Annotated in this window: 44 protein-coding genes and 1 pseudogene (1 of these 45 cut by a window edge); 21 read left to right on the plus strand and 24 right to left on the minus strand. The window is 73.6% G+C overall.

Translation table 11 applies throughout. The features are described 5' to 3' along the window. The 10 genes from ACEQ2X_RS22905 to ACEQ2X_RS22950 form a co-directional block, all read right to left on the minus strand. On the minus strand, positions 1–27 hold the beginning of the coding sequence (locus ACEQ2X_RS22905; protein ID WP_370328204.1) for a Vms1/Ankzf1 family peptidyl-tRNA hydrolase. It extends 1,071 nt beyond the left edge of the window; 27 of the gene's 1,098 nt are visible here — the first part of the coding sequence; its start codon is at positions 25–27; its stop codon lies off the left edge, out of view. A 19-nt stretch (positions 28–46) separates the two neighbouring features. Beyond that, positions 47–319: a hypothetical protein gene (locus tag ACEQ2X_RS22910; RefSeq protein ID WP_370328205.1), complete on the minus strand. Its 273-nt coding sequence runs from the start codon at positions 317–319 to the stop codon at positions 47–49. Between the two features lie 52 nt (positions 320–371). Then, positions 372–1,571: an ArsA family ATPase gene (locus ACEQ2X_RS22915; RefSeq protein WP_370328206.1), complete on the minus strand. Its 1,200-nt coding sequence runs from the start codon at positions 1,569–1,571 to the stop codon at positions 372–374. Beyond that, positions 1,568–2,002, minus strand: a complete 435-nt coding sequence (locus ACEQ2X_RS22920; protein WP_370328207.1) for an SRPBCC family protein — start codon at positions 2,000–2,002, stop codon at positions 1,568–1,570. Before ACEQ2X_RS22920 ends, ACEQ2X_RS22915 begins: the two co-directional genes overlap by 4 nt. A gap of 77 nt (positions 2,003–2,079) precedes the next feature. After that, positions 2,080–2,727 (minus strand): zinc ribbon domain-containing protein, encoded by a 648-nt coding sequence (locus ACEQ2X_RS22925; RefSeq protein WP_370328208.1) that lies wholly within the window; start codon positions 2,725–2,727, stop codon positions 2,080–2,082. A gap of 5 nt (positions 2,728–2,732) precedes the next feature. Continuing rightward, positions 2,733–3,425, minus strand: coding sequence for a hypothetical protein (locus ACEQ2X_RS22930; protein ID WP_370328209.1), 693 nt, complete (start codon positions 3,423–3,425; stop codon positions 2,733–2,735). 45 nt (positions 3,426–3,470) lie between these two features. Next, positions 3,471–4,385, minus strand: a complete 915-nt coding sequence (locus ACEQ2X_RS22935; protein WP_370328210.1) for a rhomboid family intramembrane serine protease — start codon at positions 4,383–4,385, stop codon at positions 3,471–3,473. 83 nt (positions 4,386–4,468) lie between these two features. Further along, the gene (locus ACEQ2X_RS22940) at positions 4,469–5,251 is read right to left on the minus strand and encodes a PIG-L deacetylase family protein (protein ID WP_370328211.1); all 783 of its coding nucleotides are present in this window, start codon (positions 5,249–5,251) and stop codon (positions 4,469–4,471) included. Next, positions 5,248–5,418: a hypothetical protein gene (locus ACEQ2X_RS22945; RefSeq protein ID WP_370328212.1), complete on the minus strand. Its 171-nt coding sequence runs from the start codon at positions 5,416–5,418 to the stop codon at positions 5,248–5,250. The genes ACEQ2X_RS22940 and ACEQ2X_RS22945 overlap by 4 nt, the downstream gene beginning before the upstream one ends. 14 nt (positions 5,419–5,432) lie before the next feature. After that, on the minus strand, positions 5,433–6,290 hold the full coding sequence (locus tag ACEQ2X_RS22950; protein WP_370328213.1) for an alpha/beta fold hydrolase: 858 nt from the start codon (positions 6,288–6,290) through the stop codon (positions 5,433–5,435). Between the two features lie 74 nt (positions 6,291–6,364). On the opposite strand from ACEQ2X_RS22950, the gene ACEQ2X_RS22955 reads away from it, so the two are divergent. Further along, complete coding sequence (locus ACEQ2X_RS22955; RefSeq protein ID WP_370328214.1) at positions 6,365–7,162, plus strand: chlorite dismutase family protein; 798 nt, start codon at positions 6,365–6,367, stop codon at positions 7,160–7,162. A gap of 100 nt (positions 7,163–7,262) precedes the next feature. Here ACEQ2X_RS22955 and ACEQ2X_RS22960 read toward each other — a convergent pair whose 3' ends face one another. Continuing rightward, positions 7,263–7,538: an HU family DNA-binding protein gene (locus ACEQ2X_RS22960; RefSeq protein WP_370328215.1), complete on the minus strand. Its 276-nt coding sequence runs from the start codon at positions 7,536–7,538 to the stop codon at positions 7,263–7,265. 153 nt (positions 7,539–7,691) lie between these two features. Here ACEQ2X_RS22960 and ACEQ2X_RS22965 point away from each other — a divergent pair, with 153 nt between their 5' ends. From ACEQ2X_RS22965 to ACEQ2X_RS22980, 4 genes are all read left to right on the plus strand, one after another. Then, positions 7,692–8,438 carry an SGNH/GDSL hydrolase family protein gene (locus ACEQ2X_RS22965; protein ID WP_370328216.1) on the plus strand — a complete coding sequence of 249 codons (747 nt, stop codon included), beginning with the start codon at positions 7,692–7,694 and terminating at the stop codon, positions 8,436–8,438. A gap of 12 nt (positions 8,439–8,450) precedes the next feature. Next, positions 8,451–8,897 (plus strand): hypothetical protein, encoded by a 447-nt coding sequence (locus tag ACEQ2X_RS22970; protein ID WP_370328217.1) that lies wholly within the window; start codon positions 8,451–8,453, stop codon positions 8,895–8,897. Positions 8,898–9,008: 111 nt separating this feature from the next. Beyond that, complete coding sequence (locus ACEQ2X_RS22975; protein ID WP_370328218.1) at positions 9,009–9,608, plus strand: TetR/AcrR family transcriptional regulator; 600 nt, start codon at positions 9,009–9,011, stop codon at positions 9,606–9,608. Then, positions 9,605–10,240, plus strand: a complete 636-nt coding sequence (locus ACEQ2X_RS22980) for an HAD family hydrolase (RefSeq protein WP_370328219.1) — start codon at positions 9,605–9,607, stop codon at positions 10,238–10,240. Before ACEQ2X_RS22975 ends, ACEQ2X_RS22980 begins: the two co-directional genes overlap by 4 nt. A gap of 12 nt (positions 10,241–10,252) precedes the next feature. On the opposite strand, the gene ACEQ2X_RS22985 is transcribed toward ACEQ2X_RS22980, so the two are convergent. After that, a complete protein-coding gene (locus tag ACEQ2X_RS22985; protein WP_370328220.1) occupies positions 10,253–10,612 on the minus strand; it encodes an arsenate reductase family protein in 360 nt (119 codons plus the stop codon). A gap of 47 nt (positions 10,613–10,659) precedes the next feature. Here ACEQ2X_RS22985 and ACEQ2X_RS22990 point away from each other — a divergent pair, with 47 nt between their 5' ends. The 4 genes from ACEQ2X_RS22990 (at position 10,660) to ACEQ2X_RS23005 (ending at position 16,316) form a co-directional block, all read left to right on the plus strand. Beyond that, the gene (locus tag ACEQ2X_RS22990) at positions 10,660–12,072 is read left to right on the plus strand and encodes an amidase (protein WP_370328221.1); all 1,413 of its coding nucleotides are present in this window, start codon (positions 10,660–10,662) and stop codon (positions 12,070–12,072) included. Then, the gene (locus ACEQ2X_RS22995) at positions 12,069–13,871 is read left to right on the plus strand and encodes a hypothetical protein (RefSeq protein WP_370328222.1); all 1,803 of its coding nucleotides are present in this window, start codon (positions 12,069–12,071) and stop codon (positions 13,869–13,871) included. The genes ACEQ2X_RS22990 and ACEQ2X_RS22995 overlap by 4 nt, the downstream gene beginning before the upstream one ends. A gap of 39 nt (positions 13,872–13,910) precedes the next feature. Continuing rightward, the gene (locus ACEQ2X_RS23000; RefSeq protein ID WP_370328223.1) at positions 13,911–14,654 is read left to right on the plus strand and encodes an SDR family NAD(P)-dependent oxidoreductase; all 744 of its coding nucleotides are present in this window, start codon (positions 13,911–13,913) and stop codon (positions 14,652–14,654) included. A 219-nt stretch (positions 14,655–14,873) separates the two neighbouring features. Then, on the plus strand, positions 14,874–16,316 hold the full coding sequence (locus tag ACEQ2X_RS23005; protein WP_370328224.1) for a transglycosylase family protein: 1,443 nt from the start codon (positions 14,874–14,876) through the stop codon (positions 16,314–16,316). A gap of 16 nt (positions 16,317–16,332) precedes the next feature. Here ACEQ2X_RS23005 and ACEQ2X_RS23010 read toward each other — a convergent pair whose 3' ends face one another. Continuing rightward, the gene (locus tag ACEQ2X_RS23010; RefSeq protein WP_370328225.1) at positions 16,333–18,249 is read right to left on the minus strand and encodes an ABC transporter ATP-binding protein; all 1,917 of its coding nucleotides are present in this window, start codon (positions 18,247–18,249) and stop codon (positions 16,333–16,335) included. A gap of 53 nt (positions 18,250–18,302) precedes the next feature. After that, a complete protein-coding gene (locus tag ACEQ2X_RS23015; protein WP_370328226.1) occupies positions 18,303–20,264 on the minus strand; it encodes an ABC-F family ATP-binding cassette domain-containing protein in 1,962 nt (653 codons plus the stop codon). A 70-nt stretch (positions 20,265–20,334) separates the two neighbouring features. Here ACEQ2X_RS23015 and ACEQ2X_RS23020 point away from each other — a divergent pair, with 70 nt between their 5' ends. The 4 genes from ACEQ2X_RS23020 to ACEQ2X_RS23035 all read left to right on the plus strand — a co-directional run bounded on the left by ACEQ2X_RS23020 (position 20,335) and on the right by ACEQ2X_RS23035 (position 25,510). Continuing rightward, positions 20,335–20,727: a hypothetical protein gene (locus ACEQ2X_RS23020; RefSeq protein ID WP_370328227.1), complete on the plus strand. Its 393-nt coding sequence runs from the start codon at positions 20,335–20,337 to the stop codon at positions 20,725–20,727. Between the two features lie 86 nt (positions 20,728–20,813). Beyond that, a complete protein-coding gene (locus ACEQ2X_RS23025; RefSeq protein ID WP_370328228.1) occupies positions 20,814–23,078 on the plus strand; it encodes an HD family phosphohydrolase in 2,265 nt (754 codons plus the stop codon). Between the two features lie 75 nt (positions 23,079–23,153). After that, a complete protein-coding gene (locus tag ACEQ2X_RS23030; RefSeq protein ID WP_370328229.1) occupies positions 23,154–24,797 on the plus strand; it encodes a thiamine pyrophosphate-binding protein in 1,644 nt (547 codons plus the stop codon). Beyond that, a complete protein-coding gene (locus ACEQ2X_RS23035) occupies positions 24,794–25,510 on the plus strand; it encodes an HAD family hydrolase (RefSeq protein ID WP_370328230.1) in 717 nt (238 codons plus the stop codon). Before ACEQ2X_RS23030 ends, ACEQ2X_RS23035 begins: the two co-directional genes overlap by 4 nt. Before the next feature lie 259 nt (positions 25,511–25,769). On the opposite strand, the gene ACEQ2X_RS23040 is transcribed toward ACEQ2X_RS23035, so the two are convergent. The 3 genes from ACEQ2X_RS23040 to lat form a co-directional block, all read right to left on the minus strand. After that, positions 25,770–26,774 carry a hypothetical protein gene (locus ACEQ2X_RS23040; protein ID WP_370328231.1) on the minus strand — a complete coding sequence of 335 codons (1,005 nt, stop codon included), beginning with the start codon at positions 26,772–26,774 and terminating at the stop codon, positions 25,770–25,772. Between the two features lie 260 nt (positions 26,775–27,034). Beyond that, complete coding sequence (locus tag ACEQ2X_RS23045) at positions 27,035–28,594, minus strand: aldehyde dehydrogenase family protein (RefSeq protein ID WP_370328232.1); 1,560 nt, start codon at positions 28,592–28,594, stop codon at positions 27,035–27,037. A gap of 20 nt (positions 28,595–28,614) precedes the next feature. Then, the gene (lat, locus tag ACEQ2X_RS23050) at positions 28,615–29,925 is read right to left on the minus strand and encodes an L-lysine 6-transaminase (protein WP_370328233.1); all 1,311 of its coding nucleotides are present in this window, start codon (positions 29,923–29,925) and stop codon (positions 28,615–28,617) included. Positions 29,926–30,034: 109 nt separating this feature from the next. On the opposite strand from lat, the gene ACEQ2X_RS23055 reads away from it, so the two are divergent. From ACEQ2X_RS23055 to ACEQ2X_RS23065, 3 genes are all read left to right on the plus strand, one after another. Beyond that, entirely contained in the window at positions 30,035–30,457 is a 423-nt protein-coding gene (locus ACEQ2X_RS23055; protein ID WP_372530587.1) for an Lrp/AsnC family transcriptional regulator, read from the plus strand. A 221-nt stretch (positions 30,458–30,678) separates the two neighbouring features. Continuing rightward, the gene (locus tag ACEQ2X_RS23060; protein ID WP_370328235.1) at positions 30,679–31,653 is read left to right on the plus strand and encodes an aldo/keto reductase; all 975 of its coding nucleotides are present in this window, start codon (positions 30,679–30,681) and stop codon (positions 31,651–31,653) included. A gap of 20 nt (positions 31,654–31,673) precedes the next feature. Continuing rightward, on the plus strand, positions 31,674–32,723 hold the full coding sequence (locus ACEQ2X_RS23065) for a hypothetical protein (RefSeq protein WP_370328236.1): 1,050 nt from the start codon (positions 31,674–31,676) through the stop codon (positions 32,721–32,723). A 24-nt stretch (positions 32,724–32,747) separates the two neighbouring features. On the opposite strand, the gene glgP is transcribed toward ACEQ2X_RS23065, so the two are convergent. Further along, positions 32,748–35,345: an alpha-glucan family phosphorylase gene (gene glgP / locus ACEQ2X_RS23070; protein WP_370328237.1), complete on the minus strand. Its 2,598-nt coding sequence runs from the start codon at positions 35,343–35,345 to the stop codon at positions 32,748–32,750. 232 nt (positions 35,346–35,577) lie between these two features. Between glgP and ACEQ2X_RS23075 the strand changes: the two genes are divergently transcribed. The 3 genes from ACEQ2X_RS23075 to glgB are packed head-to-tail and all read left to right on the plus strand — an operon-like array spanning position 35,578 to position 43,095. Then, positions 35,578–37,602: an alpha-1,4-glucan--maltose-1-phosphate maltosyltransferase gene (locus tag ACEQ2X_RS23075; protein ID WP_370328238.1), complete on the plus strand. Its 2,025-nt coding sequence runs from the start codon at positions 35,578–35,580 to the stop codon at positions 37,600–37,602. Positions 37,603–37,657: 55 nt separating this feature from the next. Next, the gene (gene treS, locus ACEQ2X_RS23080) at positions 37,658–39,307 is read left to right on the plus strand and encodes a maltose alpha-D-glucosyltransferase (RefSeq protein WP_370328239.1); all 1,650 of its coding nucleotides are present in this window, start codon (positions 37,658–37,660) and stop codon (positions 39,305–39,307) included. Continuing rightward, positions 39,304–43,095 (plus strand): 1,4-alpha-glucan branching protein GlgB, encoded by a 3,792-nt coding sequence (glgB, locus tag ACEQ2X_RS23085; protein ID WP_370328240.1) that lies wholly within the window; start codon positions 39,304–39,306, stop codon positions 43,093–43,095. The genes treS and glgB overlap by 4 nt, the downstream gene beginning before the upstream one ends. A 304-nt stretch (positions 43,096–43,399) precedes the next feature. On the opposite strand, the gene ACEQ2X_RS23090 is transcribed toward glgB, so the two are convergent. After that, on the minus strand, positions 43,400–44,338 hold the full coding sequence (locus ACEQ2X_RS23090; protein WP_370328241.1) for a hypothetical protein: 939 nt from the start codon (positions 44,336–44,338) through the stop codon (positions 43,400–43,402). A gap of 258 nt (positions 44,339–44,596) precedes the next feature. Continuing rightward, positions 44,597–45,592 carry a branched-chain amino acid aminotransferase gene (locus ACEQ2X_RS23095; protein ID WP_370328242.1) on the minus strand — a complete coding sequence of 332 codons (996 nt, stop codon included), beginning with the start codon at positions 45,590–45,592 and terminating at the stop codon, positions 44,597–44,599. 201 nt (positions 45,593–45,793) lie between these two features. Here ACEQ2X_RS23095 and ACEQ2X_RS23100 point away from each other — a divergent pair, with 201 nt between their 5' ends. Next, entirely contained in the window at positions 45,794–46,000 is a 207-nt protein-coding gene (locus ACEQ2X_RS23100) for a hypothetical protein (protein ID WP_370328243.1), read from the plus strand. Between the two features lie 11 nt (positions 46,001–46,011). Here ACEQ2X_RS23100 and ACEQ2X_RS23105 read toward each other — a convergent pair whose 3' ends face one another. Next, the gene (locus ACEQ2X_RS23105; RefSeq protein WP_370328244.1) at positions 46,012–47,472 is read right to left on the minus strand and encodes a right-handed parallel beta-helix repeat-containing protein; all 1,461 of its coding nucleotides are present in this window, start codon (positions 47,470–47,472) and stop codon (positions 46,012–46,014) included. Continuing rightward, the gene (locus ACEQ2X_RS23110; protein WP_370328245.1) at positions 47,469–48,290 is read right to left on the minus strand and encodes an alpha/beta fold hydrolase; all 822 of its coding nucleotides are present in this window, start codon (positions 48,288–48,290) and stop codon (positions 47,469–47,471) included. The genes ACEQ2X_RS23105 and ACEQ2X_RS23110 overlap by 4 nt, the downstream gene beginning before the upstream one ends. 38 nt (positions 48,291–48,328) lie before the next feature. Here ACEQ2X_RS23110 and ACEQ2X_RS23115 point away from each other — a divergent pair, with 38 nt between their 5' ends. After that, on the plus strand, positions 48,329–49,438 hold the full coding sequence (locus ACEQ2X_RS23115) for a glycosyltransferase family 4 protein (RefSeq protein WP_370328246.1): 1,110 nt from the start codon (positions 48,329–48,331) through the stop codon (positions 49,436–49,438). 157 nt (positions 49,439–49,595) lie between these two features. Here the strand turns inward: ACEQ2X_RS23115 and ACEQ2X_RS23120 are convergent, their stop codons facing one another. Together ACEQ2X_RS23120 and ACEQ2X_RS23125 are read right to left on the minus strand one after the other, a co-directional pair. Then, complete coding sequence (locus ACEQ2X_RS23120) at positions 49,596–50,561, minus strand: DUF368 domain-containing protein (RefSeq protein ID WP_370328247.1); 966 nt, start codon at positions 50,559–50,561, stop codon at positions 49,596–49,598. A 25-nt stretch (positions 50,562–50,586) separates the two neighbouring features. Continuing rightward, positions 50,587–51,375 (minus strand): annotated as a pseudogene (locus tag ACEQ2X_RS23125) (hypothetical protein); the annotation flags it as partial.

The following is a 51,375-nucleotide window of genomic DNA, read 5'->3' on the forward strand; positions in this document are numbered from 1 at the left end:
CTTGATGCCGCTGGCGGTCAGCTCCATGCGCAGAACCCTCCGATGATCAGTCGATGTGTACCCGCGTCAACCTATCGTTCATGACCGCCTGCGCGCGGTCCGACGCCTCGACGTGCCCCTCGGCGACGACCTTCACGGCCAGCGCGAGCTCCCGCGCGGCGGCCAGGAGGTGGGCGGTCACGTCGGGGCGCGAGGTGCCGACGGCTTGCAGCACCACGCAGATCGGGCACAGCTGGCACTCGGGGCTGCCGCCGAACCCGTGGGTGTGCGGGCGCGAGGTCGCCGACTGATCGTGGCCGGCATCGGTCGGGTCGCTCACAGGGTCGTCGAGTCTACGGGGCCGGCCCGGACGCGGCGGTGGCGGCGACCGGTCAGCGGGGCAGGTCGCGGGAGCGGCCGGCGGGCCCCGTGGGCCGGAAGCTGACGCGCAGCCGACCGTCGGCCAGGCCGGCCCCGGTGATCGCGCAGCGCCGCAGGGCCGCGGGCAGCAGGATCGACCGGGTGTAGCTGCCCACCTTGACGTACAGCTCGTCACCGCGGTGGAACGCGTCCACCTCCCCCTTCGCGACGAACGGCAGCGCGACGGTGAGCAGCCAGCCCTCGTCGGTCGGCTCGAAGGTCAGCGGCGACCCGACGTACAGCAGCTCGTGCGGCTTGGCCTCGACGTAGACGGCGGCGGCGAGCTCGCCGAGGCGGTCGATGCCGACCATCTCGTCGTCGAACAGCGGGGCGGTCAGGAGCGGCACGTCGCCGAACCCGGCGCGGATCTCCTCGAGCTGCTCGGCCTGCCGCGTCCGCCAGGTGTCGAACCAGGGGTCGGTGACCGCGTCGGGCAGCAGCCGGTTCACCACGACCGCGTCGACGTGGTAGCCGAACAGCGACAGGTACGTGTAGGTGCGGCGGGCCTCGGCGACGACCATCCGCTCGGGGTTGGTCACGAGCCGCACCGAAGTGGTCTCGGTGTCCGCCAGCAGGTCGCGGACCTCCTCGAGGTGGCGGTAGAGGCGCTCGACGCTGCCGTGCAGGCCGTCGGCGGGCAGCGGCATCGACGTCATCTGACCGAGCACCGGCCGGACGACCCGGGCGACCTTCCGCTCGATCGGGAAGATCCGCTCCATGTACCAGCCGAGGGCGTCGGGCAGGCTGAGCAGCCGGAGGGTCTCGGCCGTCGGGGCGCAGTCGACGACGATCACGTCGTAGTCGCCGCTGGCGGCGAACCGCTGCACGTCGATCAGGCTGAAGATCTCCTCGAGGCCGGGCAGGACGCTCAGCTCCTCGGCCTGCACCTCGCCGATGCCCGACCAGCGCAGCAGCGCGATCAGGTAGTCCTGGATGTCCCGCCAGTTGTCCTCGAGGCGGGCTTGCGCGTCGAGCTGCACCGCGTCGAGGCCGCCGACGACCTCGACGGGGTCCGGGCCGAGGGGCACGTCGAAGCTGTCGGCCAGGGAGTGCGCCGGGTCGGTCGACATCACGAGCGTCCGCAGCCCGGCGCGTGCGGTGGACAGCGCCGTGGCCGCGGACACCGACGTCTTGCCAACCCCTCCCTTGCCGGTGAAGAGGAGGACCCTCACGACTCGGCGCGCTGCTTGATCGCCTTCAGCGAGTCGGTCACGGTCTTCTGGGCGATGCGCTTGCGGACCATGCCGGGGAGGGGGACGTTGCTCTGCACCTCGAGGGTGTAGGTGAGCGTGGTCGTCCCGTCGCCGTTGTCCTCCATGTCGTAGGACCCGTCGTTCTTCGAGATCATGTCGCCGTCGACGAGGCGCCAGTCGACCCGGGTGTCGGTGTAGGTGTAGGCGAGGGTCATGTGCACGGTCAGCCCCATCGAGCTGAGCGCGAAGCGGACCTGCTTGGCCCAGCCGTCGTCGTAGGACTCGAGGACCTCGGCGCTCTTGAACTCGTCCAGCCAGTCCGGGTAGGACTCGTAGTCGCCGACGACGTCGTACACCGTCGGCAGGTCGGCGGCGATGGTGATCGACTCGGTCACGCTGTCGGTGGCCACGTGGGGGTCCCTTCGTCGTCGCGGCGGCGCTGCGATGAGCCGCCCAGGTGCTCGGGACATGCTACGGGGGCGACGGGTCAGATCAGCGCGCCGAGGCCTCCGAGGACGATCACGCCGACCGTCACGCCGATCACGAGGTACATGAACCGCCGGGCGTCCAGGCGGGGCGGCCGGCCGGCGCGGGCCGCGTCGAGGTCCCCCGGGCCGGTCACCCAGATCGTCGACATCCCGACGACGAGGGGCGTGGCCGCGAGCAGCCCGGCGGTGCCGCCGAGGGCCAGGGCGAACGCGCCCAGCAGCCACAGGGCGGCGATCCCCATCCGCGCCGCGCCCATGCCGGCCTGCCCCGCGGCCAGGTGGCCGAGGCCGGGGAGGAGCAGCTCACGTCGCCGTGCCGCGGCCCAGTCGACGTCGGGACCCGCCCCCTCCTCGGCGTCCATCCGGGCGCCGCAGACGTCACAGCTGAACGTGGTCGAGGGGTTGGTGGTGTCGCACACCGCGCAGCGCCAGACCATCTCGCCGTCGACCGAGGCGAACCGGCCGACCGCCACCGGCCGTGCGGTGCTCGGGGCCGTCGGGGAGGCGGGGCCGGGCTCGTCGGGCTCCGGGCGTCCGGGCTGCGCGGGGTCGGGGTCCTCCCGCCGGGGCGCGTCGAAGACCTCGTAGCACTGGCCGCAGAACCGCGCGCCCTCGGGGTTGGTCGCCCCGCAGCTCGGGCAGCGCACGCCCGCTACCCCGCCTCGTCCTGCTGCGAGGCCGCCGCCTCCACGAGCTTCGCCTCGTGGGCGGCGACCTGGCCCGACCCGCTGCCGCCTCCGGCGTCACCGGCTCGCCCCCCGGCCTCATGCTCGGCCGCCGCCTCCACGAGCTTCGCGTCGTGGGCGGCGACCTCGCGGGCGCAGGTGGCGAGCTCGGCGGCCTGGTGGGTGAGCAGGTCGGGGTGCGGTTCGGCGCCGGGGGTGCGGCCGCGCTCGAGGCGGCGCTTCAGGTCCGTCATGCCGGCGCGGACCGCTGCGCGGTGCGCCACCAGCCAGCGGCGGGCGTTCCCGTGGGTGAGGCGTCCGCGGATGAGGTGGTTGACGACGACGCCGTCGGTGCCGTCGAGGTGGAACCACTCCGCGGTGCCCTCGAGGTCGCCGGAGATCGACAGCTCGACCCCCTTGTCGCGCGGCCTGATCCGGTCGACCGTGATGACCAGCTCCTGGCGGGCGGCCCCTCGGCGGGTGAGCGACGCGACGGCGGGGATCCGGGGCGGGGGTCGGAGGTGCACCTCGAAGCGGTCGCCGCCGAGCGGCGTGACGTCACAGCCCGGCCACCAGGTCGACCAGCCGGCGATGTCGCACACGACGGCGTTGACGGTGTCGCGGCGGCATCGGATGAACACCTCGTCCCATGCCTCGACGTCCCGGTTCTCGGTCTTCACGGCCCCGATGGTAGAGGAGCCCCTCGGATGCCCCCTGCAGCCGGGTCAGGCGACGAGCGCGACGAGCAGGCTGGCCACCAGCACCGCGCCGGCGATCAGGCTGCGCACCGTCCGCTGCCCGTCGGCGTCGGGTCCGGTCCCGGCCTGCGTGGCGACGGCGCGCCACGCGGCGATCATCACCGCGCCCGCGACCAGCCCCCCGAGGTGGGCCTCCCAGGCGATCCGCGGGATGATCAGCGGCAGGGCGAGGTTCAGGAGGAGGAGCGGCAGCAGCTGGTTCAGCCCCGCCCGGCCCGCCGGGGTGTGGCGCGACAGGAACGCCGAGGTCACGTAGGCGCCGAAGAGCCCGAAGATCGCGCCGGACGCGCCGATGGCGGTGCCCCCGTCGTTGGTCAGCTGGAACGCGAGGCCGCCGGCGGCGGCCGACGCCGTGTAGAAGAGCAGGAACGGCACCGACCCGAAGCGCCGCTCCAGGTCCGGACCGAACACGAACAGCGCCCACATGTTGAACAGCACGTGGAAGAACGAGCGCGGGTCGTGCACCAGGGCGGCGCTGACCATCCGCCAGACCTGGCCGTCCTCGACCGCGGCGACGCCGTGCGCGAGCGGCTCGGCCACGGGTTGCCAGGCGGCGGGCGCGAGGAACCCGAGCACCCCGATCGCCGCGGTGACGTACAGGATCGCGCGGACGACCGGCGCGCCGTCCAGTCCGCTCCGACCGCGGATCTGCGCGGCGTTGACGACCCGGCTGCGCCCGGTCGGGGCGGCGCACTCGGGGCACTTCTGCCCCACGGCCGCCTGCCGGGTGCAGTCGACGCAGATCGGCCGGCCGCAGGACGAGCAGGCCAACCGGGTGGGCCGGTCGTCGTGGCGGTAGCACGTCGGCACCGGCGCGGGCGACGGCATCCCGAGCGCGCGATCCTGCGGCTGGGGAGGGGGGTAGTTGGACCCGTCGACCACGTCTGCCAGCCTGCCACGTGCCGTCCACGGCCCCCTCCACCGGGTTGGCGGGGTGCGGTAAAGCTTCCCCCAAGCCCCACTCGTCAGCGCAGGAGGGCGCGGTACTCCCCCAGCGGCAGTGCGAGGAAGCCCTCGGCGAACCCGCGGCCGCCCAGGGTGCCGCTCGCGCTGCGATAGGCGGCCAGACCCGAGGCCGAGCGGACGTAGTCGACGGTCTGCAGCGCCGTGCGGTACTCCGCGAGCGCCGCCTGCTTCCGCGCGAAGACCTCGACGACGTCGACCAGGACGGTGACCGGCCCGGGGGCCCACACCTCGTAGCCGAACACCACGACGTCGTCTCCCAGGTCGCTCGCGACCAGCCCGTCCACCGCGGCGCGGGGGTCGGGGTGGGGATCGAGGGGGGACGGCACGTACACCGTGGCGACATCACGCCCGTGGTCGGTGATCAGCTGCGCGACCGCATCCACCTCCTCGGGCAGGCCGCCGTCGGGGAGGCGGGCGAACGTCGGCGTCGCCTCCACCCCCAGGTGGCGGAGCGCCCGTCGCGTCTCCGCCTCGCGGACCGCGGTCACGTCAGCCCCTCCCCCGGCCGTCGCACCGCCGGAGGTCAGGACCAGGACCCGCACGTCGTCGCCGTCGTCGGCGTGGCGGGCGAGCGTCGCCCCCGGCCCGATCGCCTCGTCGTCGGGGTGCGGCGCGACGACCAGGACCGGCCCCCCAGGCGGTCCGGGCATGAGCGTCGGCCCGTGCCCCGCACGCGTGGTGAGGGACAGGGCGAGCTCGCGGGCCTGGGGCGGCAGGCCCGTGAGCACCCCACGGCCCGCCATCCGGACGCGGCGGCGGATCGCGCGGATGCCAGGGGTCACCGGTCCTCCCCCGGCCCGACGTCCGGCTTGACCAGGCCGACCCGGGCCGCCTCGGGCTGGAGGGGGTCGGTGACCTCCGGGCCGAGGTCGTGGTCGGTCCGCAGGTGGTCGGCCAGCATGGCCTTCAGGTCGAAGCGCAGCGGGCAGTGGGGGCACTGCAGGGCCATGGCGGGATCCTCCGTCAGGTCGTGGGCTGCTCGCCGGGACCGGCACCGTCCGCCGCCGCGAGGAACGGGACCAGGACGTCGAGCAGGCCGGTGGGGTTCTCGGTCGCCGGGGAGTGCAGCGCGTCGGGGACCACGGCGTACCGCGCGGTCGGGATCCGGTCGGCCAGCATGCGCTGCTCGCGGGGCCGCCAGGTCCGGTCGCCCTCCCCGTGGCAGACCAGCACCGGGATGTCGATGCCGTGCAGGAACGCCCCGAGGGGCATCGCGGTGATCAGGTTGCGCCCGACCCCGACGACCGCGTCGGGCGACATGGCGAGGAAGCGCTCTCGGACCAGCGCGTCGCGACCGTCGACCGCGCCACCCCCGGCGCCCTCGCCGGCCTCGCCGCCGAGCACCGCCCACGCCGCGTCCATCCCGCGATCCCGTGCGGTCGCGGCGACCCGCTCGACCATCGCCCGCGCGTCGTCCCCGAGGGCACCCAGGCCGGTGCCGAGGAGGGTGAGGGACCGCAGCCGCTCGCTCGCCAGGTAGGCCACGCGCTGGGCGACGAGGCCGCCGTGGCTGTGGCCGAGCAGGTGGACCTCACCGAGGTCCATCGCGTCCAGCAGACCGAGGACCCAGCGGGCGTGGGCTGCCAGGCCCCAGTCGTCGTCGGACGGCGGCGGGCAGCTGCCGTGCCCCGGCAGGTCCGGCACGACAACCCGGCGGACGGCGCCCAGCGGCTCCACGACGTCGACGAAGTCCTCCTTCGAGCCCGTCCAGCCGTGGAGCGCGACGAGCGGCGTCGCCCCGACTGCGGCTCGGTCGCCGGCCGGCACGTCGATGCATGCGGGCGCGACCTCGCCGATCGGGGTGTGCGCGGGGGCGGACATCACCTCGAAGTGTGCCGTACGCCCGGGCGCTGGCAGGATCTCTCCCACTGCCCGCCACCCGAGAGGGACCTCTGATGCCGACCGTGCCCAGCCAGGGCTGGGGTGTCCTGCACCTCTTCTTCCACTTCCGCCGCGCGATGCTCGAGGACCCCGTCCACGCCGGCGGGGACTTCATCCAGCGCATCACCGAGCTCGACGGTCGCGAGGGCTACCAGGTGATCGCCTTCAGCGTCCTCGGGCAGAAGGCCGACCTCGGGCTGATGGTCCTCGGCCCCGACCTCGACGTCCTCGACGCGTTCGCCACCGAGCTGCCGAACAGCCCGCTCGGCGCGGGGCTCGTGCCCGCCGCGAGCTACGTCAGCCTGACCGAGACGAGTGAGTACACCTCGACCGGCGAGGACGAGCGCGCGCGCCTGGTCTCCGAGGAGGGGATGGATCCGGACGACCCCGAGCTCGAGGCCCGGGTGCAGGCCTTCGACCAGCGCATGGCCACCTACGTCGAGCACAAGCTGCACCCGAACCTCCCCCGGACCCGCGTCATCGGCTTCTACCCGATGAGCAAGCGCCGCCTGCCGGACGCCAACTGGTACGAGCTCGACTTCGCCGAGCGCAAGCGGCTGATGGGCGGCCACGCCCGCGTGGGCCGCGGCTACCGCGGGCGGGTCACCCAGCTGATCACCGGGTCCACCGGTCTCGACGACTGGGAGTGGGGCGTCACCCTGCTGACCGACGACCCGGCGACGCTGAAGGAGATCGTCTACGAGATGCGCTTCGACGAGGTCAGCGCCCGCTACGCGGAGTTCGGCCCGTTCGTCACCGGCCTGGTGATGGAGCCCGACGCCCTGGTGCGGCGCCTCGGGCTGTCGCCGTGACCGCCGTCCGCGGGACCGCGAACCCGATCCCGGACACGACGAAGGGGCCCTCGCGGGGCCCCTCCGGTCATCGCGGTGCGCGTGTGCGCACCACCGGCGCCTACTTGTTGACGGCGTCCTTGAACTTCTTGGCGGCCTTGAAGCGCGGGGTCTTCGAGGCGGCGATGTCGATCTCCTCGCCCGTCTGCGGGTTGCGGCCCTTGCGGGCGGCGTTCTCGCGGTGGTCGAAGTTGCCGAAGTCGGTGACCGAGACCTTCTCGCCCGAGGCGACCGCGTCGGTGATCGTGCTGACGATCGCGTCGAGCGCGGTGTTCATGTCGCTCTTGGACATGCCCGCGGCGTCGGCCGCGGAGGCGATGAGCTCTGACTTGTTCATGATGGGCTCCCTCCCGTGATGGGTGGTCGTCGTGGTGGATCCTGCGCCGGTGGGCAGGAAGCGGACCCTGCAAGCTGGTCTGGCCCGCGAGTCGACGCGCTACGTTGCCCGCCGACGGCCCGTCTCGCAAGCACCCTCGACCATATCGGTCGTGTGGTCGTCCTCGGCGACTCGCTCTCGTTCCACGGTCCAGAGGGCCCTGTCCCCCTCGCCGACCCGCGCCTGTACCCGAACGTCCTCGGGGTCGAGCTCGACCGCCTGACGGGTCGCCCGTGGGCGGTGGAGGTGTGGGGCCGGGCCGGCTGGGGCGTCCGGGAGCTGTGGCTCGCGCTGCAGAAGGACGTCCACCTCCAGCAGCAGCTGCTCATCCCCGCCGACGCGGTGGTCCTCGGCATCGGCTCCGCCGACCAGCTCAGCGTCGCGGTGCCCCGCTGGGTGGTGATGGCGCTGCCGTACCTCCGGCCGACCGGGCTGCGACGGGCGCTCCGCCGCCGCATCGACCACGTCCACCCCGCCCTCACCCGGCTGACCGGCGGCCGGATGCGCTACACGCCGCCGTCGGTCATCCGCCACGCCTGGTCGAAGTCGGTGGACGCGATCCGGCTGTTCGCCGGCGAGGACGTGCCGCTGGTCGCGGTGCTGCCCGCGGCGCACCGGACCACCTACTACGGCGGGATGACCACCCACCACGTGGGCACCCACCGGCTGGTCGCCGAGCTCGCCGCCGCGAAGGACGTGGCAGCCGTGGACCTGGCCGCGCTCACGCGCGACCGGCTCGACGAGCTCAACGTCGACGGCGCGCACTGGTCCTGGGCCATCCACGCCGACGTCGGGACCGCCATGGCTCGCGCGCTGGCGGCCCAGCTGCACCCGGCGCCGGGCGCCCGGACCCCGGCCTAGGCTGGAGCGGACGTGGAGCTGCTCGTGCCCGTCGTGTTCCTGATCCCCCTCGCCTTCCTGGGGGCGCTGCTCGGCGTGTGGATCTGGGCGCTCGTCGACGCCCTGCAGGTGCCGGCCGACATCTTCTACCGATCCGGCGCGAAGGTGATCTGGGCGGTCCTGATCGGGGTGATGGGTCCGATCGCCGCCGTCGTCTACCTGGCGGTCGGCCGCCCGGACCGTGCCACGCGCGAGTGGATCGCCGCCCAGCAGGCGGCGGGCGTCGACCTGCGGGTCTACCGGGTCTACGACCAGGGCGTCGCCCGGCCCCAGCCGCCCTGGCCGTCGCAGCCGACACCCCCATCGCCTCCCCCCGGTTGGGGACCGGCCCCTCCCCCGTGGCCACCCGGTGATCCCGGCCGGCAGGGCGGTGCGCCACCGGGATACCCGCCGGGGCCGCCGCACGCGCCCGGGAGCTGATCACCGGCGCCGCCGCGCCGCCTACACTCCTCGAGCGGCCGACCGACGGCCGTCGTCGACGAGCGGAGCCACGCGATGGGTCACGTGCCGCCCGACCGGGGAGCGCCTGCGGTGCGCGCAGGTCGCGGGGTCGCCACCCGGCGGACCCTCGTGCGGGCCGCCCTCGACCTGTTCGCCGACAAGGGCGTGGAGGAGACCGCGGTCGACGAGATCACGTCGGCCGCCAACGTCGCCAAGGGCACGTTCTACGTGCACTTCCAGCGCAAGCAGGACGTGCTCCTCGAGTGGGCCGCCGAGCTGGTGGAGGCCATCGACTCGAGCGCCCTGCCCGACGACGACGCCCCCGCCGCGCTGCGGGCGCTGGGCCAGCAGGTCGCCGCCCGGATGGAGGAGGGGCCGCGACGCCTGGTCGGCCGGGTGGTCCGTGAGATGGTGGGCAACTCCGGCGACTGGTACCGCGTGCTCGGGGACCGGGAGACGCTGTGGTCGCGGATCATCCCGATCGTCGAGCGGGGCCAGGCGGCCGGGACGATCCGGACCGACATGAGCCCCCTCCGCCTGTCGATGGCGTTGACCATCCTGTGGCTCGACAACGTCGTCGGGTGGGCGGAGCGCGAGAACCCCCGTCCCCTCCCCGACGCCGTCGCGCTCTCCACCGATCTGTTCCTCGGCGGCGCCCAGACCCCGGTGGCCGAGCGGGCGGAGGGGTGACGGGGGTCCGCTGGGTCTGCCTCGACATCGGCGAGACCCTGATCGACGAGACGCGCGTCTGGACGACGTGGGCGCAGGTCCTCGACATCACCCCCCTGGTGCTGCACGCCGCGATGGGCATCGCGATCGCCCAGGGTGGCTCCTACCCCGAGGCGCTCGTCCGCTTCGCGCCCGACTGGCCGGACCGGGTGCCGGAGTTCGAGGCCGCGTTCGGCGGCTTCACCCCCGCTGACCTCTACCCGGACGCCCTCGACGCCCTCGAGGACCTGTCCGCCGCGGGGTTCGGGGTCGCCGTGATCGGCAACCAGCCGGCGCCCCGGACCGCGCAGCTCCGGGCGATCGGGGTCCGACCCGACGTGATGGCCATGTCCGACGAGCTGGGCGCAGCCAAGCCCGATCCGGCGTTCTTCGCCGCCGTGCTCACCGCCCTCGGCGACCCGGCGCCCGATCAGGTCGCCTACGTCGGTGACCGGGTCGACAACGACGTGACAGCCGCCCACGCCTGCGGCCTGCGCACCATCCACCTGCGACGCGGTCCCTGGGGCCTCCTCGGCCCCCAGGACGATGGCACCGCCGACGCGGTGGCCGACGACCTGCACGCCGTCGTCCGCACCGTCACCGCCTGGAGGTGACGGCCGGCGGGGTCAGGCCTTCAGCGTCGCGGCGAAGCGCCCCCAGGCATCCGGGTCGTCGCCGACGGACAGCTCCGTGCCGCAGCGGACCAGCGGCAGGTTGATGACGTCCGGGTGGCGGCACATCCGCTCGATCCAGTCCTCCTCGCCGGCGGAGAAGTACACCAGCCCCTCCTCGAGGTAGGTCTTCGAGGTCTTGTCGAGCACGGCCTGGACGCCGAAGGCCTGCACCCACTTGCGCAGCTCCCCCGGGGTCGGCGCCTTCCGCCGCACGTCGACGGCGTGGAACCGGATGCCCCTGTCGGAGAAGAACCGCTCCGCCTTCTTCGCGACCTTGTTCTTCGGGTGGGTGAACAGCTGCAGGTCTGCCATGGGTCGCAGGGTAGCGCCGCCGGACGCGGGCTAGGCTCCGCGCCGCGATGCGCACCGAGGACCTCGACACCGCGCCCGCCCTCGCGGCGGCGGTGCGGCGACGGTCGATCGGGGCGCGGGAGCTGGTGGTCGCCGCCCTGGACGCGATCGAGGACGTCGACGGGCGCATCGGCGCCACGGTCCACGTCGACGCCGATCGGGCGCTCGCGGCCGCCGAGGCGATAGACGAGGACGCGGTGGCGCGACCCGAGGCGCTGGGGCCCTACGCCGGGGTCCCGACGCTCATCAAGGACCTGAACAACGTCGCCGGCATGCCGACGACGTTCGGGGCACGGTCCATGGCCGACTTCACCCCGCCGTTCGACGACGAGGCGGTCCGCCGCATCCGCGCCGCCGGCTTCGTCATCCTCGGCAAGAGCGCCGCCCCGGAGGTCGGCAGCCTGCCGGTCACCGAGTCGGCGCTGCACGGGGCCTGCCGCAACCCCTGGGACCTCGACCGCACGGCCGGCGGGTCGAGCGGCGGTGCGGCCGCGGCGATCGCCGCCGGCTACGTGGTGGCGGCCCACGGCAGCGACGGCGGCGGCTCGATACGCATCCCGGCGGCCTGCTGCGGGGTCACCGGCATCAAGCCGTCGCGCGGACGGGTGTCGAACGCCCCGCTCTTCGGCGACCAGGTCATGGGCTTCGCGACCCAGGGCCCCCTCGGACGTCGACTGGTCGACGCCGCCGCCCTCCTCGACGTGATGCAGGGGCCGGCTCCGGGCGACCCGGTGGTCGTGGCGCCGCTCGACGGCTCCTCGGTCGAAGCGGTCGGGCGCGACCCAGGCCGCTGCCGCATCGGGGTGGTGACCGCCGTGCCGTGGGCCACCCCTGACCGGGCGACCGCGGCGGCCGTGGCGCGGGCCGTCGAGCTGCTCGAGGACCTGGGCCACGTCGTCGAGGCGCTCGACCTGCGGCTGCCGTCCAGCCTGATCGACGACTTCCTCCGCGTCTGGAGCGCGTCGGTCGCGGCGAACCCGCTGCCCGACGACCAGCTCGAACCCCACAACCGGCGCTTCGCAGCCGACGGCCACGCGCTGAGCGCCCCCGCGCTGCTGCGGGCCGTCACCAGCCTCCAGGCGGCCAGTCGCGGGGCCGCCGCGGCGAGCGAGCCGTACGACGCGGTGCTCGCGCCCGTGGTGACGCGGCCCGCCGTGGCGATCGGGACGTTCACCGAGCTGCCGCCCGAGGCGCTGGCCGGCGCCCTCGCCGAGTGGTTGGGGGTGACCCCGGTCGTGAACGTGACCGGCCAGCCGGCCGTGGCCCTCCCGGTCGACCTGAGCGGCGAGGGGCTGCCGGTCGGCGTCCAGCTGATCGGCCGGGCCGCCGGGGAGGAGCCCCTCCTGGGCCTGGCCGGGTCACTCGAGCGGGCCCTCGCCTGGGACCGCCGTCCGCCGTCCCCCGTGGGAGCCCGGCGGTGAGCCCCACGTCGGTCGGCACCGCGGCACCGGGCTGGCCCACGTCCGGGGCGACCCTCGACGCCGACCGGCTGCACGTGGTCTCGCGCAACCTCGACCGGACCCGGGTCGCCGAGATCGACATCGACGCGATGGCCGTGGTCCGCCAGCGCACCATCGGCGCAGGTGACGGGGCGTGGGGCCTCACCACCGCGCCCGACGGGGTCTACGTCGGGCTGTTCGGCGCCCGGGGATCGGGGAACCTCTACCGCCTCACCGGGGCGTCGAGCAGCGCGGTCGCCGCGTTGGCCGTCGACTACCTCTGGGACCTCGCCGCGGGTGACGACGGCAGCGTGGTCGGCGTCGGCGGCAACCCCGGGCTGGTGTTCCGCTACGACCCCGCGACCCGACGGGCGACCGACCTCGGCATCCTCACCACCCGGCAGCGCCCGCGGACCTGCGCCGCCGTCGGCTCACGCGTGGTGGTCGGCGGCAAGGACGACGACCGGGCGGTCCTCGTCGACCGCGTCGCCACCGGCGGCGCGGTGCGGTCCCTCCTCCCCGTCGCGCTGCGCACGGACGACACCGTCTACTGCAGCGCCGTCACCGGCGACGGGCAGATCGCTGTCGGGACGGCCGGCCGCGACCTCGACCGGCCCGCCATCGCCGTGATCCCACCGGGCCGCCCCGACGACGCGCTGGTGGCCCGCCTGCCACGGGAGGCGCTGGTCGACACCGTCGCCTGCGACGGCCAGGCCGTCTACGCCACCGCGCGGCCGTCCGGCGCGATCTACCGCCTGGACGGCGCCACCGGTCAGCTCACGCGCCTCGCCGTGCCGGTGCCGATGTCCGAGACCCGCCTGCTCGAGGTGGTCGACGGTGACCTGATCGGCGTGTCCGCCGACGGGAGCGCCTGGCGCCACGACGTCGCCAGCGGCGAGACCCGCGTCGTCACCGTCGACGACCTCGGCCTCGTCCGCCGGCCACAGCGCGGCCAGTCGATCTGCGCGGGCGCGGACCGCGTCGACGTCGGCGGGTCCTTCTCGATGACCCGGCACCGCCCGGCCGCGGGCACCGCGACCACGCGGTTCGTGCCGGGCGAGCCGAAGGCGATGGTCGACGTCGACGGGACGACCTGGTTCGCGGTGTACCCGATCGGTGAGGTGTGGGCCTGGCCCGCCGACGCCGATGCGCCCCACCGGGTCACCCAGCTCGACTCCGACCAGCTCCGCCCCGTCGCGATGGCCCACCTCGCCCAGCTCGACGCCCTGGTGTGCACGACCACCGACGACCTGCGTCGGAGCCTCCTCAACACCATCGACCCCGTGACCGGGCGCGTCGACGCGGTCGTCAACCCCCTGGGTGGCGAGGTCCTGGCCGGCGTCACGACCGCCGGCACGACCATCTACGTCGGCGGGTCCGGGAGCCGACCGTCGGTGGCGGCCTTCGACGCGGTCAGCGGCGCCCGGCTGTGGACGGTCGCCGACGTGATCCCCCAGGGCGGGTTCCTCCTCGGTCTGCAGGTGATCGGCCCCCGGCTGCTGGTCTCCTCGAGCCGCGGCTGGGTGGCGACGATCGACCTCGCGTCCCGCGCGGTCGCCGCGCCGGTGCGGGTGGCCCAGGCCGGCGGGCAGCTGCGCCGCACCGGATCGCGGGCGCTGCTCGCCACCGGCGACCGGCTGCTCCGCATCGATCCGGTGGACCGCAGCGCCACGACCGTCGAGTCGGGCCTCGACGGGCAGTTCTGGAACTGGCCGCCCATGGACGTCGACCCCGCGGGGCGAGCCTGGCTGCTGCGCGGCCGCGACCTCGTGCACACCTGACCCGTGCCCACCTGACACCCCAGAGGAAGGAGCAGACCCGTGCTCGTCGACCACCACGTCCTGGTGACCGGTGCCACCTCGGGCATCGGCCGATCCTGCGCCCGCGCCTTCGCCGCCGCCGGGGCGAACCTGACGGTCACCGGACGGCGCGGTGAGCGCCTCGCCGAGCTGGCGGCCGAGCTGGACGGGGCGGTGCGCACCCTCACCTTCGACGTGACCGACCGGGACGCCACCCTCGCCGCCCTCGCCGACGTGCCCGCTCCCGACGTGCTGGTCAACAACGCCGGCCTCGCGAGCGGGCTCGACCCGGTCCAGTCCGGCAGCTTCGCCGACTGGGATGCGATGCTGCAGACCAACGTCAGCGGACTGCTCACCGTCACCCGGGCGCTGCTGCCGAAGATGGTCGACCGGGGCCGGGGTCACGTGATCAACATCGGGTCGATCGCCGGCCACGAGGTCTACCCCGGCGGGGCGGTCTACTGCGCCTCGAAGCACGCCGTCGACGCGCTCACCAAGGGGCTGCGCCTGGACCTCCTCGGCACCGGCGTCAAGGTCTCCACCGTGGATCCCGGCATGGTCGAGACCGAGTTCTCCACGGTCCGGTTCCACGGCGACGCCGACCGGGCCGCCCGCGTCTACGACGGCATGGACCCCCTCACCCCGGACGACATCGCCGAGGCCGTGGTATGGGTCGCCGATCGGCCCCGCCACGTGCAGGTCGCCGAGGTGGTGATCCTGGCCGGGGCGCAGGCCAGCGCGACGCAGGTGCACCGCCGCAGCTGACCGTCCGGCGTGCCCCGGACGGTCAGGTGGACGACCGTCGGAGCCCCACCTGAGGTGTCAGGCCTGCACTGATGGGCGAGAGGGGAAGAAATCCGACCGGGCATCCTTGGCGCTCGCCCGCGCGACCTTCCCCCTCGCGGCTGCCACGTCCCGCCCTCGCGCGGAGTCGGCCCCCCGCTCGCGCCCCCACGCCTCCCCGACCCCGAGGTCACCCACCCGTTGACCACGACCATCGACATCGTGCACCAGCTCGCCCGCAGCGGGCGGGTGCGCCAGCTCGCCGCCGGCGCGAGCCTGCACGACGTCGTGCGCCGGATGAAGGGCACCGACGGGGTGGGGCTGCTCTACGACGGGGCGGGCTGGGACGCGGCGCGCATCGCCGAGGAGCTGGGATCCCACCCCCGCCAGGTCCGCGCTGACGTCGCGCGCGCCCGCCTGGCCGCGGTCGACGCCGACTGCACGCCGTGTGCCCGCCACCTCGACGGGTTGATGACGTTCGCGGCGGACGCCATCGAGCACTCGATGGGCTGCGCCGAGTGCGCGGCCACCCGGCGGGCGCTCCGCGCCGGCAAGCTCGCGCTCCGCGACCGGTGGCGCACCGACCGGACGGCCCCCACCACCCCCCTCGACGGGATCGCGTCCGCGCGCCCGGGACCCACGCCGAGCCCCGGGACCGCCTGGCGCGACCGGCACACCGAGCGGGTGCGCCGCGCCGCGGTCGAGCTGACCGCCGCCTCGGCTGCCACGGCCGCCGACGTCGGGACCGAACCGTCGACCCCGACCGCCGCCGAGCCGGCCACCGGCCGGCAGGGCGACGCGGCCGAGGACGCCGAGCGGACCGCGCCGAGCCGCGGGCCCGTGCTGTCGCTGCCGGACCGCACGCCGGGGCGGACCCGCATCACCGCCACCGCCGAGCCAGAGGGCGACGTCGCGGTCGACCCCGGGACCGCGACCGGACGGCGGCGTGGGCGCCGGCTGCTGCTCGCACCCGTGCGCGCCCTGCACCGCGTCGTGGTCACCGCGCTCGCGATGGTGATGGCGCTGCCGGGACGACTCCCCCGCGCGGTCGTGCTGGTCGCGCTCGTGGTCACCGGTGCGGTGGGCCTGGTGGCCGCGACCGCGGACACCCGGACCCCGCGCATCGCCGCCGACGGCCCTCCAGCTGACCTCGCATCTCCGGGTCTCACCCCCCCGGGCCTGGCGACGTCGCCGGCCGCGGTCGATGCGACCGCCACCCCCACCCCGGCGGTGGGATCGGCGGACCTCGTGCAACCCCTCGCGCTGACCGCCGCCCCGACCCCGACCCCGACGCCCACGCCGACACCCACACCCACCCCGACCCCGACCCCGACCCCGACGGTGGATCCGCGGGACCGGATCGTGCCGACCCCGCTGCCGGCCCCCGAGCACCCCTCGGACCCGACGATCGCCACCTGGCAGCGCCTGGCGCAGTGCGAGTCGTCGGGCAACTGGGGGATCAACTCGGGCAACGGCTTCTACGGCGGGCTGCAGTTCACGCTCGACAGCTGGCGGCTGGTGGGCGGCTCGGGGATGCCCCACGAGCACTCCGCCCTCGAGCAGATCCGCCGGGCCGAGCGGCTCCTCGGCCTGCAGGGCTGGGTCGCCTGGCCCGTCTGCTCGGCCAAGCTCGGGCTGCGCTGACCCCCGGCGGGCGGCGCTACGCGCCGGCGAACTGGGTGCGGTACAGCTGGGCGTAGCGCCCCTCGGCGCTGACCAGCTCGGCGTGCGTGCCGCGCTGGGTGACCACCCCGTCCTCGATGACGAGGATCTGGTCGGCGTCGACGATCGTGGACAGCCGGTGGGCGATGACCAGGCTGGTCCGGCCCGTCAGCGCCTCCTGCAGGGCGGCCTGGATGCGCTCCTCGTTGTCGGAGTCGAGGTGGCTCGTGGCCTCGTCGAGCACGATGATCGCCGGGTCCTTCAACAGGACGCGGGCGATGGCGAGGCGCTGCTTCTCACCTCCGGACAGGCGGTAGCCGCGGTCGCCGACGACGGTGTCGTAGCCGTCGGGCAGGCCGGCGATCACGTCGTGGATCTGCGCGGCCGCGCAGGCCGCGCGGATCTGGGCGTCGGTGGCGCCCGGTGCGGCGTAGCGCAGGTTGGCGCCGATCGTGTCGTGGAACAGGTGGGGGTCCTGGCTGACGACGCCGACCGCGGCTGACAACGACGCCAGGGTCAGGTCGCGGACGTCGTGGCCGTCGATCTGGACCGCGCCGGACCCGACGTCGTAGAGCCGGCTGACCAGGCTGAGGATGGTCGACTTGCCCGCGCCGCTCGGGCCGACCAGCGCGACGGTCTGCCCCGCCGCCGCGGTGAAGGAGACGCCGCGGAGCACCTCCTCCCCCGGACGGGTGTCGAGGACGTCGGACCAGGAGTCGAGGGAGCTGATGGTCGACTCGCGGGCCGTCGGGTAGGCGAAGTGCACGTCGTCGAAGACGACCTCGCCGCGCGGCTCGTCCAGGTCGACGGCGTCCGGCGCGTCGGCGATGGGGTGGGCGATGTCGAGCACCTCGAAGACCCGATCGAAGCTGACCAGCGCGGTCAGCACCTCGACCGGGGCGTTCGAGAGGGCCGCGAGGGGTTGGTAGGCCTGGGTCACCAGGGCTCCGAAGGTCACCAGGTCCCCGATGCTGAGGGAACCGGACAGCGCCAGGCGGCCGCCGACCAGGTACACCGCCGCGGTCCCCAGCGCGCCCATCAGGCTGAGGATCACGAAGAACATGCGCCCGACGACCGCGGTCCGGACGCCGATGTCGGCCACCCGGCGGGCCGAGGCGCCGAAGGCGTCGGTCTCCTCCTCGGGGCGGCCGAAGAGCTTGACCACCATCGCGCCGGCGACGTTGAACCGCTCGGTCATCGTGGTGTTCATCTCGGCGTTGAGCTCCATCGACTCGCGCGTCAGGCCCTGCAGCCGCTTCGCGACGCCCTTGGCGGCCAGCACGAAGAAGGGCAGGACGGCGAGGGTGAGGAGGGTCAGCTGCCAGTTGATCGCGAGCATCAGCCCGACCGTGGCCACCACCTGGACGACGTTGGCGACCAAGGTCCCGAAGGTGCCGGTCAGCGCCGACTGGGCGCCGACGACGTCGTTGTTGAGGCGGCTGATGAGCGCGCCGGTCTGGGTGCGGGTGAAGAACGCGATCGGCATCCGCTGGACGTGGTCGAACAGCGCGCGCCGCAGGTCGTGGATGAGCTGCTCGCCGATCCAGGCGGACTGGTGGCGCTGGGCGACGCTCAGCACCCCGGTCGCGATCGCGGTGCCGACCAACCCGAGGGCGAGCCAGGTGACCTGCGAGCGCGCGCCGGCGGCGGACAGCGGATCGACGTCGGCCGTCGTCGCGTTGAGCGCGTCGACGATCAGGCCGATGAGGCGGGCCGGGACGACGCTCAGGGCGCTGGCGCCGGCGATCAGCACGATCAGCCACACCAACCGCCCCCTGTACGGCTTCGCGAAGCTGGTCCACACCCGCCGGATCAGGCCCTTGCGGAGGGGCGTGTCGGCGTTCTGGCCGCGCCAGACGTGCCCGATGCCGGGTGACATCGGGCGGCCACCCGCCATCCGTGGGGAGAACGACATGGCGCCATGATGCCCGCGTCGGCACGCCGCCTCCCCGGCGGGGCCGCCCCGGGTCAGCTGACGGCGGCCTCCGCGGCGTCGAGGGCCTCCACGAGCCCCTCCCACTCGGCGGTCGCCGCGGCCGCGCGCTCCTTGGCCTCGCCGTGGCGGCGTGACAGCTCGGCGGCGGCCTGCGGGTCGTCGTATGCGCCCGGGGCGGCCATCTCGCGCTGGACCGCCGCCACCTCGTCCTCGGCGGCCATGAGCGCCGCCTCCGCCTTGCCCAGTCGCGTCCGCAGGTCCTTGGTCTCGCGGTGCAGGCGGTTGCGGCGCTCGGCCTCGGCGCGCTTGTCCGCCTTGCGGTCCGCGGGCTCACCTCGTGCGGCCGCGCCGGCCGCCTGCGGGTCGAGGGGCCGGCCGAGGTAGTCGAGGCCGACCTTCTCCGCGTAGCTCGCGTAGTCGCCGAGGTGCACCCGCGCGGTCTGGTCGCCGACGGCGATGATGACGTCGGCGACGTTGCGGATCAGGTGGCGGTCGTGGCTGATCAGCACGACCGTGCCCGGGTAGTCGAGCAGCGCGTCCTCGATCACGTCGCGGCTGGCGATGTCGAGGTGGTTGGTCGGCTCGTCCATGCACAGCAGGTTCGCCGGGTGGGCGATCAGCTTGGCCAGGGCGACCCGGGCCCGCTCGCCGCCCGACAGCACGCTGATCCGCTTGTCGGCGTCGTCGCCGGAGAACAGGAACGACCCGAGGACGTCGCGGGGGTTGACCGTCGAGGTGTCGACGGAGGCGGCGACCTCCTGCAGGGCGGTGCGGTCCATGTGGAGCGCGTCGACCTGGTGCTGGGCGTAGTAGGCGACCTGCACGTTGTGGCCCAGGGTCCGCTCGCCCTCGTCGGGGGTGACCGCACCGACGAGCATCTTGAGGAGGGTCGACTTGCCCGCCCCGTTCGGACCGACGAGGGCGACCTTCTGCCCGCGCTCGAGGGCGAGGTCGAGGTCGCGGTACACCACGTTGTCGCCGTAGGCCTTCGACACGCCAGACAGCTCGATCACCGTCCGCCCGGACCGCGGCGCGGCGCCGAAGGACAGCTTCATCGACTTCCGCCGGCTGTCGGGCGCCTCGATCGCGTCCATCTTCTCGAGCATCTTGATGCGCGACTGGACCTGGGCCGCCTTCGACGCCTTGTAGCGGAACCGCTCGACGAACCGCTCGATCTCGGCGACCCGCTTGGCCTGGTTCTTCGCCTGCGCGGCGAGCTGCTCCTGGCGCTCGGCCCGCTGGGTCACGAACGCCGCGTAGTCGCCGGTGTAGGTGGTGACGCGCCCGTCGGCGACCTCGACGATCCGGTTGGACGACGCGTTGATGAAGTCGCGGTCGTGGCTGATCAGGATCACCGCGCCGTCGTAGCCGGCGATGAACTGCTGCAGCCAGCCGACGCTCTCGAGGTCGAGGTGGTTGGTGGGCTCGTCGAGGAGCAGGACCTCGGGGTGGCGCAGCAGCAGGCGGCCCAGCGCCACCCGCATCATCCACCCGCCGGAGAGGGACCGGACCGGCTGGTCGAGGGCGGCCTCGTCGAAGCCGAGCCCGCCGAGGATGCGGCGGGCCCGCGCCTCGAGGTCGTAGCCGCCCAGCAGCTCGAAGCGGTCCTGGAGGTGGCCGAACTCGGCCAGCACGGACTCGTCGTCGGGGTCCTCGGCCATGGCCATCCCGAGCTCGGCCAGCCGCTCCTCGATGGCCTTCACCGGCACGCCGTCGACCACGAGGTCGACGGGGGTGGGTGCCCGGTCGGCGTCCTGGGAGGCCGCCCACTCGGCGATGTCCTGCTCGAGGACGCCGATCTCGATGCCCTTGGCGACCGCCACCTCACCGGCGTCGGGCTTCTCGACGCCGCTGATGATCTTCAGGAGCGTCGTCTTGCCCGCCCCGTTCGGCCCGACGATCGCCGTGCGGGTGCCGGCGTCGAAGCGGAGGCTGACGTCGGCGAAGAGGGTGCGGCCGCCGAAGGCCTTCGCGACGCTGTTGACGGTGATCATCGACCGGCAGGCTACGACGATCGACCCCGAGCGCAGCGGGCTGCACCGCCCCCGCTAGTCTTCCGGCACTGTGAGCTTCGCGTCCATCCACGGCTACGTGATCGGGATCGCCATCATCGGCTCGTGGCTGGTGGTGATGCTGTTGGCCCTGGTCCTCCGACTCGTCCGCGCCGACGCCGACAACGGCTGGTTCTGGCGGGTCGTGTCCGTCGCCCAGGTCCTGCTCGTCGTGCAGCTGCTCGCCGGCGCGGTGCTGCTGATCATGGGGCGGCTGCCGTCCGCGCACGCCTTCGACAACATCTTCCACCCCCTCTACGGGCTGGTGTTCCCGGGGATCGTCCTGTTCGTCGGCCACAAGTGGTCGCGGGACGGGCGCATGCACCCGCTGAGCGCGTTCGCGCTCGTCGGGCTGGTCAACTTCGGCCTGACCGCGCGGGCGTTCATGGTCGCCGTCGTCGGCTGACCGACCGCCACCCGCCGCCGTCCCGACGTGGCCGGCGGCAGGAAATCGGGCATGTTCGCGATCGAGGTGGGACACTGGAGGTCGTGGTGAGCGACGAGAACCGCACGACCTGGCCTGCGCGCATCGGCGCGCTGGTCCTCGCCGTGCTGGGCCTGCCGGCCGTCCTGGGCCTCAGCGCGTTCTTCACCGACGCCCCGATCGTGGTCGGCGAGCCGTCGCCCCGGACGGTCATCGCGCCCGAGGAGATCCGCGTCCTCGACGAGGAGGAGACCGAGCTGGCCCGCCGGCAGGCCTCCGACGCCGTCGAGCCGGTCGTCAGCGAGAACCTGACCGCCCAGACCCAGCTGATCCAGTTCGTCGTCGACGCGTTCGCGGTCGCGCAGTCCGTCCGGGCGCCGGGCGTGGACGGCGAGGTCCCGAGCCGCAGCCAGCAGATCGACGTGCTGAGCCAGCGCCTGCCGATGCTCGACACCGAGGCGATCACCCTGCTGGTCGGGCTGACGGACTCCGAGCTGAACACCGCCCGGACCGAGGCGGTCGACATCGCGCGGAGCGCCGCGGCGACCGACATCCTCGAGGGCGAGGTCGAGGACTACGCCAACTCCGAGCTGCAGTCCGCGCTGGCGCTGTCGACCGTGGGCCCCGAGGTGGCCTCGACGATCCTCGACCCGGTCCTGCGCGAGGCGCTGCGCCCCACGATCACCGTGGACCAGGAGGCGACGGCCGCCGCCCGGGAGGCCGCGGCCGAGGACATCGTCGACGTGGAGGTCCCGTTCCGGCGGGGCACGCCGATCGTCCGCGCCGGCGAGGAGGTCACCCCGGTCCAGCAGGCCGCGCTGCAGCAGGCCGGGTTGGAGGGGTCGGACCCGACCGCCGAGTTCGCCCAGGCGCTGCTGCTCAGCGTCATCCTCACCTTCGTGGTCGCGCTGTTCCTGCGGACCTACCGCCCGATCATCTGGAGCACCGGCACGCACCTGCTGCTGATCGCGACGCTGCTGGTGCTGTTCACCACCATCGCCGTGGCGATCAACACCGTGGACCTGGGGGGCGGGGAACGCCACTTCCTGGTGCCGGTCGGTGCGATCGCGATGCTCGCGACCATCCTCTTCGACGCCCGCGTCGGGGTGCTGCTGGTCATCCCGATGACGGCGATCGTCGCCTACGAGATCCCGGGCCTGCCCGGTCTGGTGCCCTTCGCGGCGGTCTCCGGCCTGCTGTCCATCCCCCTCGTCGGCCGCCTGACGGCCCGCGGGCAGCTGCGCACCGCGGCGTGGCAGTCCACGGTCGCCTACGTGTTCCTCGCCGGCGCGTTCCACGTCGTCTACGCCGGGCTGGACGGGCTGGTGCCGGCGCTGCTGTTCGGCCTCGGCAACGGGGTGTTGACCGCCCTCATGGTCAACGGTCTGCTGCCGTTCCTCGAGAGCCTCTTCGGGGTGATGACGGCCACGAGCCTGCTCGACTTCGCCGACCGCAACCACCCCCTGATGCGCGAGCTCGAGCTGAAGGCGATCGGCACCTACAACCACTCGGTGATGGTGGCCACGCTGGCCGCGAGGGCGTGCCGGGCGATCGGGGCGGACGCGCTGCTCGCCGAGGTCATGGCGCTGTACCACGACATCGGCAAGGTCGCGAAGCCCTACTTCTTCGTCGAGAACCAGGTCGCCATCGCGAACCCCCACGACGAGCTGAACGACCCGCGCCAGAGCGCCCTCATCATCCAGCGCCACGTCACCGACGGCGTCGAGATGGCCACCGTCCACAAGCTGCCGCCGGAGATCGTCGACGGGATCCGCACCCACCACGGCACCACCGTCGTGGCCTACTTCTACCGCCAGGCGCTGAAGCGGGCCGAGGACGGGTTGGCAGCCGAACCGGACGAGGCCTTCTTCCGCTACAAGGGCCGCAAGCCCTTCACGCGAGAGCAGGCCGTGCTGATGCTCGCGGACTGCACCGAGGGCGCGGTCCGGGCGGCGTCGTCGAGCGATGGCGGGATGGGTCGCGACACGATCACCTCGATCGTCACCGGGCTGATCGGCGACCGCGTCGCCGACGGGCAGCTGGACGACTCGCCGTTGACGTTCGCCGACCTCCGGACCGTCGAGCAGTCGCTGATCGAGGCGCTCGAGGGCGTGTACCACCCGCGGATCCAGTACCCGAAGGACCCGAAGCGGGCAGCGGAGGCCGCCGACGAGGCGCGTCGTGAGACCGAGGCGGAGGCGCGAGCGGCCGAGGAGGCCGACCAGGCACGCGCCGAGGACGCCGACGGGCACCGCGACGACGAACAGGAGGGGGATCAACGACCCTCCGACCCCTCCCCCGACCACGTGACGAGCTCCGCCGAGCGGCGCTGAGCCCTCCGCGGGACGCGGCGTCCGGCCGGTGGCGGCTGCGGGCCGCGCGGGGCGGCGTTCGCTACGTTGTCACCCATGGCAACAGGTGCAGAGGCGCTGGTCAGGGCGCTGGGACGCGTCAACGCGCACGTGGTGTTCGGCGTGCCGGGCGCCCACAACCTGCCCCTGGTCGTCGGGCTGCGCAGCCAGGGCGTCCGCTTCGTCGCCTGCACCGCGCCCGGCGCCGCGGTCCGGGCCGCCGACGGCTACGCGCGCCGCACCGGCCGCCTCGGCGTGGTCGTCAACGGCCCGTCGTCGGCGCCGCTCGGGGATCGGCCGGAGGTCGGTGAGTCCGTCGCGTCCGAGGTCCCGCTCCTGATCATCGAGGTGGGGGTCGCCCCGCCCGGGCCGCCGGGTCCGGGTCGCGCACCCGCACCGGTCGAGGTCCTGGCCCCCCGACACGTCGACCACGTCGTCGAGCTCGGGTCGATGGACGACGTCGTCGCGGTCCTCCGCCAGGTCGCGGACACGGCGCTCTCGGGCCCCCGCGGGCCGGTGGTGCTGCACCTCACCCCCGGGTTCCTCGTCGCGCCGGCGGCACCGGAGCCGGACGAGGACGGACCGGAGCCGCCCACCAAGCCGGCCACCGGATCCGTCGAGCACGTCCAGCTGCGCCGCGCCGGGAACATGGTCGACGCGGCTCAGCACGTGTTGATCTGGGCGGGCGGGGGTGCGATGCGGGCCGGTGCCGGCGGGGCGATCGCCGAGCTGGCGGAGAAGGTCGGGGCGCCCGTCGTCACCACCACACAGGCGGCGGGCCTGCTGCCGGCCCGCCACCCGTGCCTGGTGGGGCTGCCGCCGCACCTGCCGGAGGTCGGGCGGATGTGGGACGAGGCCGACCTCGTCGTCGCGGTCGGGACCGACTTCGACGTCCAGTCCACCCAGGGGCTGCGGATGCCCGAGCCGGGCACGTTGATCGCGATCAACACCGACCCGGTGGACGCCGGGCGGCACTACCGCCCCGACGTGCTGCTGCGCGGCGACGCGAAGGTGCTGACCAAGGCGCTCTCGGACGCGGTCAGCTACCGCGGCGGCACCGCGGTCGTGCGGTCCCGGCTCCAGGAGCTGCGCGCCGGCGTGCGCCGCGAGCTGCGGGAGTCGGACCCGACCGAGATGGCCTTCCTCGAGGCCGTCAGCGCCGCCCTCCCGGACCGGACGACGGTCGTGGCGGATCCCTCCGCGGCGGGTCGCTGGCTGGCCGCGTTCCACGAGTGGACGCTGCCGCGCACCCTGCTGTTCCCCGATGACCTCGACACGGTCGGCTACGCCCTCCCGGCGGCGATCGGCGCGGCGGCGGCCGCGTCCCACGAGCCCGTCGTGGCGATCGTTGGTGACCAGGGCCTGCTGGCCGCCCTCGGCGAGCTGGTCGTCCTGGCGCGGGAGAAGCTGCCCCTCACCGTGATCGTGGTGGACGACGGCGGGGCCGGCCGGCTCCGCCCGCTGCTCCGCCAGCTCGGGGAGGATCCCGGCAGCTTCGACCGTCAGAGCCCCGACTACGCGGCGACGGCGCGGACCTTCGGGCTCCGCGCGGACCGGATCGACGCGCTGGACGACGAGCTCACCGCCGCGCTGCGCGCGCACATCGCCGCACCGGACCCCACCGTGCTGGTCGTCGAGGCGCGCCTGCGCCCGCCGCCCACCGACGAGAGCCGGTGGTACCGGGCAGCGGCCGAGCCATGACCCTCCGGGCCGTCTGCTTCGACTGGGGCGGGACGTTGGCGCGCCACGTCGAGGTCGAGCTGATCGACCTGTGGCGGGCGGCGGCGACGGTGCTCGATCCCGATGACGACGGGCGGCTGACCGAGGTCCTCGTGGACGTCGAGCGCCGTTCGTGGGGACGGACGCAGACGACGATGCGCTCGGCCCGGTTGATGGACCTGCTGCGCGAGGCGTCGGAGGAGCTCGGGCTCGACGTCGCCGAGGCGGTGCTGTCGACAGCCCACGACGCGCACCTCGACGCGTGGACCCCGACGATCCGCCACGTCCCCGAGGCACGCGCCGTCCTCGAGGACCTCCACGACCGCGGACTCGCCGTCGGCCTGCTGTCGAACACCCACTGGCCCCGGTCGTTCCACGAGCACTTCCTCGAGCGCGACGGCCTGGCCGACCTCATCGACCAGCGGATCTACACCTGCGAGCTCGACTGGATCAAGCCGCATCCCGAGCCGTTCCGCCTCCTCGCCCAGCGCCTCGGCGTCGATCCCGGCGAGTGCGCCTACGTCGGCGACCGCCCGATCGACGACATCCAGGGCGCCCAGGGCGTCGGCATGCTCGCGGTGTGGGTCGCCAACGACCACGCCCCCGGCGACGGGCGCGCCGCCGACGCGATCATCGAGGACCTCGCCGAGCTCCCCGCCGTCCTGGACGGCTGGGGCGTGTCGGGGGCCCTCTGACCTCTGACCGCCCCGCGCGGATGGATTCGACATCCTGAGCGGGGTCGAGCGGATGGATTCGACATCTCCACGGTGGCCACCACGGAGCAGGGTCACTCCTCGCGGTCAGGATCCCGCAGGTTCGCGGGCCCGCCGTGGCGTGTTCACCCGCCGGCGGTGTCGATTCCATCCCGGGTACCGGCACCACGGTGTCGATTCCAACTCGGAGAGCGCACGGCACGATCGGGCACCTCCTCCCCTCCCCCTCCCCCGCCCGCGGTCAGCCCAGCGGGATCGTCGTCCGGAGGGGGACGCGCCGAGGCGGTTGGGGAGGGAGGGTGAGGGGCCGGAGCTTCCCCGCCAGGACGAGCCCCTCCCGTTCCTCCCGCACCCGGTCGATGTGCGCGGCGATCGGGATGGGCTCGTGGATCATGCTCTTCGTCATCACGAGCGTCCGGCAGTTCCCCAGCTCGAGCGCCATCATCCGCGTCGCGTCGGTGTCCGCCCGGCCGTCGTGCACCCACCCGTAGTACTCGATGACGAGCGCGGCGAAGACGTAGATGAAGTCCACCCGGATGTTCGGGAGGACGGTGACCTGGCAGTCCGGGAGGTGGGCGCAGCGGGAGAACACCTCGTCGAGGGCCAGCCGCTCGCCCTGGCTGTCCACGTCGAAGGTGCCGGCCTCGGCGAGCTCGAGGAGGAGCGCCGCCCCCGGATGACGTGGTAGCGCGGCCCACGCCGCCATGAGGTCGACGGTGAGCAGGCGCATGTGGTTGCGCGTCGCATCGACCGCGTCGATGAGCCGTTGCACGTCCTCATCGCCCCACTCGACCACCAGGTCCGCGAGCGCCCGAGCAGGCCCGGCGAGCCAGAGCCCCCTGTGGAGCACCCGTTCGGTGCGGGTGAGGTCGGCGTGGAGGACGTGGAAGGGATCGGTCGCGATCCGGACCCGGTCCCCTCTCTGGACCAGCAGGACCGGGCGACCTGATCGCGGCGCGATGCCCGTGACCCCGTAGCCCTCTAGCGCCGCCGCACCGCTGATCACCGGACGTGGCCGGCCGCTCGACCCGTGCATGTAGGACTGCGCCAGCCACGCGTCCTGCAGGACCGGGACGAGGTCGTCGACGATCCGGTACCACCCCGGTGCGAGCCGCTCGATCAACCCCTCGCGGAGCCATGCGGTGAGGTGCGTGTCGCGGTAGCCCGCGCGGAACACCTGCTTGCGGCAGAACACCCTGCCGGGGTTCCTGGCGGCGAGCACGGCGATTGCCGCGGGCAGCTCCATGCCGGAACCATGGCCTGTCCCACCCCTCCCCCGTCGCCCTTCGCTCTCGCAGTTGTGGATAACCGGCGCGCCGACGCCTCGCCCCTCGGATGGAATCGACAACCCCGGTGGTCTGTACTGGGCCCGTGGTCACCAGAACAGGGCCGTCACCCGCACGATGACGCCTCCTGCTGCACACGAGCGTGGTGGGACGATGTCGAGTCCATCCCGTGGCCGGCACCGACGATGTCGAATCCATCCCGGCGGAGGGGTTCGAGGGGTCAGTCTGACAGGCGGAAGTCCAGGTCGGCGGGGACGTCCTCGATGTCCATCTGGGCCTTCTGGAGCTTGCCGGCGTAGTCCCAGTTGACCGACTGCCAGCGGGTGAACTGGTCGAGCACCCACATGCCGGACTGGCGTGAGCCGTTGCCCGACTTGCCGTTGCCCCCGAACGGGAGGTGGGCCTCGGCGCCCGACGTGGAGTTGTTGATCGACGTCATGCCGGCGCTGACCCGCTCGGCGAAGCGGAACGCGGACGTCGGGCTGGTCGTGTAGATCGACGACGACAGCCCGTAGCCGTGCCCGTTGGCCAGCTCGATGGCCTCGTCGAGGTCCGCGAAGGACCCCACCCCGACGAGGGGCCCGAAGGTCTCGTTCGCGTACAGCTCGTCCTCCGCGGTGATCCCGTCGACGATCGTGGGGTGGCAGAAGATCCCGGCGTCGGGATCGCCGACGAAGCCGTCCCGGGGGTTGTCCGCGGTGATCCGCCCGACGCCGGTGGATCCGTGCACGGTGTGGTGGCCCTCGATCGCGTCCAGCCACCCGAGGTAGGTGTCGCAGAACCGCTGGGAGATCATCGGTCCGTACAGCACCCGGTCGTCCATCGGGTCGCCGACCACGGCGGCACGGGTGGCCGCGTCGAAGCGGCGGAGGAACTCGTCGTGGATCGACTCGTGGACGAACACCGTCCCGAGGGAGGTGCAGCGCTGCCCCGCGGTCCCGAACCCGCTGAACAGCGCACCCTCGACCGCGAGGTCCAGGTCGGCGTCCGGCATGACGACGAGCGGGTTCTTGCCGCCCAGCTCGAGGCACGGCGTCTGCAGGTGCCGTCCGGCGAGGGCACCCAGCTCACGGCCGACGGCGACGGACCCGGTGAAGCCGATCTTGTCGACCACGCCGGCCTCGAGGCCGAGCTCGATCCCCTCCGACGTCGATGCCCCGTCGGCCAGGACCAGGTTCAGCACGCCGTCGGGCAACCCGCCGGCCCAGAACAGCTCGGCGACCGCCTGGGCGCTCGCGGCCGCGTACTCCGCGGGCTTCCACGTGACCGTGTTGCCGCACAGCAGCGCCGGCACGAGGTACCAGGACGGCACCGCCACCGGGAAGTTGCCCGCGGTGACCACGACGATCGACCCGACCGGGCGGCGGAAGGTGAACAGCTGCTTGTCCGGCATCTCCGAGGGCACGGTCTGGCCGTACAGCCGACGCCCCTCCCCCAGGAAGAAGTCGCAGGTGTCGACCATCTCCTGGACCTCGCCGAGCGCTTCGCCGTGGGGCTTGCCGATCTCGCGGGTCACGAGCGTCGCCAGCGCGGACTTGTTGGCCTCGATGATCCGCCCGATCTGCTGGATCACGCGACCGCGGCGGGGTGCCGGCGTGGCAGCCCAGGCGCCCTGGGCGTCCTTGGCGGCCCGCGCGCCCGCCAGCACGGTCTGGGCGTCACCCAGGTGGACGGTGGCGACGTGGTCGGACAGGTCGGCGGGGTTGTCGAGGGACAGCTCGCCGCCGGGGGCGCCCTCGACGTGGCGGCCGGCGATGGACGAGGCGATGGTGCGGGACATGGGTGGTGCTGCTCCGGTGGCTAGAGGCGTGCGATGACTCGGTCGAGGGAGTCGACGGCGTGGTCGAGCTCGTCGGTGGTGACGGCGAGGGAGGGGCGGAACCGCAGCGTGCGCGTGCCGCACCCCAGCATGAGGACCTGCTCGTCGGCCATGAGGCGGGACACGATCGCGTCCCGCACGTCACCGTCCGGCACGTCGATGGCGCACAGCAGCCCTCGTCCGCGGGCGTTCGAGACGACGGCGGGGTGGCGGGCGGCCAGGTCCTCGAGGCGCTCGAGCAGGTGCGCGCCGGTGGCCTTCGCGGCGGTGATCAGGTCCTCGGACTCGATGACCTCGAGGATCCGGCGGGCGCGGACCATGTCGGTCAGGTTCCCGCCCCAGGTGGAGTTGATCCGGCTCGACACCGCGAACACGTTGTCGGGCACCTCGTCGACGCGGCGGCCGGCCATGATCCCGCAGACCTGCAGCTTCTTGCCGAAGGCGATCACGTCGGGCTCGAGCCCCATGCCCTGGTGCGCCCAGGCCGTGCCGGTGATGCCGGCGCCGGTCTGGACCTCGTCGAGGACGAACAGGGCATCGTTGGCGTGGGCCAGGTCCTGCAGGGCCCGCAGGAACTCGGGTCGCAGGTGGTTGTCCCCACCCTCGCCCTGGATCGGCTCGGCGATGACGCAGGCGATGTCGTGGGGGTGGCGGGCGAACGCCGCGGCGGCCTGCCGCAGGGCCGCGGCCTCCTGGGCCTCGACGTCGGCGAGGTGGTCGGCGACCGGGTGGGTGACCTGCGGCGCGTCGATCCGGGGCCAGTCGAACTTGGGGAACCTCGCCACCTTGGCGGGGTCGGTGTTCGTCAGCGACATCGTGTAGCCGCTGCGGCCGTGGAACGCCCCGGTCAGGTGCAGGACCCGTCCGCCGGCGGCGGCGCGGCCGTGGGCGGCGTTGTGCCGGCTCTTCCAGTCGAAGGCGACCTTGAGGGCGTTCTCGACCGCGGCGGCGCCGCCCTCGATGAAGAACCAGTGCGGCAGCGCCGGGTCGCCCAGGACGCGGTCGAGGGTCTCGACGAAGCGGGCCATCGCCACGGTGTAGACGTCGGAGTTGGCCGGCTTGTTCATGGCCACCTCCAGCAGCTCCTCGCGGAAGGCGGCGTCCTCGACGAGCCCCGGGTGGTTCATCCCGAGCGGCGACGAGGCGTAGAACGTGAAGACGTCCAGGTACCGGGTGCCGTCGCGCGCGTCGACCAGCCACGACCCCTGCGAGGCGGCGGTGTCGAGGACGATCGGGTAGCCGTCGATCAGGAGGTGCTCGCCGAGCGCGGCGTGGACGTCGTGTGGGCGCATGAGGTGAGTGTCCACGGGGCGAGCGTCGACCGCGCCCGACGGATCGTGGAGGTGGCATCCTCGTCGTCGACGATCTGACCAGTGAGGAGACGGAACGACCATGGACCGGATGGACCACGCGATCGTCCGCGAGCTCGCGGAGGACGGTCGGCTCAGCATGGCCGAGCTGGGGCGCCGCGTGGGCCTCAGCCGCACGGCCACGCTGTCGCGGGTCCGGCGCCTCGAGGACGAGGGCATCATCACGGGGTACCACGCCGCGGTCCGGTACCCGAGCGACCCGGGTCACCACGTCGCCCGGGTGGGGATCCTGACCGACACCCGCGACACCGGCCGCTACGTCCGCCGGCTCGCCGGCCTGGCGGCGTTCCGCGAAGCCGAGACGGTGTCGGGTGCCTTCGACCTGCTGGTGCGGTTCGAGGCGCCGACGTCGGCGGAGCTGGACGCGGTCCTGGACGAGGTCAAGTCGTGGCCGACGACGACGCGCACCACGACGTTCGTGGTCCTCCGCCGCTACGGCGCGGACCCCCCGTGACCGGCCCCCCGGCCCGTCCCGGCAGTCTTCACACGACCGAAACGCGACGGCCACCGCCCCGCCACGCAGCGGGCCTACGGTTCCCCCCGGCTGGTCGCCTCCCTCGCTTGTGCGACTTGCCTCCCGGCCACGGTGAGCTATCGGCTCGGCTCACCGTGGCCTCTCTCCCCTCTCCTCGCCCTGCGCGCCCCTCCACCGGCGGGCGCATAGGCTGCCGCTCCATGGAGCACGTGCGGTTGGGCACCACCGGACTGAAGGTGTCGCGGATCTGCCTGGGGATGATGTCCTACGGGGACCCGGGGTGGAGGGACTGGGTGCTGCCGCACGACCGGGCCCTGCCCCTGGTCCGCGCCGCCGCCGACGCCGGGATCACCTTCTTCGACACCGCCGACGTCTACTCGATCGGTGTGTCGGAGGAGCTGACCGGCCGGATGCTCCGCGAGGTGTTCCCCCGCCGCGAGGACTACGGCCTCGCGACCAAGGTGCACCTACCGGTCGGTGACGGGCCGAACGACCGGGGGCTCAGCCGCGGGCACGTGATGGACGCCGTCGACGCCTCGCTGCGCCGGCTGGGGGTCGACCACATCGACCTGTACCAGACCCACCGCTGGGACTACGACACCCCGATCGCCGAGACGATGGAGGCCTTGCACGACGTCGTGCGGGCCGGGAAGGTCCGCTACATCGGGGCCTCGTCGATGTACGCCTGGCAGTTCGCGAAGGCCCAGCACGTCGCCGCCGCCAACGGCTGGACGCCGTTCGTGACGATGCAGAACCAGTACAACCTCCTCTACCGGGAGGAGGAGCGGGAGATGATCCCGCAGTGCCTCGACATGGGCGTCGGCCTGCTCCCCTGGTCGCCGCTGGCGCGCGGCGTGCTCGCCCGCCCGCTGTCGGACACGAGCACGACCCGGGCGCGCTCGGACCACTTCTCCCCGGTGCTGTACGGCTCCCGCGAGGAGCCGACGATCCTCGACGCGGTGGGTGCGGCGGCGGAGAAGCACGGCGTGACCCGCGCGCAGATCGCCCTCGCGTGGCTGCTCCAAAAGCCCGGTGTCACCAGCCCGATCGTCGGGGTCACCAAGCCGTCCCACCTGTCGGAGGCCGTCGCCGCGGTCGACGTCCCCCTCGACGACGAGGACCTCGACGCCCTCGAGACGCCGTACCGGCCCCGGCCGGTGCTCGACCACGACTGACCGGGCGGAGGGGTCGAGGGATGGAGGGGATCCGCGCAGGCGGCGGGGTGGTGGAGGTCGGCACGGACGGCTGGGTGGAGGACTGCCTCTCCCCCGCCGAGGAGGTCCGGCGGACGGCGGCGCGGCGGGTGCCGGCCCTGTGGGCGGTGCGGTCCGTGGCTGGGCTGGCCGCCCTCGTGGGCCTGGTCACCGCCGGTGGCGCGGAGGGGCTCGGCACCGCCGTCGCCGGGCTCGCCCTGCTGGGCACCGCGGCCTGGGTCCTGGTCGTGGGGCGCGGGTGGACCGCCCGCTGGCGCACGGCCGCCGAGGTGGCAGCGGGGACGGTCCCGGCCACGGCCCTCGCAGCGGCGCCCCGGCGGCAGCGGCGTCAGCTCGCCACCCTGCCGGTGGTGGGGCTGTCGACGGTGGGGGTGGTCGTCGCGGGCGTCGTGATCGCCGGCCACGACGACGGGACCGGTGCGGTGCTGGTCCTGTCGGCGATCGCGCTGGCGGTCGCCGGCACGGCCGCCGTCGGGCTCGCGCTGGCGCCGCGGCCGGCGACGCCGGTCCGACCGCCGGTCGGGTCGCGCGGGTGGAGCCGGCCGATGACCGCCGACCGGCGCGAGGCGGAGGCGGCGCGCCTGCGGGCGGTGGCTCGCGGGTGCGCCGTGGCGGCGGTCGTGGACGCGGCGATGGCCCTGTTCGCCGTCCAGGTCGCGCTGGGCGAGCGGGCGGACGTCGCCACCGCGCTCGGCTGGGTGGGCGTCGCGTTCCTGTGGGCGCCGCCGACCCTGGCGGGCACCGGGGCCGGGGTCCTCGCGGGCCTGCTCCCCCGGATCGCCGACCGCCTCGACTCCGGCGAGCTGAGCGGGCTGCAGTGGCTCGTCGGCCCCGCCGACGTGGCGCTCGCGGGCCGCTACCTGACGGTCGTGGCCGCGCTCGGCGTCCTGGTCCTCGTCGCCGTGGCGGTGGTCGCCGACGACGTGCCGCTCCACGCGCTGCTGGTCGCGGCCTGGACCCCGGCGTCGGTCGGCCTGCTGACCCTCACGCGCCCGGCCCTGCGCCGTCCGGAGGCGATCCGGCGGGCCTGATCTCGGGTTCAGGTAGCCCCGAGTTCAGCTAGCCCAGGTGACCAGGCCGGTGTCGGCCCAGCTGCGGAGGTCGGGGTGGGTCGGCACCACGCGGGCGGCCAGCCCGTACTCGCCGCTGACGTCGAGCTCGATCGTCGCGCGGTAGCGCTGGTGCACGTCGCCCGACCCGTCGTGGGCGAGGGACACGACGCTCGGGTGGAGGATCGTCCCGTCCGCGCCGATCGGTCCGTGGACGATCTGCACGGCGACGTCCTCGGGGGACACCTGGCCCAGGTTGACGTCGACGATGACCTCGCGGGCGTCGCCGATGAACCCGACGGCGTGGTCGAGCTCGATCGTCTCGATGCGCACGTCGGGCCACCCGGTGGCGAGGTGCCCGCGCCAGGCCGCCAGCTCGAGCGCCCGGGCACCGCCGTCCGCGGTCAGCCGTGCGGCCCGCTGGGCGATCGGGGTGTACAGCTGCCGGGTGTAGTCCTGCACCATGCGGCTGGCGAGGACCTTCGGGCCGAGGGTGGTCAGGGACGCCCGGACGCGGGCCAGCCACCGTCGCGGCAGGGGCCCGTCGGTCCGGTCGTAGAAGGCCGGGACGATGCTGTGCTCGAGCAGCTCGAACAGGGCGGCTGCGTCGGCGGCGTCCTGCTGCACCGGGTCGGGGTTCTGGGTCCGCCCGCCGATCGCGAAGCCGTTCTCGGCCGAGGCGCCGTTGGCGGGCTCGTACATCTCGTCCCACCAGCCGTCCAGCACCGAGGCGTGCAGCGCGCCGTTGAGGACCGCCTTCTCGCCGCTGGTGCCGCTGGCCTCGTGGGGACGGCGCGGGTTGTTCAGCCACACATCGCACCCGGCGACCAGCGTGCGGGCGATCCGCATGTCGTAGTCCTCGAGGAACACGAGGCGGCCGCGGACCTCCGGGTCGTTGCTGAAGTGCACCAGCTCGCGGATCAAGCCCTTGCCGCCGTCGTCGCGGGGGTGGGCCTTGCCGCTGAAGACGAACTGGACCGGCCGGTCGACCGAGGTCAGCAGCGCCTTCAACCGCTCGGGCTGGGTCAGGAGCAGCGTCCCCCGCTTGTAGGTGGCGAAGCGGCGCGCGAACCCGATCGTCAGCGCGTCCGGGTCGAGCAGGGTGTCGGTCCAGCCGAGCGCCCCGAGGGGTTCTCCGCGCCGCACGGCCTGCTCGCGGGCGCGGATCCGCACGGTCTGCACGAGGCGTTCGCGCGACCGGTTGCGGGCGCGCCAGATCTGGTCGTCGGTGATCCGCGACGCGAGCGACCACGAGTCGGGGTTGTGCGACCAGTCCGGCGGCAGGACGCGGTCGAACACCGCCGCCATCTCCGAGCCGATCCAGGTGCTGGCGTGCACCCCGTTGGTGATCGCGTGGATGGGCACCTCGGACGCCTCGACGCCCGGCCACAGGTCGGCGAACATCTCCCGCGACACGTGGCCGTGCAGCTGGGACACGCCGTTGGCCCCGGCGCTGAGCCGCAGCCCCATCATCGCCATGTTGTAGACCGCGCCGGCGTCGTCGGACGGCTCGCGGCCGATCTGCAGGACCTGGCCGAGGGAGACGCCGACCTGCTCGGCGTAGGAGGCGAAGTAGCGCTCGATCAACCCGCGGTCGAACCGGTCGATGCCGGCCGGCACCGGGGTGTGGGTGGTGAACAGCACCGACGCGCGGGCGCACTCGACCGCCTGGTCGAAGTCCAGCGCCGAAGGCGCGTCATGTGCAGAGCCGTCGCGGACGTAGCGGAGGATGCGCTCGAACTGGAGGAACCCGGCGTGCCCCTCGTTGGCGTGGAACAGGGACGGCTCGATCGTGACCGCCCCGATGCGCTGCGCCTCGGCGAGGGCCCGGACCCCGCCGATGCCGAGGACGATCTCCTGGCGGAGGCGGTGCTCGGAGTCCCCGCCGTACAGGCGGTCGGTGACCACGCGGTCGTCGGGGTGGTTGGCGCCGATGGCGGTGTCGCGGAGCAGCCGCGGGACCCGGCCGCCGTCGGCCTTCCAGATCTGGGCGGCGACGGTCCGGCCGGCCAGGTCCACCTCGACGAGCAGCCGCTCGCCCGACTCGTCCTCGAGGCGGGTCAGCGGCAGGTCGTAGGGGTTGAGGTCGGGGTACTGCTCGCGCTGCCAGCCGTCGGCGTCGAGGTGCTGGCGGAAGTACCCGTGGCGGTACAGCAGGCCGATGCCGACCAGCTCGAGCCCGAGGTCGCTGGCGGCCTTCAGGTGGTCGCCGGCCAGGATGCCGAGGCCGCCGGAGTAGACCTGCATCACCTCGGTGATCCCGAACTCCGCGGAGAAGTACGCCACCGCCGGCGGGGCGGGGTCCTGGGCCTGGGCCCACCGCGGCTGGGTGAGGTAGCGCTCGAGGTCCGCGCGGACCTCCGCCAGCTGGCTGCGGAACGCCTTGTCGGCGACGAGCTCGGCCATCCGCTCGCGGCTGAGGCCGCCGAGGAGCGCGGCCGGGTTGTTGCCGACGTCCTCCCACAGCTGCTTGTCGGCCCACTGGAAGACCTCGCGGGTCGGCGCGTCCCAGGACCAGCGGAAGTTCGCGGCCAGGTCGGCCAGCGGTTCGAGCTCCGCGGGGAGGGAGGGACGGACGCGGAGGGTTCGGACTGCCTTCACCATCAGTGGGTCCTCACGTGGTCGTCGATCAGGCGGGACGGGATGCAAGCGCTGTCAGCACCGAAGTCCGGAAGCGTACACACCGTCGGGACGCACAGGACACCCGTACCCGTCCTCCCGACCCAGCGCACACCGGCGCACCGCGAGATCCGCCCGTCGTGCGGGTTCAGAGCGGCCGCGGCGTGGGCAGGTCTGCCTGCAGAGCGCCCGTGGCATCGTCTACAACGAGAAGGCCGTGAAGAACCGCATCCAGATGACCGACATCAGCCCCGTCGTCGACGGCGGGCGCTTCGCCGCGAAGGCGACCACCTCCGACGTCGTGGAGGTGTCCGCCGTCCTCTTCCGCGAGGGTCACGACAAGGTGGCGGGGGCGGTCCGCCACCGACCGCCCGGAGGGGACGGCTGGCGGGAGCTGCCGATGGCGGCCCGCCCCCAGGACCGCTTCGAGGCGCGGTTCGTGCCCGACGAGGTGGGGGCCTGGGAGTTCCAGGTCCTCGGCTGGACCGACCACTGGGCCTCGTGGCTCGACGGGTTGGTGAAGAAGCACCAGGCGGGCGTGGCCGACCTCTCCCTCGAGTTCGAGGAGGGGGCGCTGCTGCTCGAGCGCCACGCCGCCGGCGACGACGTCCCCGCCGAGCAGGTCAGCCGGCTCGAACGGGCCGCCGCCACGCTGCGGGACGATGCCGTGCCGGTGCACCAGCGGGTCGACGCGGCCCGCGCCGGCGATCTCCGCCAGGTCCTGGTCGCCCACCCCGACCGGCGCGACCTGACGACGTCGCCCACGTTCACCCTGTGGGTCGACCGGGACCGCGCCGGGTTCAGCGCCTGGTACGAGATGTTCCCGCGGTCCGTCGGCTCCGACGGGCGGACCAGCGGGACGTTCAAGACCGCCCAGTCGCGGCTCGGCGAGATCGCCGCGATGGGCTTCGACGTCCTCTACCTCCCGCCGATCCACCCGATCGGCCACGCGCACCGCAAGGGACCGAACAACACCCTCATCGCCGGTCCCGACGACCCCGGCGTCCCCTGGGCGATCGGGTCGGAGGCCGGCGGGCACACCGCCGTCCACCCCGACCTCGGCACGCTCGAGGACTTCGACGACTTCGTCGCCGCCGCAGGCGAGGCGGGCCTCGAGGTGGCCCTCGACTTCGCGATCCAGTGCTCGCCGGACCACCCGTGGGTGACCGAGCACCCCGAGTGGTTCCGCCACCGGGCCGACGGCTCGATCGCCTACGCGGAGAACCCGCCGAAGAAGTACCAGGACATCTACCCCATCGACTTCGACACCGAGGACATCGACGGGCTGTGCGAGGAGCTCAAGGGCGTCCTCGAGTTCTGGATCGACCGCGGCATCCGCATCTTCCGGGTCGACAACCCCCACACCAAGGCGCTGCCGTTCTGGGAGTGGGTCATCGACGAGATCCACCAGACCGACCCCGGCGTCCTCTTCCTGGCCGAGGCGTTCACCCGCCCGGCGATGATGCGGCAGCTGGCGAAGCTCGGGTTCAGCCAGTCCTACACGTACTTCACGTGGCGGAACACCAAGCACGAGCTCACCGAGTACGTGACCGAGCTGGCCCACACCGACTCCGCCGACTACTACCGGCCCAACTTCTGGCCGAACACCCCGGACATCCTGCACGAGTACCTGCAGTCCGGGTCGCCGGCCGCGTTCAAGGTCCGCGTCGCGCTGGCGGCACTGCTCAGCCCCAACTACGGCATGTACTCCGGCTACGAGCTGCTCGAGCACGTCCCCGTCCGGCCGGGATCAGAGGAGTACCTCGACTCGGAGAAGTACGCCTACCGGCCGCGCGACTTCCACGTCGACCACTCGATCGCGCCGTTCATCGCGCGGCTGAACGAGCTGCGGCACAGCCACCGGGTGCTGCTCGGCGACCTGCGGAACGTGTGGTTCCACGGGATCGAGAACGACCAGCTGCTGGCCTTCTCGAAGACCGCCGTGCCCGCCGACGTCGACGGGGTGGCCGGCGACGCCGTCCCCGGGCGGCGCATGCCCGACGGGCCGGTGCCGCTCGACCGGCTGGTGGTCATCGCCAACCTGGACCCCCACCACGCCCAGGAGGGGATGACGGCCCTCGACATGTGGCAGCTGGGGATGGACGGGGTCGATGCGCCCTACGACGTCCACGACCTGCTGACCGGCCACACCTGGACCTGGCAGGGACCGCGGAACTACGTCCGCCTGGACCCGTCCGCCGGCGAGCCGGTCCACGTGTTCCACCTGCGCCCCCACCTCTGACCCGCCCCTCCCACCCCGCATCCCACCCCGCACGAACGCACGAAGGAACCGGTGAATGCTGTCCAACGACCCCGACTGGTACAAGCACGCGATCTTCTACGAGGTCGTCGTGCGCGGGTTCAACGACCACAACGGCGATGGCACGGGGGACATCCGCGGGTTGATCGACAAGCTCGACTACCTGCAGTGGCTGGGTGTCGACTGCCTCTGGCTGCTGCCCTTCTACGAGTCGCCGCTCCGCGACGGCGGCTACGACATCAGCGACTACTACAAGGTGCTGCCCGAGTTCGGTGACGTCACCGACGTGGCGGACCTGATCTCCGCCGCCCACGACCGGGGCATGCGGATCATCGCCGACATGGTGATGAACCACACCTCCGATGCCCACCCGTGGTTCCAGGAGGCCCGCGACCCGTCGAGCGACAAGCACGACTGGTACGTGTGGTCCGACACCGACGAGCGCTACAGCGACGCGCGGATCATCTTCGTCGACACCGAGAAGTCGAACTGGACGTACGACGCCAAGGCGGGCAAGTACTACTGGCACCGGTTCTTCAGCCACCAACCGGACCTCAACTACGACAACCCCGAGGTCGGCGAGGCCATGCTCGACGCCCTCCGGTTCTGGCTGAACATGGGGCTCGACGGGATGCGGCTCGACGCGATCCCGTACCTGTTCGAGCGGGAGGGGACGAACTGCGAGAACCTCCCCGAGACCCACGAGTTCCTGAAGCGCGTCCGCAAGGTCGTCGATGACGAGTTCGACGACCGGATCCTCCTCGCCGAGGCCAACCAGTGGCCCGAGGACGTCGTCGAGTACTTCGGGCAGGGCGACGGCGACGAGTGCCACATGGCCTTCCACTTCCCGGTCATGCCGCGCATGTTCATGGCCGCCCGGCGTGAGGAGGCCAAGCCGATCATCGAGATCATGCGGTCGACGCCGGACATCCCCGAGAGCGCCCAGTGGGGCATCTTCCTGCGCAACCACGACGAGCTGACCCTCGAGATGGTCACCGACGAGGAGCGCGACTACATGTACGCGGTCTACGCGGCCGACCCGCGGATGCGGATGAACGTCGGGATCCGCCGCCGGCTCGCGCCGCTGCTCGACAACGACCGCCGCCTGATCGAGCTCTTCCACGCGTTGCTGTTCAGCCTGCCGGGTAGCCCCGTCATGTACTACGGCGACGAGATCGGCATGGGGGACAACATCTACCTGGGTGACCGCGACGGGGTCCGCACGCCGATGCAGTGGACCCCCGACCGCAACGGCGGGTTCTCCTCCGCCGACTTCGCGGCCCTGTACCTCCCCCCGATCGTCGACCCGGTGTACGGCTACCAGGTCACCAACGTCGAGCAGCAGCAGCGCCAGACCACCTCGCTGCTGCACTGGGTGCGGGACATGATGGGCATCCGCAAGCGCCACCCGGTGTTCGGCACCGGCACGTTCGAGGCGCTCGACAGCTCCAACCCGAAGGTGCTCGCCTTCCTGCGGGAGGATGCCGAGCAGCACGTGCTGGTCGTGGCGAACCTCGGCGCGACCGCCCAGTTCGTCCAGCTCGACCTGAGCCGGTTCGACGGCTGGCAGCCCGTGGAGATGCTCGGCCAGACCCCGTTCCCCCGCGTCGGGCAGCTCCCCTACCTGCTGACGCTGGCCGAGCGGGGTTGGTACTGGTTCGACCTGAAGGAACCGGACGAGGCATGAGCGACCAGACCACCACGACCCCAGCGGCGGCCGCGACCCGCGTCGCCCTGTCGGACCTGACCGAGTGGCTGCCGCGCCAGCGGTGGTTCAGCGCGAAGGACCGGCCCCTCGCCGACGCCACCGCCACCGATGCGGTCGAGGTGGATCGGGCCACGTCGACGTGGCTGGTCGTCGTCACGACCGGCTACGACGACGGCGGACCGGAGGACCGGTGGCTGCTGGCGCTGACCGCGGCGGGCGAGGACGCCGACCCGCTGGGCCACGTCGACGACGTCCCCGTCGTCGACATCACCGCCCGCCCCGGCGCCGCGACCGCGCTGCTCGGTGCTGCCCGGACCCACGGGGTCCTCACCACCCTGGGCGGCCAGACGGTCCGGTCGGTCCCCGTCGGCGAGGCACCCGCGGTCGAGGGGGGTGCGACCGGCCGCGTCCGGGCGATGGGGGTGGAGCAGTCCAACACCTCGCGGGTGGTCGGCGACGGGCTGGTCGTCAAGGTCATCCGCAAGCTGGAGCCCGGCCCGAACCCGGACATCGAGATCACCGCCGAGCTCACCCGGGAGCGCTTCCGCGGCGTGCCGGCCCTCCTCGGGGCGATCACCGGTCCCGACGACGAGGCCATGGTCACCGTCGCCGCGTTCGTGGCCGGGGCCCGGGGCGCCTGGGAGCTCGCCACCGACGAGGCCGCCGGGGTCGCGGACCACGGCATCGGCGCGCGGATGCGCGCCCTCGGGGCGCTGACCGCCGAGCTGCACGCCGAGCTCCGCGACGTCCTCCCCACCCTCGACGCCCAGCCGGTCGACACCGAGCGCTGGCACACCGCGCTCCGCGCCGAGGCCGAGCGCACCCGCGCGGTCCTGGCCGCCCGCGCACCCGCGGCGGCCGCGGCCGTCCCCGCCGCGGTGGAGGACGCGATCGCCGACGCGCCGGCCACCCTCGGGCAGCTGCAGCGCATCCACGGGGACTACCACCTCGGCCAGGTCCTGCTGGACCGCGAGGGCAGCTGGTGGATCCTCGACTTCGAGGGCGAGCCGGCCCGCCCGATCGCCGAGCGGCGCCAGCCGGCCAACCCGGCCAAGGACGTGGCCGGCATGCTCCGCTCCCTCGACTACGCCCGCGCCCAGGCGGTGCTGGCGGGAGGCGACCCGACGGCCGCCGCCGCCTGGGCGGACGCCGCCCGCGCCGACTTCCTGGCCGGGTACGGCGACGCCGTCCTGCCGTGGCTCGGCGCGTTCGAGGTCGAGAAGCTCCTGTACGAGATCCGCTACGAAGCCGCCAACCGCCCGGACTGGCTCGGCATCCCGCTGGCCGCGCTGGGCATCGAGGAGGCCCCCGCCGTGAACGACCAGACCGACCCCACCACGCCGTCGACGACCCCGGCGTCCCAGCCCACCGCGGCGTCACCGCCCGCGTCGTCGTCACCCCCCACCCCTCCCCCGAGGCGGAGCCGTGGCGGCGCGGCCGTGCCCGCGCCCCCGGGCGTCCGGGCACCCGCCCAGGGCGGGGAGGCCACCGGCGGCGAGGTCGCCGCGCCCGCGACCCCGGTCGGCGAGGAGACCGCCGGTGCCTCGGACGCGGCGCCGTCCGGTGCGTCCGATCCGGTGCCGTCCGCTGCGGCGGTCGACGCCGACGCGTCCGCGCTGGCGGAGGGACGCCTCCACGAGCCCCACCGCCTGCTCGGCTACCACCGGGACGGCGACGGGTGGGTGGTCCGCGCCTGGCGGCCGGGCGCGTCGTCGGTGGCCTACCTGGCCACGCCGGACGCCGACGAGGTGGAGGCCACCGAACGCGTGCCGGGCCTGTTCGAGGCCCGCGTCGCCGACCAGCCCGAGGTCGGCCGCTACCGGCTGCGCGTCGCCTACCCCGAGGGCGGCAGCTACGACCTGGTCGACCCCTACTCCTTCGAGCCGACCCTCGGCGAGATCGACCGGCACCTGATGAGCGAGGGCCGCCACGAGCAGGCCTGGACCGTCATGGGCGCGAACCGCCGGACGATGCACGGCATCACCGGCGTGGGCTTCGCCGTCTGGGCCCCCAACGCCCGCGCCGTCCGCGTGATCGGCGACTTCAACTCCTGGGACGGGCGGCTGCACCCGATGCGCTCGCTGGGGTCGTCGGGGATCTGGGAGGTCTTCATCCCCGACGTCGCCGACGGCGCGTACTACAAGTACGAGCTGGTCACCGCCGACGGAAGCCTGGCGACCCGCGCCGACCCCTGGGCGAAGTGGGCGGAGGTGCCCCCGGGCCAGGCGAGCCGGGTCTACACCTCCACCTACGAACCCGAGCACCCGCGGCCCGACGTCGGCCAGCCGCACGACAGCCCGATGTCGATCTACGAGGTCCACCTGGCCTCGTGGCGCCACGGTGACGGCCAGCCGCTCAGCTACCGGGACCTCGCCCACGAGCTGGGTGCCTACCTGGACGAGATGGGCTTCACCCACGTCGAGTTCCTGCCGCCGGCCGAGCACCCCTTCGGCGGGTCGTGGGGCTACCAGGTCACCGGCCAGTTCGCGCCGACGTCGCGCTTCGGCAGCCCGGACGACTTCCGCTACCTGGTCGACCACCTGCACGGGCTCGGCATCGGCGTGATCGTCGACTGGGTGCCCGCCCACTTCCCGAAGGACGAGTGGGCCCTCCGCCGCTTCGACGGGACCGCGCTGTACGAGCACGAGGACCCCCGCCTGGGCGAGCACCCCGACTGGGGGACGATGGTCTTCAACTACGGCCGGACCGAGGTGCGGAACTTCATCACCGCCTCGGCGCTGTTCTGGATCGAGGAGATGGGCGTCGACGCCCTCCGCGTCGATGCGGTCGCGTCGATGCTGTACCTCGACTACTCCCGCGAGGAGGGGCAGTGGATCCCGAACGAGTACGGCGGGCGTGAGAACCTCCGCGCGGTCGAGCTCCTGCAGGAGGTCAACGCGACGGTCTACAAGCGCAACCCCGCCGCCTTCACGGTGGCGGAGGAGTCGACGGCCTGGCCGGGCGTGTCCCGCCCCACGCACCTGGGCGGCCTCGGCTTCGGGTTCAAGTGGAACATGGGGTGGATGCACGACACGTTGTCGTACTTCTCCAAGGACCCGATCTACCGGCGCTGGCACCACAACCAGCTGACGTTCGGGCTGATGTACGCCTTCAGCGAGAACTTCGTCCTGCCGCTGAGCCACGACGAGGTGGTGCACGGCAAGGGCAGCCTGATCGGCAAGATGCCCGGCGACCGCTGGCAGCAGTTCGCGAACCTGCGGGCGCTGTACGGCTGGATGTGGGGGCACCCCGGCAAGCAGCTGCTGTTCATGGGCGGCGAGTTCGGTCAGGACCGCGAGTGGTCCGAGGAGCGCTCGCTCGACTGGCACCTGGTCGAGGAGGATTGGGGCCCGGAGCCGAACCGGCACGCGGGGCTGCAGAAGATGGTCGCCGACCTGAACGCGGCCTACCGGTCGCTTCCGGCCCTGTGGCGCAAGGACGTCACGTACGAGGGCTTCAGCTGGATCGACGCGAACAACGCGGACGCGAACCTGCTGTCCTTCGCCCGGCACGGCGAGGCCGGGGACCCCGACGTGGTGGTGATCGCGAACCTCTCCCCCGCGCCGCAGCACGGGGTCCGGATCGGCCTTCCCTCGGCGGGGCACTGGGACGAGGTGTTCAACACCGATTCCGCGGTCTACGGCGGCGGCAACGTCGGGAACATGGGCGGCGTCACGGCGACGGACCAGGAGTGGCACGGCATGCCCGCCTCCGCCCTCGTCACCTGCCCGCCCCTCGCGGTGATCTGGCTACGGGCGAGCGGATAGGTCGGGCACCGAGGTTGGGCGCGATCGGGGCCTAGCTCGCCTCCGGGCGACGCAGGCCCCGATCGTGGCCCATGAGGGGACCGCTCCGGGCGCGTCGGGAGCCGGCCCGCAATCGACCCACGGGCGCACCGCAGGACCGCCGCGTGTGCCGCCCCGCCCGCCATCGCACCACGGGCGACTCACGCGAAGTCGGCACGCTCCCGGATGCCCGCCATCGCACCACGGGCGACTCACGCGAGGTCGGCACGCTGCCAGATGCCCGCCATCGCACCACGGGCGCAGGGCGGACCGGAGGGGGCGACGATCAGGCCGCGTGGCGGTAGCCGGGGAAGTAGCGGCGCCAGGTGTCGTCCCGGACGGTGACCCCGACGACGCCCTGATCCACGAGCGCCTGCTCGACGCGGCGGAGGGTGGCGCCGGGATCGGCGTAGATCCCATCGGATCGCACGACGACGAGGCGCACCCGTCGGTGGTCGAGCACCTCCCGGCGGGTGATGTCGTGCTGCCACTGGGTGGTGGACTCGGCGTGGTGCCGACCTTCGTACTCCACCGCGACCCTCCACCCCGGCCAGCAGAGGTCGAGGCGCACGACGACCCGGCCGTCGTCGTCGCACAGCTCGTGCGCGACGACGGGTTCCGGGAGGCCGGCCAGGACGAGCAGCAGGCGGAGCCTCGTCTCCATGGGGGAGTCGACACCCTCCCGGACCAGCCCCATGGCCCGCCGAGCAAGCCGGGCTCCCGGTCCCGTGTACGCCTCCGCGCCGTCCACCAGCTCGCCCGGGGTCACCACCCCGGCCTTCACCAAGGAGTCGCCCAGCACGACCAGGTCGACCAGCCCCAAGCTCGTGGCCATCTCCAGGACGCACTGCGTGGGGGACGACATCGGGAGGGAACGGTGCCACACCACCTGGTCACCGAGGCTCACGCGGTGTGAGCGGAGCCCGTCCCGGCGGCTGCGATGCCGGCCCGGCGGGAACGCCACGTGCACGTCAGCGTCGTCCGGCACGCACCCCCCGAGCAGCACCGCCGCGGTGCTGTGGCAGATCCGGCCGCCGGGACCGGCGATCTTCAAGGCTGCGCGCGCCAGGAGGTGCACCGTGACCTTGACGTCCGCCGAGACGTAGGAGTCGTGGAACAGCCGCCGGTAGCCCGAGCTGAGGAGGTTGTCGGCGGGGAGTCCCGCCAGACGTGCCTCCGCACGGCTGAAGGGCGTTCGCGGGTCGAACGGGGTGTCATCGGCCATGGACCGGAGCATGCCGCGCGGGTCGATGCCGCCCCTCGAGTTGTCCACAACCCCGCCCAGCGCGTTGGCCCGGACCGGTCCCCCGCCATCGCACCGCGGGCGCACGACGAGGCGTCGACCGCGCACGACATCCCTGCCACCGCACCACGGGCGACTCACGCGGACACGGCGAGCGCACCAGCCCCCGCCATCGCACCGCGGGCGCACGACGAGGCGTCGACGGCGCCTCGCCCTCGACGGGCCTAACCCCCGGCGGCCCTACCCCTCCACGACCGTGGTCCAGCCGAACGGGTCCTCGGCCTGGCCGCGCTGGATGGCGAGGAGGGTCTCGCGGAGGTGGGCGGTGTGGGGTCCCATCTGGCCGTCCCGGACCTGGACGGACTTGCCATCGATCACCAGGTGCCCGACCGGGGCGAGCACGGCGGCGGTGCCCGCCAGGACGGCCTCGGCGGTGTCCACGCAGCCGGCGAGCTCGTCGACGGTGAGGGTGCGCTCCTCGACCTCGAGCCCCTCGGACCGCGCCAGCCGCAGCACCGAGTCCCGCGTGATCCCGTGCAGGAACGACGTGTCCAGCGCACGGGTGACGACGGTGTCGCCGTCGATCATGAGGAAGTTGGCGGCGCCGGTCTCCTGGATCTCCCCGCCGGGGGCGAAGAGGACCTGGTCGGCGTCGTGCTCCGCCATCGCCCGGCGGGTGACCCCGAGGGCCATGGCGTAGTTCGCGCCGGTCTTGATCTCACCGAACTGCGGGGTGGTCCGGGGCAGCTCGGTCTCCACGGCCACGGTCAAGGTCCGCGAGGAGTCGAAGTAGTCACCGACCGGCGAGGCCAGCACGTACAGCAGGGCGGTCTCGGACGGCCGGGCCGCCGCGCCGATGTTCGGCTCGGTCCCGAGCAGCACCGGGCGCAGGTACAGCGCGCCGGGGGCGTCGGGGGCCTCGGCCAGGTTCGCCGCGACCACGTCGGTGATGAGGGCGGTCAGCTGCTCGGTGGGCGGGACCGGCAGGTACAGCATCTCGGCGCTGCGGCGCATCCGGGCCACGTGGGCGTCCAGCCGGAAGATCCGCACGACGCCGTCGACGCCCTTGTGGGCCTTCAACCCCTCGAAGCAGGAGGACCCGTAGTGCAGCGCGTGGGCGGCGGGGCTGAGGGTCAGGGGGCCCGTCCGGTCCAGCACCGACGAGGTCCAGGCACCGTCGACGTAGGTCGCCGTGCCCATGGTCGCCGCGAACTCCGAACCGAATGACGTGGCCATGGACCGCTCCTTCCCCGGTGGGGCACACCGCGTGCCCCTCGGATGCCCAGCGTAGAGCCTGCGTCCCAGCCAATGCTGGACCACCCCGCCGCCCGGCCGGAGCGGACTAGTCCGTCGTGGCCAACTTGCATCTGGTCGTCCTGTTACCAGCAGTTCGTGGCGTTAACTGTAGGTATGGACACGGGGACTCAGGATGAGGTCGTGGAGACGGTGGTGATGACCCCGGCGCGCCACCGCGAGGAGGCGGAGGCGCCCGAGATCGTCCCCCGCTGGGCTCCGCCCGGCTGGCACAGGCGACCACCGGCGACGGTGTGGGACGACGAGACCATCCGCCGTCTCACGTCCGAGCTGGACCCCGAGACCGCCGAGGCCGCACCTCCCCCTCCCCCTCCGCCGCGCTGGCTGTAGCGCCCGGTGCATCACCCCTGGAGGAACGTCCCCCCGGCATCGTTGCCCGCGGCGCGCCACCCCTCCGCGTCGGTGATCTCCCCCCAGCGGAAGCAGTCCTCGCACCCGGTGAGGTCGTAGGTGTTCTCCTCGAACGTGATGCTGCCGTCGGTGTAGAGCTCGGTGTCGTCGTTGTCGACGTAGAACGACACCGACCCCTCGACCACGGGGGCGAAGTGGTTGTCGCGGACCTCGAGGCCCTCGATGGTGAACGGGTTGCCCGTGACCTCGCTGTCGCGCTCGTAGTGCACCGCGGACAGCTCGAGGGCGTTGCCGACCAGCACGTTGCCGGTCACGACCGCGTCGGACACGCCGTGGACGGCGAGGCCGGCGCCGAGCTCCCCCGCCGCCGGCCCGAACCCGTTGCCGCGGACGGTGTTGCCGCGCACGACCGCGCCGTCGGAGACCTCGAGGAAGATGCCCATGACCTCGTTGGCCTCCGCGACGTTGTCGGTCACGGTGATGTCGGTGTTGTCGAGGTCGAACCAGATGCCCGGACCGCCGTTGTGGTGGACCCAGGACCCGTCGAACACCGCCCCGTCGGTGTGCTTGAACTTCGTGCCGCCGGCCTCCCAGAACCACTCGTAGCCGAGGGTGCCGTTGTAGGCGATCTCGACGTCGGTGACGGTGAGGCCGCCGACGCCCTCCCCGCCGACCCCCCACTGGCCGTTGTGGGTGATCGTCGACGCCGACAGCGGCGACCCCTCCCCCATGGCGATCCCTCCCCCGTGGTTCTCGGTGACCACCAGGTCGGTCAGCACCCACCCGGCGCCGCGGGGTTCGACCGCACCCCGTTGGGAGGGGGAGGAGTAGCGGGTGATCGTGAGGCCGCGGACCTCGACGTCGTCGGCCTCCGAGCCGATGGCGAGGTCGGTGACGCTGAGCTCGAGCGGCTCGCGGCGGTCGGGGGGGTCGAAGACGACGAGCTGGTCGACGTCATAGTCGAAGAACCACTCCCCCGGCGCGTCGACGTCGTCGCGGGTCGGGGCGTGCTGCAGCCGCTCGCGGCCGGCCCACAGCTCGTGGTGGGCGGCGTCGCGCTCGAACCCCTCGATCATCTGGCCGTGGATGAACGCCTCCTCGGTGCGGCCGTCGAGGACGAAGCGCTCGCCGTCGGGCTCGAACGCGGCCGGGTCGAGGACCACCGCTCCGGACATGACCGCGCCGGGCTCTCCGACGATCACGTCGCCGTCGTCGGGGAGGAGGGTCTGCTCGCGGTGCACGCCCGCGGCGACGACGAACGTGGTGCCGGGGTCGGCACGGCCGGTGATCTCGGCGAAGTCGTCACCGACCTCGAGCCGGACGTGGGGGCCGTCGACGACCCCGCCGGTCACCTCGAGGGGGTTGAGGAGGAGCGCACCGGCAGCGGCGCCCGCCCCGAGGCCCACGACGAGGGCGACCGCGGCGGTCGCCAGCCCCGCCCGGCTCGTCATCCGGCGTGGCTCGCCGCAGACTCGCGGGACGTCGCCCGCGCCGCGGTGCGCACGATCACGTCGACCACCACGTCGGGGTCGTCCGGCATGGGGGTGTGACCCAGGCCGGCGAGCTTCACCAGCCGGGCGCCGTCCCCGAGCGCGGTCGCCCAGCGGACGCCCTGGCGGGGCAGGAGGAGCCAGTCGCGGCTGCCCCAGGCGATCGTCACCGGGGCGGGGATGTCGGCGACGTCGTCGACCTGCCATCGGGCGCAGTCGAGCACCGCCTCGAACGCGCTGGCCTGCGCGAGCCCCTCGATCGACAGCCGCGCGTAGGCGCGGTTCATCCGCTCGGGCCGGCCGAAGACGCTGGCCATCGCGATGCGGCGCCCGATGGCGGTGTCGCTGAGCGCGGGCACCCGCAGCGCGTGGGGGGCGATCGTCCGGTTGAGCCGCAGGACGGCGCGGGCCCAGGTCTGCTCCCAGCCGACCATCTGCCCGCCGGGCGACAGGGCGGTGACCGAGCGGGCCCGCCCCCGGCTGCCCAGCCGCAGCGCGATCAGCCCGCCGAGGGAGTTGCCGACCAGGTGGGCGGTGTCCCACCCCATCGCGTCCATCAGCGCCTCGCAGTGGTCGGCGAGCGCGCCGTCGGTCGGGGCCTCGGCGAGGGGGTCGGCGCCGCCGAAGCCCGGCAGGTCCGCAGCGGCGACGTCGAAGCGGCCGCCCAGGGCCGGGAGGACCGGGTCCCAGGCCTCCTTGCGGTGCCCGAGCCCGTGGATCAGCAGCATCGGCTCGCCCTGGCCGATGCGGATGACGTGATCGGCGACGTACTGCTCCATCCCGACCAGACTAGAGGGGTGGGTAGGCTGCGCGCCCGATGCGTGTCCTCTGCGTGACGTGGGAGTACCCCCCGCGGCTGTTCGGGGGACTCGGCCGGCACGTGGAGGGGTTGGTCGGCGCCCTCGCCGAGGCCGGCGCCGACGTGACGGTCCTCACGCCGCACAGCGACGAGCCCGAACCGGACCGGCACCCCCGCATCCGGGTGCTCCGCGCGCCGGCACCGGCCGTGGCGCTCCCCGCGGACCGGTGGCTGGCCGGGACCCTCGACGCCAACGTCGCGATGGCCGCGGCCGCGCTGCGCGCCGGTGTGGTCGCCGACGTCCTGCACGTCCACGACTGGATGGCCGGGCACGCGGCGAGGGTCCTGGCGCCGGCGCTCGGCGTCGGCGTCGTCGCGACGGTCCACGCCACCGAGCGCGGGCGCCACCAGGGCCACCTGCCGCCCGGGTACTCGGCCTGGATCGACGCCCAGGAGCGCCAGCTGATCGCCCTCGCCGACCGGGTGGTGGTGTGCGCGGACCACATGGCCGACCACGTGTCCCGGCACCTCGGCGCCGACCTCGACGTCGGCGAGGTCATCCCGAACGGCGTCGACGTCGTGCGGTGGGGGGCGGCCCGACCGCGGCCGGCCGGTCCCCTCCCCCGCGTGGTGTTCGCCGGCCGACTCGAGCACGAGAAGGGCGTGGACGTGCTGCTCGCCGCGACCGAGGGGCTGGACTGCGAGGTCGTCGTGGCGGGCGCCGGCACGCAGGCCCCGGCCCTGCGCCGGTCGGCGCACGACCGCGTCCGCTTCGAGGGGCACCTGGCCCAGCCGGCGCTCGCGGCGCTCCTGCGGTCCGCCGCCGTCGTCGTGGTCCCGTCGCGCTACGAGCCGTTCGGGCTCGCGGCGCTCGAGGCCATGGCCGCCGGGGTGCCCGTCGTCGCGAGCGCCGTCGGTGGGTTGCTCGACGTCGTGGCGGGGGACGCCGGCGTGCGCGTGCCGCCGGGGGACGTCCGGGCGCTGCGGCAGGCGATCTCCGCTGTGCTGGGCGATCCGGACCGGGCCGCGGCGCTGGCCCGCACGGGTCAGGCCCGGGCGGCGGCGTTCTCGTGGGCCCGCAGCGCAGACGCCCACCTGGCGGTGTACGACGCCGTCAGGCGGTGGTGACGCACCGGTCGGTCGGCGGGGTTGGCGAGCGGCGGCGGAGCTGGACCCCAGATCTGAGCGTTCGGTGCGCCGACGGCACTGACCCTCGGATCTGAGCACTCGGTCGCTGGACCTGGACCACAGATCTGAGCCCAGGGTGCGCCGACGACGCTGACCCTCAGATCTGGGAACTGGTGGGGGGCGAGCCCGACCCCGGCGCCGTGGACCGGTCCCCCATCACCAGCAGGACCCGGACGATGGCGAACCCGACCGCGAACAGGCCCAGGCCGACGGCCGCCTCGGTGACGTCGGCGGGGGCGTGCAGCTCGCCCTCGTGCCCGCCCCAGGGCCACAGCACCCGCAGCGCGCCGACCATCAACCCGGTCAGCCCCGCCATGGTGACCGCCAGGTGCTGGGCGAGCAGGTGGCTGAGGAGCTTCGAGAACGCCCCGAGGCCGACGACCGCGCCGACGACGAACACGCCGACGTAGACGACGTCGAGGGAGCGCAGCGCGTCGAGGGTCGGCTCGTACACCCCGAGCACCAGCAGCAGGAACGCCCCGCTGACGCCCGGCAGGATCATCGCGCAGATGGCGACCGCCGCCGAGGCGAAGACCCGCCACAGCGCCACGTCGCCCTCGACGACGGCCTCGGGCAGGCCGGTCAGGAGGAACGCCGCGACGGCGCAGACCAGCGCCACCCCGACCTGCAGGGGTCCGCGCGGGCGGACCTGACGCCAGGGCACGGCGAGCGACGCCACGATCATCCCGGCGAACACGGCGCTGGTCTCCTCCGGGTGGGACTCGAGCAGGGGCGGCAGGACCACCGAACCGATCCCGAGGGCCACGACGATCCCCCCGCCGAGGGGGAGCACGAACCCCCAGGGGACCGCCTGCCAGTGCCGGCGCGCGAGGTCTCCGCGGCCGCGCAGCACAGCCGTGCCCGCGGACGCCACCGACCGGATCGCCTCGATGAGCGACGTGTAGATGCCGACGATCAGCGCGATCGTCCCGCCGGACACGCCGGGGATCACGTCGGCGGTCCCCATCGCCATCCCCTGGGCGGCGTGGAGCCACGGCGGGCCGGTCCGGGGCGCCGCCGGGCGCGAGGGCCGCGCGTCGGACGGTGTGGTGTCGGTGGTCATGCGGCGGCGATCCAAGGGCTGTGCGTCAGCGGGCGATCAGCAGGGCCACGGGGAGGGTGCCCAGCAGGTCCGCGGCCTCTGCGGACGCGGTCGGTCCCAGAGTGTCGCCGGTGAGCAGGTCGTGCCAGACCGGCTGATCGGCCACCCCACCGGCCACCCCCCGACCGCCCCGACCGCCACGACCGTCACCGGACAGCACGACCTCGGTGTCGGCCCAGATCCGGCCGAGTGGGCTGAAGCGGCCCCCATCGGTGACCCGCCCCAGCAACCGCGGGACGACGACGATGGCCTGCCCGGCCCCACCGGGCGCAGTGCGACGCCACACCAGCAGCTCGTCGGCCCACCGGCCGGTCGTCGGGACGGGCTCGTACCCGGCGTCCGGCCCGAGCACCTCGGGGTGGTCGCGCAGCGCGCGGAGCGCGGTGGCGAGGACGTGTCGCTTGATCCGGCCGTCGCGGCGGGCCGCCCACAGCTCGGCGACCGGGGCGGTCGGCCCCGCACCCGGCGGGCCGACGCGCGGCGGGCCCAGCTGGACGTCCCACCCCTCGGTCCCCGCGAGGGTCGCGGGGACGCCCCCGGCTGCGCAGCGGAGGAGGACCTGCCCGTGGGAGGTGGCCATGGCGACCTCCGCCGCGCGCACGGCCAGCGGGCGGAGCAGCGGCGCGACGTGCCCGTCGGGGTCGAGGAGCCCGCGAACCCAGGCGATCACCGCCCGCTCGGCCGGCCCGTGGGGCGCCGCGTGCGCGGTGTTCCGCCCGTGCGTGCGGGCCCGCCGGACCGCGTGGGCGGTCTGCGCGGCGAGGGGCACCCCGTC

Source organism: Euzebya sp. (assembly GCF_964222135.1).
Taxonomy (GTDB): Bacteria; Actinomycetota; Nitriliruptoria; order Euzebyales; family Euzebyaceae; genus Euzebya.

Bases quoted from the DNA above. Each gene is read 5' to 3' on its own strand.
- ACEQ2X_RS22945 (WP_370328212.1), bottom strand. From the start codon at position 5,418: ATGGCCCTGCAGTGCCCCCACTGCCCGCTGCGCTTCGACCTGAAGGCC.
- ACEQ2X_RS22950 (WP_370328213.1), bottom strand. From the start codon at position 6,290: ATGTCCGCCCCCGCGCACACCCCGATCGGCGAGGTCGCGCCCGCATGC.
- ACEQ2X_RS22955 (WP_370328214.1), top strand. From the start codon at position 6,365: ATGCCGACCGTGCCCAGCCAGGGCTGGGGTGTCCTGCACCTCTTCTTC.
- ACEQ2X_RS22960 (WP_370328215.1), bottom strand. From the start codon at position 7,538: ATGAACAAGTCAGAGCTCATCGCCTCCGCGGCCGACGCCGCGGGCATG.
- ACEQ2X_RS22985 (WP_370328220.1), bottom strand. From the start codon at position 10,612: ATGGCAGACCTGCAGCTGTTCACCCACCCGAAGAACAAGGTCGCGAAG.
- ACEQ2X_RS22990 (WP_370328221.1), top strand. From the start codon at position 10,660: ATGCGCACCGAGGACCTCGACACCGCGCCCGCCCTCGCGGCGGCGGTG.
- ACEQ2X_RS23010 (WP_370328225.1), bottom strand. From the start codon at position 18,249: ATGTCGTTCTCCCCACGGATGGCGGGTGGCCGCCCGATGTCACCCGGC.
- ACEQ2X_RS23015 (WP_370328226.1), bottom strand. From the start codon at position 20,264: ATGATCACCGTCAACAGCGTCGCGAAGGCCTTCGGCGGCCGCACCCTC.
- ACEQ2X_RS23030 (WP_370328229.1), top strand. From the start codon at position 23,154: ATGGCAACAGGTGCAGAGGCGCTGGTCAGGGCGCTGGGACGCGTCAAC.
- ACEQ2X_RS23035 (WP_370328230.1), top strand. From the start codon at position 24,794: ATGACCCTCCGGGCCGTCTGCTTCGACTGGGGCGGGACGTTGGCGCGC.
- ACEQ2X_RS23040 (WP_370328231.1), bottom strand. From the start codon at position 26,774: ATGGAGCTGCCCGCGGCAATCGCCGTGCTCGCCGCCAGGAACCCCGGC.
- ACEQ2X_RS23045 (WP_370328232.1), bottom strand. From the start codon at position 28,594: ATGTCCCGCACCATCGCCTCGTCCATCGCCGGCCGCCACGTCGAGGGC.
- lat (WP_370328233.1), bottom strand. From the start codon at position 29,925: ATGCGCCCACACGACGTCCACGCCGCGCTCGGCGAGCACCTCCTGATC.
- ACEQ2X_RS23055 (WP_372530587.1), top strand. From the start codon at position 30,035: ATGGACCACGCGATCGTCCGCGAGCTCGCGGAGGACGGTCGGCTCAGC.
- ACEQ2X_RS23060 (WP_370328235.1), top strand. From the start codon at position 30,679: ATGGAGCACGTGCGGTTGGGCACCACCGGACTGAAGGTGTCGCGGATC.
- ACEQ2X_RS23065 (WP_370328236.1), top strand. From the start codon at position 31,674: ATGGAGGGGATCCGCGCAGGCGGCGGGGTGGTGGAGGTCGGCACGGAC.
- glgP (WP_370328237.1), bottom strand. From the start codon at position 35,345: ATGGTGAAGGCAGTCCGAACCCTCCGCGTCCGTCCCTCCCTCCCCGCG.
- treS (WP_370328239.1), top strand. From the start codon at position 37,658: ATGCTGTCCAACGACCCCGACTGGTACAAGCACGCGATCTTCTACGAG.
- glgB (WP_370328240.1), top strand. From the start codon at position 39,304: ATGAGCGACCAGACCACCACGACCCCAGCGGCGGCCGCGACCCGCGTC.
- ACEQ2X_RS23090 (WP_370328241.1), bottom strand. From the start codon at position 44,338: ATGGCCGATGACACCCCGTTCGACCCGCGAACGCCCTTCAGCCGTGCG.
- ACEQ2X_RS23095 (WP_370328242.1), bottom strand. From the start codon at position 45,592: ATGGCCACGTCATTCGGTTCGGAGTTCGCGGCGACCATGGGCACGGCG.
- ACEQ2X_RS23105 (WP_370328244.1), bottom strand. From the start codon at position 47,472: ATGACGAGCCGGGCGGGGCTGGCGACCGCCGCGGTCGCCCTCGTCGTG.
- ACEQ2X_RS23110 (WP_370328245.1), bottom strand. From the start codon at position 48,290: ATGGAGCAGTACGTCGCCGATCACGTCATCCGCATCGGCCAGGGCGAG.
- ACEQ2X_RS23115 (WP_370328246.1), top strand. From the start codon at position 48,329: ATGCGTGTCCTCTGCGTGACGTGGGAGTACCCCCCGCGGCTGTTCGGG.
- ACEQ2X_RS23120 (WP_370328247.1), bottom strand. From the start codon at position 50,561: ATGACCACCGACACCACACCGTCCGACGCGCGGCCCTCGCGCCCGGCG.